A 53,588-nucleotide genomic window follows, 5' to 3' on the forward strand; every position below is an offset into this window, starting at 1 on the left:
GCGCTCGGCCTGCGCTCGGCCTCGGCGAGGCCGACACGCTGGCGATCAACGAGATCGCCTGCGCAGACCCCGGCTGTCCCGACATGGAAACGATCGTCCTGGTCATGCGGGTGGGGGCGGCGACACGGGCGCGAGCGCGCCGGTTGCGGCTGGCTCGGAGGCCGGTGTGTCCAGGTTGTAGATGTCGTCGCGGAAATGCGCCTTCCCGTCCGGGGTGGCGTAGCCCGTGAGGTACACGAACGCCACCGGGACCGGTTTGACGAGCTTGATGTCGCGACGCTCGCCGTCGGCGATGCCAGTCTCGATCTCAATCGGACCCCAGCTCGTGCCGGGGCCGTTCGGCCCGTCCGTGCCCTGGAGCAGCCAGCCGACGAGGTCCTTCACCTGCCCAACGCGGACGCAGCCGTGACTGTGGAAGCGGACGTTGGCAGCGAACAGCGATTTCGCCGGCGTATCATGCATGTAGACGGCAAAGCGGTTCGGCATGTCGATCCGCACTTGGCCGAGCGAGTTGTCGAAGCCCGAATCCTGGCGCAGCGTGTAGTTCACTGCCTTCTCGCCGGCCCAGTCGATCCGGGTGGGATCGACCTCCCCGGTCGGCCCGAGGATTCGGATGTGGTTCCGGGCGAGATAGCCCGGATTCTTGCGCATCTGCGGGATGATCTCGTTCTTCACCACCGAGGCCGGGACGGTCCAGGTCGGGTTGAAGTTGATGTCGGTGATCCGGGTCTCTACCGCCGGGGTCGCCTTGTCGGGGGAGCCGACAACCGCCACGTAGCGGCGCGCCACCACGCCGTTCTCCACCGCCTCGACGGCGGCAGACGGAACGTTGACCACCACGTAGCGCTCGCCGAACGGGAATTTCGAGCCCATCAGCCGGGCCGCGGACGCGGCGAGCTGTCTCTGGCGCACCGTGGCGGGCACGTTGAGGGCGTTGATCGTGAGCCGGCCAAGGATGCCGCTGTCGGGCAGGCCGTGGCGTCCCTGGAAGGCCGCGATCGCCGCCACCAGGGACGGGTCGAGGCGGTCGCTCGGCGGCGCGTCCGCCGGCAGGTCGCCCGTGAGCGTCAGGTGGTGGCGCAGGGCCGGGATCGCCGGGCTGCGCTCACCCGGTTTCAGGCGCGCGAGATCCTCGGGCAGGCGCTCCCAGCCGCCGGCCTCCGCGAAGGCCGCGTACCGCTCGGCCGCTCGCAGCGTATCGAGGAACGTCCGCGGGGTCAGCGCCGGGTTCGGATCGCTCGAGACCTTGGCGTAGACCAGAGGCGCCGGCTCGCGGGACTTCCGCGCGGCTTCCTGAGGCTTGGCCTCCTGAGACTTGGCCTGCTGGGACTTGGTGTCCTGTGCCTTGGCATCCTGCGATTTGGCCGGCTCCGGAGGAGCTTCGGCCGCCTTGGCCTCCGCGGGCTTGGTCTCCACGGGTTTGGCGTCCGCTGCCCTGCCGGTCGCGCCCTTCCCCTCCGGCGTCCGGGGCTCTTGGCCCTTCGCAGTCTCCGTCGTGCCGGCGGGCGGTACGGTGACCGGGACGGCCAGCGGTGGCACAGGGGCCGGACCGGAGCCAGCCGGTGCAGAGCCGGCCGCCTGCGCGAGCACCGTGACCGGCGCGCCGAGGAGCGCCAGCAGGGACAGGCCCGCCCTCAGCACAGCGTGCGGGCGGCCGTGACGGCGGGGCTGGACCGGGACCATACGCAACACTCCCGACGGCGCCCGAGGCGGGGCGGTCGGGCGGGATCATGGATGTCCGTGGTTACCAATCTCCTCCGCTTCCACCGGGGCTGTGCGGCACGGATTCACCATCCGGAGACTGGTTCGGCCGCTCAGCGGGCGGTGCGGATATCGGTCCGCATGCAAAGCTCGCTTATGGTGTGCCGCCACAGCGCGACGGGAGATCGACCTCCGCCATGCCGGATTCCGGGTTCCAGGTCCCGAAGACGATGCCCTACCTGCCGCAGCTCGACGGCGTGCGCGCACTCGCCATCCTGATCGTGTTCGCGGCGCATTGCGGCTACAGCCACGTGATCCCCGGGGGCTTCGGGGTCACGGTCTTCTTCTTCCTCAGCGGCTACCTGATCACCACGCTGCTGCGGATCGAGCAGGCGCGGACGGGTGCGGTCTCGCTCTCCGCCTTCTACCTGCGGCGCAGCCTGCGCATCCTCCCGCCGCTGTACCTGACCCTGCTGGCGTCGGGCGCCCTCTACGCGGCCGGGTGGCTCGACTGGATGCGCGTTGAGCCGGCGGCGATCCTCGGACAGGCGACGTTCCTGACCAACTATCCCGGCCTGTTCGGCACCGAGGCGGTGCTCCCGGTGCCCCTGTGGAGCCTCGCCATCGAGGAGCACTTCTACCTGGTGTTTCCGCTGGCCTACGTGCTGTGGCTCGGGCGTCTGCGGCCGCGCCGGGCGGCGCTCGCCTGCCTGGGGCTCTGCGCGGCGGTCCTGGCGATCCGATGCCTGAATGTCTGGCGGCTGCCGGATTCCAGCCTGAACTACAGCTGGACCCATACGCGGATCGACGCGATCCTGTTCGGCTGCTGCCTCGGCCTGTGGAGCAACCCGGTGATCCCGGCCGACCGGGCGTGGCGCCCCAAGGTCTGGCACGTCGCCGCCAGCCTCGCCGTGATCCCCGGGACCCTGGCGGTCCGCGACCCGGCCTTCCGCGAGAGCCTGCGCTACACGCTGCAGAGCGCCGCCCTGTTCGCGCCCTTCGCCTACCTGCTCCACGGCGAAGGCTGGATCGTGCGGGCGCTCGCCAGCCGGCCGATGCGCCAGCTCGGGCTCTGGTCGTACAGCTTCTACCTCACGCACATGACCGTGGTGGCGCTGGTGCTGCACCTGAGTCCCGGGTTGCACGGCATCGGGCTGATGCTGGCGGCGTTCCCGGTGACGCTGCTCGGGTGCTGGGCGATGTACGGGTTCGTCGAGCGCCCCTGCGCGCGCCTCCGCCGCCGCCTCCTCGCCGACCGGCCGCCGGAGCCGAGCCTGGCCGAGGGCGGGCGCCGGGCCGGCGTCACGCCCGCCTGAGCCTGTCCCGGGCGGCGCTGTGGTCGGGGGCGGCCCGGAACGCCGCCTGCATCGCGTGCCACAGGGGCTTGCGCCGGAACTGCGCGTCGAGCGGCAGCGCCCGCTGCGGCAGGCCGTCCGGGCGCTTGCGGTACGGGTGGTCGTTCAGCCACGTGTCCGGGTCGTAGATGTCCCAGGTCAGGACGTCGAGGCAGGCGGGCTCGTCCAGCACCACGTCGAGGTAGCGCCGGGCGTAATCGGCCACCATCCGGTCGCGGGTCGCCACGTCGGACGGGAAGGCCCGGTCGTCGATGTCGAGTTCGGTGATCGCGATGCCGAGCCCCATCTGGCCGATCTCCCGCAGGAAGCGCCGCAGCTGACCCTGGTCGATCGGGATCGTGCTGGTGAGGTGCGACTGGAGCCCGAAGCGCCGGATCGGCACGCCGCGGGCGCGCATCGCCTCCAGGCGGCGCAGGACCTTGGTGCGCTTGGCCTCCATCCAGGGGACGCCCTGCTCCACCGCGTCCTCGTTCCAGGTGCCGGCGGCCGCGGGATCGGTCTCGTGCAGGATCCGGAAGGCGAGATCGACGTAAGCAGGGCCGATCGCGGTGAGCCAGGGCGAGTCGCGCAGGCCGCCGCCGCGGTCGGGATCGGCCTCGTTGCCGAGGATCTCGTTGACCACGTCCCAGGCGACGATCTGGCCCCGGTAATGGCCCGCCACCGTCTCGATCCAGCGCCGCATGAAGTCCTCGGCCTGGACGGCGCTCGCCCGGCCGAGCAGCGGGCCGACCCAGGTGGGCAGGGCCGCGTGCCAGACCAGGGTGTGGCCGCGCATGCGCTGGCCGTTCTCCCGGGCGAAGCGCAGGATGGCGTCGCCGCGGGCGAAGTCGGTCCGGCCCGGCGCGGGCAGGACCTCCTCCATCTTCATCTCGGTGCCGCAGACGAGGATGCCGCATTCCCACGCCACCGCCTGCCGGTAGGCGGGCGTCGCGTCGAACCGGTGGAAGGGCACCTCGCAGCCGTACATCAGGCCCTTGGCGGCCGCGGCGGCCTGGAGGCTGTCGCTCGCCCAGGACGGACGGCCGAGGGGACCGAACCCCGCCGGGCCGGCCGCACGCGCCGCATTGGCGAGGCCGAGAGAGGCCGCACCGGCGAGGATCGCGCGGCGGCTCGGGGCAGGGGGCATCCGGGTACTTCATTCCGACGCGTGGGCCGCCAACCCTAGCAGAAGCCGCCGCGGCGGCGATCCGCTGGTTCTGCCGGGTCGCACCGGATCGGGCTGAGCGCGACGTCTCCGCTGTCGCCCTCCGGAACCGCGCCCTGACGGACCAGCCTCCGGACCGCTCCCGATCGGAGGCCGCGGCATTGTTGTGGGATCGGAGCCAGGATATATAACCGGTGATATCAGGGGGAGGCTGGCGATGGGCAATGCTGCGCAGAAGCGAGCCGTCCGCAACTATCGATCGCGTCAGGTCGCGCGCGGCATCGCACGCTTCGAAGTTCAAGCGCTTGATGCTGATCGAGCGTTGATCCGCGCGCTCGCTCGTCGCCTTGCCGGGGATGATCCCGGCGCCGCGCAGGTGCGCAGGATGGTCCAGCAGATCGTTTTCGGAGAACCGCCCCACCCGGGTGGAATCCTCCAGGCGCTGCGCCGGTCGCCGCTCGTCGGCGCCGGTCTCGAACTCGATCGCGCGCGGGAGGAAGGCCGCACGCTCGATCTGTGACTCGATACCTGCTCGACACCAACATCATCAGCAATGTCGTGAAGCCGCAGCCTTCCGCCTCCCTGCTCGACTGGATGTCGAAGCAGCGTGACGACGCGCTGTTCATCACGGCGCTGACGGTCGCCGAGATCCGGCGCGGCATTCTGGAGAAGCCGGCAGGCGGGAAGCGCGCGGCGCTCGAAGCGTGGATCGCCGGCCCCGAAGGACCGCAAGCCCTGTTCACGGGCCGCATCCTGCCGTTCGACGACAGGGCCGGGCTGGTCTGGGCGCGGCTGATGGCGGACGGGAAGATCGCCGGGCGGCCGCGCAGCGCTCTCGACATGATCGTCGCGGCGATCGCCGAAGCCAACGCCTGTGTCGTCGTGACGGATAACGAGAAGGACTTCGCTGGCCTCCCGTTCATCAACCCGTTGCGCGGAGGCGCGGCCTGACCGAGGCTGTCGCGCCCCGGTCGCGAGACCGGAGATCCGCAGGCTTGTGCGCGGCGTCGGACGATCGCACGGCCATGCTGACGCCCACGCGGCGGGACGCGCGGGATCCGGATGCGAATTCGCCTTCCCCCCCGGGTCGCCCCATCTGATGGGCGCCACTCAGCCGAGGATCCGTCATGAGCCAGCACCCCGCGATCAGTCCGGGCCGCAGCGCGGTCGTCACCGGGGCCGCGAGCGGCATCGGGCTCGCCGCCGCGCAGGCCTTCGCGCGGGCCGGCATGAATGTCTGGCTCGCGGATCTGCCGGGGCCGGCCCTGGACGCGGCCCGCGCCGCCGTGGCCGAACTCGCCGCCGTCGAGGTCCGGGCGGTGCCCACCGACGTGTCGGATCGGGGCGCCGTGGAGGCCCTGGCGGCCGCCGTCGCCAAGGCCGGCCCGCCCGCGCTGGTGATGCTGAACGCCGGGGTCGAGGCCGGCGGGAAGCTGTTCTCCGACGCCGACACCTGGGCGCGGATCCTGGGGACCAACCTCGGCGGCGTGGTCAACGGCATCCACGCTTTCGCGCCCGGCATGATCGAGAGTGGCAAGCCCGGCGCGATCATCGTCACGGGCTCGAAGCAGGGCATCACCACGCCGCCGGGCAACGCGCCCTACAACGTCTCGAAGGCGGGGGTGAAGGCGGCCACCGAGGCGCTCGCCCACGAGCTGCGCAACCGCGAGGGCTGCCGGACCACCGCCCACCTGCTGATCCCGGGCTTCGTCTATACGGGCCTCACCAAGGCCCGCGGCGTCGCCGAGAAGCCGGCGGGGGCCTGGACGCCCGACGAGACCGTGGCCTTCCTGCTGGAGCGGCTCGCGGCCGGGGATTTCTACATTCTCTGCCCCGACAACGAGACCACCCGGGCGCAGGACGCGAAGCGGATCGCCTGGGCGGCGGGCGACATCATCGAGAACCGGCCCGCCCTGTCGCGCTGGCATCCCGACCACGCCGAGGCGTTCAAGCGCTTCATGGAGGTGTGAGGTCGCTGCGGGGCAAGCGAAGCATCTTGGTGGCGCCACGCCTCTCAGCGTTGCGCCACCCTGGGTCACTTCGTGCGCTCGTGATGACGGAGGAGCGAGACGGGTCGCGTGACTGCGCGGCGTGCCGCCTTCAACGTCTTTGCGAGCGCAGCGAAGCAACCCAGGGAGCCGCGACGCCGGACCTGTTCATGCCAGATCGGGATACAGGTCGCGCCAATCCGGATTCATCGACTCGATCAGCGCGAGCTTCCGCTTCCGTGAGCCCGCCTTGATCTGCTTCTCGCGCGTGATGGCCTCAACCATCGTGGGATAGTGCTCGTACCAGGCGAGGAGTTTGCAAGCGTAACGGCTCGTGAAGCCAGCCTGGAGGGCTTCGCGGTGCTCGTGGACACGCCGCGCGAGGTTGGATGTCACGCCGGTATAGAGCGTGCCATTGCGGCGGCTCGCCATGATGTAGACGGCCGGCTCGCGCATCGTGCTGTCCTTCGGCACCGGCGCGCTGCCCTGGGTTGCTTCGCTGCGCTCGCAAGGACGGAGCGTGAGGCCATCGGGTTGCCCCGACCTGTCGCAGCCGCTCCCTGAACCGGGCAGCGCTGGCCTGCGCCCCTCGTCTGGCGAAGCCCTTGCACACGGGCTAGGTCAGTGCGACGCAGCCGCCGCACGAGACCAGCGCACGACACCCGGGAGCCAAACGTGGCCACGATCATCCCCGTCGCCTCCTTCGACTGCGTCGTGTTCGGCGCGACCGGCGATCTGACCGCGCGGAAGCTTCTGCCGGCGCTGTTCTACCGATTCCGCGACGGCCAGATCCCCGAGACCAGCCGGATCATCGGCGCCTCGCGCTCGGAACTGTCCCTCGACGCCTTCCGCGAGCACGCCCGCGACGCGCTCAAGCGGTTCGTGCCCGCCGACGACCTGACCGACGCGATGCTGGAGCGTTTCCTCGACCACGTCGATTACGTCGCGGTCGACGGCGCCGGCGACAGCGGCTGGACCGACCTCGTCGCCAAGCTCGACGAGCGGCCCGACCAAGTCCGGCCCTACTACCTCGCCACCTCGCCCGACCTCTACGGCTCGATCTGCCGCAACCTCGCAGCCCACGGTCTCGTCGGCGCGAAGTCCCGCGTCGTGCTGGAGAAGCCGATCGGCAAGGACCTGAAATCGGCCAAGGCGATCAACGACGCGGTCGGCGAGGTCTTCCCCGAATCGCAGATCTTCCGCATCGATCACTATCTCGGCAAGGAGACGGTCCAGAACCTGCTGTCGCTCCGCTTCGCCAACACCATCTTCGAGCGGCTCTGGACCTCGGACGTGATCGACCACGTCCAGATCACGGTCGCCGAGACGGTGGGGGTCGAGGGCCGGGCCGGCTACTACGACACGTCGGGCGCGATGCGCGACATGCTGCAGAACCACATCCTGCAGCTCCTCTGCCTCACCGCCATGGAGAGCCCGCTCAATCTTGAGGCGAACTCCGTCCGGGACGAGAAGCTGAAGGTGCTGCGCGCCCTCAAGCCGATCACCGCGCACGACATCCAGAGCGCCACGGTGCGCGGCCAGTACGTGGCGGGCGCCGTCGACGGCAAGCCCGTCGAGGGCTACCTCGCCGAACTCGGCCACGAGAGCCGGACCGAGACCTTCGTGGCCATGAAGGTCGAGATCCAGTCCGGCCGCTGGGCCGGCGTGCCGTTCTACCTGCGCACCGGCAAGCGCCTGCCCCGGAAGCTCTCGGAGATCGTGGTGCAGTTCCGTGCCTCGCCCTTCTCGATCTTCCCCGAGGAGGCCTTCGGCCGCGAGCCGAACCGCCTGGTGATCCGCCTGCAGCCGCAGGAGGGCATGAAGCTCGAGGTCATGACCAAGGATCCGGGTCCGGGCGGCCTGCGCCTGCGCCCGACCGACCTCGACATCTCCTTCGAGGAGATCTTCAAGCAGCGCTATCCGGACGCCTACGAGCGCCTTCTGATGGACGTGGTCCGCGGCAACGCCACCCTGTTCATGCGCCGCGACGAGGTCGAGGCCGCCTGGGCCTGGGCGGACGACGTGCTCAAGGCCTGGGCCGACCGACCCGAGGCGCCGCGTCCCTACCCGGCCGGCAGCTGGGGGCCGACGGCCGCCATCGCGCTGATCGAGCGCGACGGCCGGACCTGGCACGAGGAACTGCGCTAAGGACGATCGTCGGCTTACGGTCAAGCTGCCTTGATACGGCCAAGCCAGATGTGAAACGTGTTCGTGCCGCCGGATACCGCCCCGGGAGAGGGTGGATACGGCGCGGCACGAGGGATCATCACATGCTGGACAATCATCAGGACGTGGCCGCCCAGGCCGAGCGCCGCCTGGAGCGTTCGGTCGCCGCGGCCCTGCGCGTTATCGCCGCCGCCCAGGTCGAACGGCAGGCCCCGCCGGTCTCCGCCGCCCGTCGGCGCCTGAGCGAGGTCTACAGCGCAACCCGTTTGGCGCGGCGCCTGAAGCAGGAGCGTCGAACCGCCTGAGCGGCCTGGAACGTCGGCCGTCCCTGCGCGCGCTCAGAGGGGGTCACACCGCTGCGTCCCAGGTCTCGCTGAGGGGCGTCGTCCCGCGGACCAGCCGGGCGCGCAGCACGACATCGCCCGACGGCATCGGTTCCGGCGGGCGCCACTCGACGTAGATCCGCCAGCCGCCGGTCTGCGGCACGAAGTTCGCCACCGGCTCGTGCATCGTGCCGGCGCTGGCGGAAACCTCCGCGCCTACGGCGTCGTCGGCGCCCTTCGGCAGCTCCGGTCCCGCGAAGTCGATCACGCAGAGCCGCCGCCGCGGGTTCGGCGGCGTCATCGGGCGCAGGCGCTCCGCCGAGCCGAACCGCGTCGAGGTCACCCGGGCCAGGGATGAGTCGGGGATCGCCGGCACCGGCTCGGCCCCCACCGTGGTTAGGCCGTAGGCGACCCGCAGCGGGGTGCCCGGCTTCGCCGGGGACGCCGGTACGAAGGCTGCCACGATGTTGTCCATGTATTCCTCGCCCGACGGGATCTCGAAGAGCTGCACGGCGCCCTCCGCGAAGGCGCCGCCGTCGGCGTCCGGGCTCACCCACAGGCCCGGCCGCGCCTCGTGGCGCGCCTCGACGTCGAGGTAGGCGGCGAAGCTCCGCTCCCGCTGCAGCAGCCCGAAGCCGGCAAGCGGCCGGGCCGCGAAGGCGGAGATCTGCGGCTGCTGGCGCCCGTTCACCAGGGGGCGCCAGATCCGGTCGACATGCGCCGGATCGGCCCCGGCCGCGACGCAGAGCCCGTCGGAATCGTGCACCTGCGGCCGGAAGTCGTCGAACGGCTTGGCGTCCCGGGCGCCGGGTCCGTTCTGGCCGAACAGGAACATGCTGGTGAGCGGCGCCAGACCGAGCTTCGCGATCGGCCGGCGCGGATGGAGCGCCGCCGTGACGGCGATCCGCGCCGGGTCCCCGGGGCTGATCGCGAACCGGTAGGCACCGGCCACGCTCGGGCTGTCGAGCAGGGAGAGCACCGTCAGGGTGCGTGCCTCCGGCTCCGGTTCGCAGATCCAGTGGGCGACGAAGTCGGGGAATTCCTCGCCCTCCGGCGCGCCGGTGCCGATGGCGAGACCCCGGGCCGAGAGCCCGTATTCCTGGTTGGCCGCGCGCAGGCGGAAATAGGACGCCCCGAGGAACACGAGGAACTCTTCCTGGAAGCCCTTGGGGCGCCAGGCCGGCGTGTCCGGGAAAGCGTAGTGCAGGCGGAATCCCGCAAAGCCGAGATCGGGCGCAAAGCTCTGGCCGGCGAGCGTCCGGCCGAGATCGAACAGGCGGCTCTCATAGGGAATCGGGCGTGCCGGCCCGACGCGCGGCTGGAGATAGAGGGCAACGCGCTTGCGCTGCAGGAAGCCCCGATGGAACAGCTGCGCGCTGAAATGGGCGCCGAGATGCAGGCTCTCGGCCGCCCGGAAGGTGATGGCACGGTAGCCGTCGTAGTCGAGGGCGGCGAGGGCGGGCGGCAGGTCTTCGGGCGGTGCGGCATAGGGCGCGGCCGCGAGGCGCGCCGCCTGGGCCGACAGGGACTCGAAGGTCATCGCGCCCTCCTGCGGCGGAAGCGCCGACCCGGCCCACGTTCTGGACCCATTCAGATCGGCCGCGCTAGGTAGGACCGTGCCGGCAGCCGCGGCCAGGACCGTCCGAAGAACGCGGCGTCGGGAGGGGGGATTGATCCGTTCGGCTTCCGGCCGCCCGTGTGGCCGGGGCGGCTCCGTGTCCTCACCCCGCACATCGGTATCCACGGTCATCGGTTCCCGGCCTCCGCCGGCGGGGCAGCCGGTGGCCTTCCACGGTCGAGTTCCTCGCGCCATGTCCTCACGCGTCATCTCCTCCGCCGAGCGGTCGCACCGGAACGCGGGTCCTGCCATACCCGATCCGTCGGATGGGGCATCCTATCGCGAGGTCTGGACCGACGGGCGCCGCGCCGCGCTGCGGACCCGGCGCCTGGCTCTGGCGGTCTCGAGCCTCGTCACCGCCGGCGGCCTGGTGTGGCTCGCCGCGCTGGCCTACCCGGCGGGCGTCAGCCCGCTCGCCTGGGCCGTCCTGGTTCTGTTCGGCCTCGTGATGGGCTGGCAGGCCTTCGTCGCCTGCCAGTACGTCTACGGCTTCGCAGCAGCCCTCCTGGGCGACCGGGCGAAGTCCGTGATGGAACGCCGTTCCGGAGAGGCGGGCGCCCTGCCGGCCGAGGCCGGGCGCACCGCCGCCGTGGTGGCGATCCACGCCGAGGACGCGGTGGCGGTGTTCGCCCGCCTGCGGGTGATGGCCCGGTCGCTCGCCCGCGCCGAGGCTCAGGGCATCGACATCTTCGTCCTGTCCGACACCCGGGACGGCGCGATCGCCGCCGTGGAGGAGCACGAATTCGCGCGCATCCAGGCCTGGGCGGTCGCCGACCCGGCCCTGCCGCGGATCCGCTACCGGCGTCGGACGGAGAATGTCGGCCGCAAGGCCGGCAACATCGGCGAGTTCTGCCGCCGCTACGGTGCCGAATACGCGTTCATGATCGTGCTGGACGCCGACAGCCTGATGACCGGCGACGCCATGAGCCGGCTCGTGCGCCTGATGGCGGAGAGCCCCCGCACCGGCCTGATCCAGACCGTCTCGTACGCCGCGGGCCGGGACACGCTCTTCGCCCGCATCCAGCAATTCGCCGTCCGCCTCTACGCGCCGCTGGCCCTGCGCTGCCTGGAGACCTGGCAGGGGCCGGAGGGCAGCTACTGGGGCCACAACGCCATCCTGCGGATCGAGGCCTTCGCGGAGAACGCCCAGCTCCCGAAGCTCCCGGGCCGGGAGCCGCTCGGCGGCGAGATCCTGTGCCACGACATCGTCGAGGGCGCGCTGATGGTCCGCGCCGGGTGGGAGGTGCGGCTGCTGCCCGAGATGGGGGGCACCTGGGAGGAGATGCCCACCAACTTGGTCGACCTGCTCGGCCGCGAGCGGCGCTGGTGCCAGGGCAACCTCCAGCACCTGCGGGTGCTGCCCTGGGCAGGCCTGCACGCCGCAAGCCGCTGGCACCTCTTCGTCGGCATCCTCTCCTACGGGGTGCTGCCGCTCTGGATCGCCTTCCTGGGCCTCGCCGCGTGGCAGGCCGCCCGGACCGGCGATCTCGGCCTCCTGGCCTACGGGCTGACCGGGCCGGGCGCCGCCGCCCACGCCCTCGCCGCCCTCAGCCTCGCCGTGCTCGCCCTGCCGAAGCTCCTGAGCCTCGGCCATGTCCTGGCCTCGCCGCAGCGGCGCGGGGCCTTCGGCGGCACCCGGGCGCTGCTCGCGAGCGCGGCCCTGGAACAGGTCGTCTGGGTGTTCCTGTGGCCGGTCCTGACCCTGTTCACCGCCGGGGCCGTGGTCTCGACCTTCTTCGGCCGGGTGGTGCGCTGGGAGACGCAGGACCGCGACGACCGGCAGCTCTCCTGGGCCGAGGCCTTCCGGCTCCAGGCCGACGCCGTCGTGGTCGGCGGCCTGATGGCCTTCGCCCTGGTCCTCGCCGGAAACCCCTGGCTCGCGCTCTGGATGGCGCCCCTGGCCCTGGCGCTCGTCACGAGCCCGGCCCAGAGCGTCTGGACGAGCCGGGCCGACCTCGGCCGTGCCGCCCGGGCGCGGGGCCTGTTCCTGAACGCCGACGACACCGCGCAGGCGCCGGAACTCGCCGAACTCGCCCAGCTCCGCGGCGCGCCCTGCGCGGTGGCCCCGGTCCGTCCGGCGCCGCGGGAGCCGGCCATCTGGCTCGCCGCCGACGAGGCCTGAGACGCGGCTCCGGACCCGGCCAGAGAAGATCCTGAAGCCCGGGGCAGCAGACATCATCCCGGGCCTTACGGCCAAGCTGCCACAGTGTTGCCATCGAGTCACGGGCGGGCGGAACCGCCGGGGCGGGGCCGTTTCAGGCTTGGTTTTGGGGCGCGAGCGTTTACCCCTTGGCGAGGATCGGCACGGCATCGTGCCCCGGTATTCGCCGCGTTCCCGCCATAGTCCGCGCCTGCCCCGAGAGGCTTTGATGCGTCGTTTTCTCCCCGCTCTGATCGGGCTTTTCGGCGCGGCCGCGTGCGCCGCGCCGGCCCTTGCCTACGAGATCGACCCGCTGACCCGCCAGCCGCTGAACGACGCGCTCACGGTGCGGGTGCGCCCGCAGGCCGTCGAGACCGTCGCGGTGCCGGTGGCCAACCCGGCCGACCCGCTGAGCGCCGACGCGGCGGTGCCGCAGATGTCGGCCATCCCGCGGGAGACCGTGGCGTATAACGGCCCGTACGGCGCCGGCACGATCGTCGTGTCCACGGCCGAGCGGCGGCTCTATTACGTGCTGGGCGGCGGTCAGGCCCTGCGCTACGGCGTCGGCGTCGGCCGCCCGGGCTTCACCTGGGGCGGCGTCCAGACCATCACGATGAAGCGCGAGTGGCCGGATTGGCGCCCGCCGTCGACCATGCTGAAGCGTCGGCCCGACCTGCCGCGCTACATGAAGGGCGGCCTCGAGAACCCGCTGGGCGCCCGCGCGATGTATCTGGGCGGCTCGATCTACCGGATCCACGGCTCCAACGAGCCGGAGACCATCGGCACGGCCGTGTCGTCGGGCTGCATCCGCATGACCAACGACGACGTGATGGACCTGTACACCCACGCCAAGGTCGGCACGAAGGTCATCGTCCAGCGCTGAATCTTTGGGACTTTTGCAGGAGGGCCGGCCGTGAGGCCGGCCCTTTTCGCGTTCAGGCGGTCGGCAGAGTGACCAGCGCGTCGGGACGCTTCACCTCGATCTCGATGAACGCGATCGGGTGGTCCGAGCCGTTCATCACGTCGTGCCGGATGCCCGCGGGCCGCATGTAGGATTGGCCGGCCGCGAGCGCCGTCTCGCTCACCGCCGCGCCGTCGTGGACGCGCAGGATCCCGTCCACCAGCATGACCACGAAATAGGGCCAGCCGTGCTCGTGCCAGCCGGTCACGGCGCCGGGCGGGAAGTCCCAGCGGGTGATGCGCACGGCGGCGTCGTCCTGCTGGATCGTGGGCGTTGCGGGGATGGTGCAGGCGAAGGCCATGGCGGCTCCGGAGACGATGACGACGCGATCTGGATTGGATGCAAATTCCGGCCCCGCTGACCTCATGTCGCTCCAGGCATGGAGGACGGGGACCGGGCGCCGTGGCGGATGCCGACGGCGATCAAGGCGTCCTCCCGGATCTCGTAGAAGATGAGATAGGGATATGGTCGCACCACGATGCGCCGAAGAGCCCCCAGATCGGTGAGCCGGCCGCTTCTGGGCTGATCGAGGAGAAGATCCAGGATGACGCGGATCCTGCCCTGGATTCGCCGCGCGCCATGGGGCGAGGAGCGGGCGATGTCCGTGAGCAGGTCATCGAGTTCGGCTGCGGCAGCCGCGGTGAAGCGCAGTTTCAAAAGCCGTGCTTCGACCAGATGGCCCTGATCTGTTCATCCGATGCGAACTCACCCCGTTCGGCTTGAGCGAGAGAGTGCGCGAACGATGTCTTCTCGTCCGGGCCGAGCTGATAAACGGCTTCGTCGTCGCCGGCGAGGCGCAGCAATACGTCGGCGAGTTCGTCCTGGGCCGCGGGAGACAGGGTGCGTGCCCGCGCGATGGCACGGTCGAGAAGCTCGGTCATGGCGCCATCCTGCGTCAGAACCGAACGGGGGGGAAGCGTTCGCGTCGCCGTCCTCAATGGCACCCACACGACCCCGAGCCGCAGCCCCCGCCGGACTTCACCGCGGCCTGCCGCGCCGTGTCGCGGTCGAGCCCACGCTCGGCGAGTTCGGTGAGGTAGGTGCTCCAGCGGGTCTCGTACTCGTGCCCCAGCGCGTGCAGGTAGCCCCAGCCGTAGATGCCGGTATCGTGCATGTCGTCGAAGCCGAGCTTCACCGCGTAGTTGCCGATCGGCTGCACCGCCAGGATGGCCACGGACCGCTTGCCGCCGATCACCTTCCGCTCCAGCGGCGAGTGGCCCTGCACCTCGGCCGAGGGGCTCGACACGCGCAGGTACTCGGCCGGCAGGGCGTAGCGCGCCCCGTCCTCGAAGGCGACGTTGAGCACCCGCCGGTCGGCCGACAGGCGGATCTCGGTCGGCCACAGATCCTCGCTCACGGGTCACACTCCTCACGCAATCCGGGGCTTCGGCCGATGACCGGCTTGCCCGCAACCGTCTGGGGCATCATATGCCGGATGATGCCCGATGACAGCTCCCTGACACCGCAGACGTCGGCGGTCGGCACGCCCGCCCGGCCCGCGCCGCTGATCGACCCGTTCCAGCGGGCGATCTCGTACCTGCGCATCTCGGTGACGGATCGCTGCGACCTGCGCTGCGCCTACTGCATGTCCGAGCACATGGAGTTCCTGCCCAAGCGCGACCTGCTGACCCTGGAGGAGCTGGACCGGCTCTGCGGCGTGTTCATCGCCCGCGGCGTGCGCAAGCTCCGGATCACCGGCGGCGAGCCGCTCGTGCGCCGCGACATCATGCACCTGTTCCGACGGCTGTCCCGCCATCTCGATTCCGGGGCGCTGGACGAGCTGACGCTCACCACCAACGGCACCCAGCTCACCCGCTACGCCGACGAGCTGGCGAGCCTCGGCGTGCGCCGGATCAACGTCTCGCTGGACACCCTCGACCCGGACAAGTTCCGGGCGATCACCCGCCGGGGCGACCTCAAGGTCGTGCTCGACGGCATCGCGGCGGCGCGGGCCACCGGGATGAAGGTCAAGATCAACGCGGTCGCCCTGCGCGACGTCAACGCCGACGAGATCCCCGACATGATCGCCTGGGCTCACGGCCTCGGCATGGACATGACGCTGATCGAGGTCATGCCGCTGGGCGAGATCGAGGCCGACCGCACCGACCAGTTCCTGCCCCTGTCGGTGGCCCGGCAGCGCCTGGAGACCCGCTACACCCTGACGCCGCTGCCCGACCGCACCGGCGGCCCGGCGCGCTACGTGCGCGTCGAGGAGACCGGCGGCAAGCTCGGCTTCATCACGCCGCTCACCCACAATTTCTGCGAGAGCTGCAACCGGGTGCGTCTGACCTGCACCGGTCAGCTCTACCTGTGCCTGGGCCAGGAGGACTCGGCCGACCTCCGGGCGGTCCTGCGCGCCTCCCAGGACGATGCGGTGCTGGCCCAGGCGGTGGTCGAGGCGATCACCCGCAAGCCCAAGGGCCATGACTTCGTCATCGAGCGCCAGCGGCCGGCCGCCGTGCCGCGGCACATGAGCGTCACGGGGGGATAGCGCTCACATCTCCTCGTCGGCATAGCGCGCCGGCTGCCGCCCGCGCTGGCCGGAGCCTTTCCGCGGCGCCCCCGCGCTGATCCCCGCCACGAGGTCGGCGATGTGGCGCAGCGTCTCCAAAGCGAGCGCCTTGTCGCCCTCGCCGCGCCCCTGCGGGATCAGCGCCTTGGCGAAGCCGAGCTTCTGAGCCTCCTTGAGCCGGGCTCCGGCCTGGGCGACCGGCCGGATCGCCCCCGACAGGCCGATCTCGCCGAAATAGACCGTCTCGGGCGGCAGAACGGCCCCGGAGAGCGACGAGACCAGGGCGGCGGCGACCGCGAGGTCGGCCGCCGGCTCGGTGATCCGTAAGCCTCCGGCTACATTCAAATAAACGTCGTGGCTGCCGAGCCGGATGCCGCCATGGGCCTCCAGTACCGCCAGCACCATCGACAGCCGATTCGGATCCCAGCCGACCACGGCGCGGCGCGGCATGCCGAGGGACGAGGGCGCCACCAGCGCCTGGATCTCCACCAGCAGCGGTCGCGTCCCCTCCATGCCGGCGAAGACGGCCGTGCCGGCGGCCTGTTGGTCGCGGCCCGCCAGGAACAGGGCCGAGGGGTTCGGCACCTCGCTCAAGCCCGCATCCGTCATCTCGAACACGCCGATCTCGTCGGTCGGCCCGAACCGGTTCTTCACGGCGCGCAGGATCCGGAAATGGTGGCCCTGGTCGCCCTCGAAGGAGGCGACCGCGTCGACCATGTGCTCCACCACCCGGGGGCCGGCGATCTGCCCGTCCTTGGTGACGTGGCCCACCAGGATCACCGCCGTGCCGGTGGTCTTGGCGAAGCGGATCAGGGCCTGTGCCGACGAGCGCACCTGCGTGACCGTGCCGGGGGCGGATTCCACCGTCTCGGTCCACATGGTCTGGATCGAGTCGATGATCGCCAGCGCCGGCGGCCGACCCTGGCTCAGGGTCTCGACGATGTCCTCGACATTGGTCTCGGCGGCGAGCTGAACCGGGAGCGCGCTCAAGCCCAGCCGCTCCGCCCGCAGGCGCACCTGCCCGACCGCCTCCTCGCCCGAAATGTAGGCCACCCGCTCACCGGTCCCGGCCATGGCCGCGGAGGCCTGCATCAGCAGGGTCGACTTGCCGATGCCGGGATCCCCGCCGAGCAGGATCACCGAGCCGCGCACGAAGCCGCCGCCGGTCACCCGGTCGAGCTCGCCGATCCCCGAGGGGATGCGCGGCGCCTCCTTGGCCTCGCCGGTGAGCCCCTCCAGCGGGAAGACCCGGCCGCGGTTGCGCGACGGCCGGGTCGCGGCCGGGCCGGACTGGCCGGGGGCCGACGGCGCCTCCTCGACGATCGTGTTCCAGCCGTTGCAGGCCTCGCAGCGCCCGCGCCAGCGGTTGTAGACCGCCCCGCAGGACTGGCAGACGAAGGTCTGGTGGATCTTGGCCATTCGGGTCCGGGCGCCGTCGTTCCGGCGGGTCAGCGTGGGGTCGCGTCAGCCTACATAGGTTCGAACATAACGAGAACCCAGGCCGGTGAGGATTTCGTATCCGATCGTCCCGGCGGCACGGCCGACCGCGTCGATGTCGAGCGCGTCCCCGATCATTACCGCGGTGGCGCCGCGGCGCGCGGCAGGCGCCGCGGTGACGTCGATGATGATCAGGTCCATCGAGACGAGCCCCAGGATCGGGCAGAGGACACCCCCGACCAGCGCCTGCCCGCGCCCGCTGATCGCCCGCGGCAATCCGTCGGCATAGCCCAGCGACAAGGTCGCCAGCCGGCTCGGGCGGGGAGCGGTCCAGCGGCCGTTGTAGCCGACCGTGGCGCCCGCCTCGACGCCGCGCACCTGCGCGATCATCGCCTCCAGCCGCACCACCGGGCGCATCGGATTCGCGGCCCCCGGTGTCGGATTGCCGCCGAACAGGGCGTAGCCCGGCCGCAGGAGGTCGTGCCGGGCACCGTCGAGGAACACGCCCGACGAGTTCGCCAGCGAGGCGCGCAGCGTCGGATAGGCCGCCCGCACCCGGCCGAAATCCGTGATCTGCCGGGCGTTGACCGGATCGTCCGCCTTCTCGGCGCTGACGAAATGGCTGAGGAGCAGATCGATGCCGGCGGCTTCGATCTGCGGATACCCGGCCAGGGCCAGCGCCTCCGGCACCGACAGGCCCAGCCGGTTCATGCCGGTATCGACGTGGAGGGCCGCTTGCAGCCGGCCCGCCGAGAACGCCGCCCACTCCGACACCTCCTCGACGCTGCCGAGGACGGGGCGCAGCCCATGCGCCCCGAACGCCGCGGCGGCACCCGGGGCGAGGCCGTTCAACACGTAGATCGCGGCCTCCGGCAGGGCCGCCCGGGCGGCGACGCCCTCGGACAGGTGGGCGACGAAGAAAGTCCGGCAGCCGGCTGACCACAGGGTCGGCCCGACCCGGCCGATGCCGCAGCCATACGCATCGGCCTTCACCACGGCGGCGCAGGCGGTGCCGGCGCCGCGGGCGGCCAGGAGCCGCCAGTTCGCCGCGATCGCCCCGAGGTCGATCGTCAGCCGGGCGCCGTGGGCACCGGTTTCCGTCCCGGATTGCGTCACCGATCGGGTTCCATGCTGAGCTTTGCCGGCGCGGTTCACGGGGGCACGCCGCCGCACGGCCTGCCGCGCCCCGGCTCCCTCATGACCGGCCGTTCCGGCGTGATCAAGGCGGCGTGCCGGAACCGCCCCGCCCGTGGCGCCTCCGGTATGCGCCCGGCGACAGGCCCACGCGCTTCCTGAACTGCCGCGTGAAGGCCGTCTGGTCCCCGTAGCCGCTGTCCAGGGCGATCAGGCTGATCGGATCGTCGCCCTGCCGGAGCCGGGCGGCCGCCCGGTCGATCCGCAGCCGCGTGAGATATTGCCGCGCCGAGAGCCCGAACATCGCTCGGAGCCGCTGATCGAGCCGGAACGGCGTCAGGCCCGCCAGACCCACCAGATCCTGCACGGTCCTGCAGGTGTCCGGATGGTCCTGCGCGGTGCGCAGGGCGCGCGACAGGAGGGCGGTCTCGTCCGGCGCCGCGTTGGCGGAGCGGAGGTCCCGCGACAGGCCGATCAGGCCCGCGACCGCGCTGTCGCGGTCGAACAGCGGCTCCTTCCAGGTGAGGCACCAGCCCTCCCGGCCATCGGCGTAGAGGTGCAGCTCCAGTTCGCCCTTCAGGGGGCGGGCGCTGCGGAGGATCGCGCGGTCCTGCTCGGCGATGCGACGGCCGAGTTCCCCCGGGAAGACCTCGTCGGCCGTGCGGCCGATCAGGGCCTCCTTGCGCTCGAACCCGGTGCGCTCGGCCAGGATCTGGTTGGCCGCGACGTAACGGCCGGCGGAATCCTTCACGAAGAAGATCGTGTCGGGGATGCCGTCGAAGAGATCGTCGCAGAGCAGCGGCCGGTCGAGGCGCGCGACGAGGCTGTCGAGGGGTCTCACCGCGCCCGCCTCCGCAGGCTGGCCGAATGCGCAGCCTGCATCGGCGTTTCGGCCAAGACACGCCGCTCGTCGGGAGGGATCCTGCCGGCCTGAAGCCGCATCCGCAGGCCCGACACGACACGCGAGGCACCCATGCACGGAAACCCCATCACCGGGACGATCCCGATCCTGATGAGGCCGCGCACGCCGCGCGGCAAGCCGGTCTGACGGTCCGTGCGCGTCATCGATTCCCACACCGCGGGCGAGCCGACCCGGCTCATCGTGTCGGGCGGCCCCGATCTCGGATCCGGGACCCTCGCTGAGCGGCGGCGCATCTTCGCGGCCCGGCATGACGGCGTCCGCACCTTCGCGCTCAACGAGCCGCGCGGGTTCGACGCCGTGGTGGGCGCGCTGCTGTGCGCGCCGTCGGCGCCCGATTGCGCGGCGGGGCTGATCTTCTTCAACAATGCCGGCTTCCTCGGCATGTGCGGCCACGGCACCATCGGGGCGGCCGTCACCCTCGCCCATATGGGGCGCCTCGCCCCGGGGGTGCATCGCTTCGAGACGCCGGTCGGCATCGTCCGCGTGGACCTGCACGACCGCAACACCGCGACGATCGCCAACGTCCCGGGCTACCTGCACCGACACGCGGTCGACGTGGCCGTCGACGGCCTCGGGACCGTGACCGGCGACGTCGCCTGGGGCGGCAACTGGTTCTTTTTCACCGACTCGATCCCCTGCGCGATCGCGGCGGCCAACATCCCGGCGCTCACGGATGCGGCCGGGCGGATCCGGACGGCGCTGCGCCGCGCCGGCGTGACCGGCCGCGATGGCGCCGAGATCGACCATATCGAACTCTACGGTCCGGCGCCGGAGGGCGCCGATGCGCGCACCTTCGTGCTCTGTCCCGGTGGCGCCTACGACCGGTCGCCCTGCGGCACCGGGACCAGCGCCAAGCTCGCCTGCCTGGCCGCCCGCGGCACGCTCGCCCCGGACACGCCCTGGGTGCAGGAAAGCGTGATCGGGACCCGCTTCACGGCCCGCTACGACCATGGCCCCGACGGGACCATCCACCCGCGCATCACCGGCCGCGCCTGGGTCACCGCGGAGGCGACGCTGCTGCGGGACCCCGGCGACCCGTTCCCGAACGGCATCGGCGGCGCGGCGTGACCGGGCCTGCGCCGCGCAGCGCCGCCGTGATCGGCGGCGGCATCGTGGGCCTCAGCACCGCGCTGGCGCTTCAGGCGCGCGGGATCGCCGTGGCGGTGTTCGACGATCCCGGCGCGCAGGCTCCCGCATCGGCCGGCAATGCCGGCCATATCGCGGTGGAGCAGCACGCGCCGCTCGCCTCCCTGGCCACGCTCCGGTCCCTGCCGCACCGGCTGATGAGCCTGGGCGGCCCCGTGAGCTTCCCGCCCGGGGCCGTCGGCCATTGGCTGCCGTTCGGGCTCCGGCTGCTGCGCGCGTCCGCGCCGGCCCGCTTCGAGCGGGGAACGCAGGCGCTGCGGAGCCTTCTGGCCGAGGCGCTTCCGGCCTGGCGGCGGCTGATGCGGGACGTCGGGACGCCCGACCTCCTGCGCCTCCAAGGCAACATCGTGGCCTGGGAGAGCGTCGCGGGAGCCCGGCGCGCCCGCGCGGCGCTGCGGACCTTTGCGAGCCCGGTGGCGCACTGGCGCGACCTGACCGCCGAGGAGGCGCAGGCGCTCGGCGGCCTGCTCCGGCTCCGTCCGGCCGACGCCGTGTGCTGCGAGGGAACGGCGAGCGTCGCCGATCCCGGCGCGGTGCTGGACGCCCTGCGCGCGGCCTTCCTGGCCCGCGGCGGTACCCTTGACCGGCGGTCGCGCACGCTGGCGGCCGCGCGCCGGACCGGGGCCGACCGGATCGTGATCGCGGCCGGCGCGCGCTCGGCCCCGCTCATGCGCGAACTGGGATATCGGGTGCCGCTCATCGCGGAGCGGGGTTACCACATCCAGGCCGCCCGGAGCCGCTGGCCCATGAGCCTGCCCTCGGTGGTCTTCGCGGAGCGCGCCCTCGTGGCAACGCGGTTCCGCTCGGGCCTGCGGGCGACGGGCTTCATCGAGTTCACCCATCCCGACGCGCCGCCCGATCCGCGGAAATGGGAGCGCCTCAAGGCCCATGCCGGAGCCCTCGGCCTGCCGTTCGACGCGCCCGTCGAGACCTGGGTCGGCGCCCGCCCGACCCTCCCCGACTACCTGCCGGCCATCGGCCGCAGCACCCGCGATCCCCGCGTGCTCTACGCCTTCGGTCACCAGCATCTCGGCCTCACCCTCGGCCCGGTGACCGGCGAGATCGTCGCCGCGCTCGCCTGCGGTGCGGCGGACGGGCCGGACCCGGCGCCCTTCACGGTGCAGCGCTTCGGCTGACGGGACCGGCCGCGCGGGCCGCTTTGCGCCCCCGCGCCGCATGCGCTGGGGCTGTGGCTGATGCATGGACGGCACAGGCTCCGGATCAGGCCGATGCGCCAGGGTGACGGCCGAGTTCCGGCTTGGTATAAATCCACCGCGGTCCGGGGGAGCCGCACGGCCGACGCGCCATCCCCGCGGGTACCAAAAGCTCAACGATGCCGTTTACCGTCCTGGATCTCGCCGTGCTCGGCATCGTCGCGGTCTCCGCGTTGCTCGCGGCCGTGCGTGGCGTCACCCGCGAGGTGCTGGCGATCGTCGCCTGGGTCGCCGCGGCCGCGGTCGCCTGGACGCTCCATCCGATGCTGCTGCCGACCGTGAAGCAGCACGTGAACAGCGATACCGTGGCGCTGGTCGCCTCCATCGCGGCGATCTTCCTCGGCACGCTGATCGTCGTGTCGATCATCACGGTGAAGATCTCGGACGTCGTCCTCGATTCGCGCATCGGCGCGGTGGATCGCTCGCTCGGCTTCCTCTTCGGCGCGGCCCGCGGCTTCCTGATCTGCGTGATCGGCTGGGTATTCCTGTCCTGGCTGGTGCAGGGCAAGGTGCCGGACTGGGCCGCCCAGGCGCGCACGCGCCCGATGCTGGAGAAGTCCGGCGACGCCCTCGTGGCGCAGCTGCCCGAGAATCCGGAGGGCTTCCTGAAGCAGTTCAAGAAGCCGAAGGCCGTCACACCGCCCAACGAGGCTGCCGACGCCCCGGCCGAGACCGACGCGGCGCCCCAGCGCCGGACCGAGACCGCGCCGACCCCGACGCGACGCTGATCTGCGGTATTCGCCGTAGGCCTCGCCGTAGGGAACGCCTAGATAGCGGGTCCGGTGGTGTACGGATTGCATCCGCGACGACCGGCGCGCCGGCCCGTCGCCGCCGGGACCCGTGAGTGATCGACAGCCCCATGTCACACGCCGCCGCTTCCACCACCGATCTCGATTTCGATCTCGACGGCGACACGCTCCGGGAGGAGTGCGGCGTCTTCGGCATCTTCGGCCATCCGGAGGCCTCCGCCATCGTGGCTTTGGGCCTGCACGCCCTGCAGCACCGGGGCCAGGAGGCGGCCGGCATCGTCTCCTTCGACGGGTCGGTTTTCCACTCAGAGCGGCGCCCCGGTCTCGTGGGCGATTCCTTCTCGGACGGCGACACCATCGCGCGCCTCAAGGGCCGAGCCGCCATTGGGCACGTGCGCTACTCGACCACCGGCGGCACGATCCTGCGCAACGTGCAGCCGCTCTTCGCCGAACTCGCCAGCGGCGGCCTCGCGGTCGCCCACAACGGCAACCTGACCAACGCCCTGTCGATCCGCCGCGACCTCGTCCGCGACGGCGCGATCACGCAGTCGACCTCCGACACCGAGGTGATCCTGCACCTCGCGGCCCGCTCCCGGAAGCCGCGGATCATCGAACGCTTCATCGACGCCCTGCAGGCGATCCAGGGCGCCTACGCGATCGTGGCGCTCACCAACAAGAAGCTGATCGGCGCCCGCGACCCGCTGGGCATCCGCCCGCTGGTGCTGGGCGAACTCGACGGCCGCTACATGCTGGCCTCCGAGACCTGCGCGCTCGACATCATCGGCGCCCGCTTCGTCCGCGACATCGAGAACGGCGAGATCGTGGTGATCTCCGAGGAGGGGGTCGAGTCGATCCGCTTCGCCGACGCGGTGCCGATGCGGCCCTGTATCTTCGAGTACATCTACTTCGCCCGGCCGGATTCGGTGGTGAACGGCAAGAGCGTCTACGCGGTGCGCAAGGCGATCGGCCGGGAGCTGGCCCGCGAAGCCTCCGTCGCGGCCGACATCGTCGTGCCGGTGCCGGATTCCGGCGTGCCGGCGGCTTTGGGCTTCTCGCAGGAGACCGGGATCCCGTTCGAGATGGGGATCATCCGCAACCACTATGTCGGGCGAACCTTCATCCAGCCGACCCAGTCGGTCCGCGAGCTCGGCGTGCGGATGAAGCACTCGGCCAACCGGGCGGCGATCGAGGGCAAGAGCATCGTCCTCGTCGACGACAGCCTCGTGCGCGGCACCACCTCGGTGAAGATCGTCCGGATGATGCGCGAGGCCGGCGCCGCGGAGGTGCATTTCCGCATCGCCTCGCCGCCGATTACCTATCCGGACTTCTATGGGATCGACACGCCCGAGCGGGAGAAGCTCCTCGCCGCGACCCACGACCTCGAGGCGATGCGCAAGTATATCGGCGCGGATTCGCTCGCCTTCCTGTCGATCCCCGGCCTCTACCGGGCGATGGGCGAGGAGGCCCGGGACTCCGCCTGCCCGCAATACACCGACCATTGCTTCACGGGCGACTACCCGACCGGCCTGACCGACCTGTCCATCGCCGGCCCGAAGCGCTTCGCCATGCTGGCCGAGGCGGATTGACGGATCTGCGGAATCCGTGCGCGGACGGGCATCCCCCGCCGGCGGAAATGCGCTAGGTCCACGCCATGGCTCAGTCTCAGAAACCCCTGGAAGGCCGCGTCGCGGTCGTCACCGGCGCGTCCCGCGGCATCGGGCGCGCCGCCGCCCTGGCGCTTGCCGAAGCGGGCGCGCACGTGATCGCGGTGGCGCGCACGGTCGGCGCCCTGGAGGAGCTGGACGACGCCGTGCAGGCGGCCGGCTCCAGCGCCACCCTGGTGCCCTTCGACCTCGCCGATTACGACGCCATCGACCGCCTCGGCGCGGCGATCAACGCGCGCTGGAAGCGGCTCGACATCCTGATCGCCAATGCCGGCATCCTCGGCGCGCTCATGCCGATCGGCCACATCACCCCGAAGATCTGGGGACAGGTGATGGACGTGAACGTCACCGCCAACTGGCGCCTGATCCGCTCGCTCGACCCGCTGCTGCGCATGTCGGATGCCGGGCGGGCGATCTTCGTCTCGTCGGGGGCGGCCTCGAAGTGCCGGCCCTATTGGGGTCCCTATTCGGTCTCCAAGGCGGCCCTGGAGGCGCTGGTGCGGACCTACGCGGCCGAGAACGAGACCACGGCCATCAAGGCCATGCTGCTCAACCCGGGACCCCTGCGCACCGGCATGCGCCGCTCGGCCATGCCCGGCGAGGATCCCGAGACGCTTCGGACGCCCGAGGAGCTCGCGCCCCATTTCGTGCGGCTCGCATCGCCCGACTGGTCCGAGACCGGCAAGCTCTACGATTTCCCCACCGACCGGGTGCTGAGCTTCCGCGCGCCCGAGTAAAGGGGGCCGGGGCCTGCGGCCCCGGCGGGTCGCGGGCGGAGCCTGCAGGGTTGAGGGTTCACGATGATCGACGTCCGCTGCATCTGTGCGATCGGCCTGCGGGGCCAGCTCGGCCTGAACGGCCAACTGCCCTGGGAGGGCAACACCGATCCGCTGTTCGTGGAGGACGTGACGCGCTTCTTCGCGCTGACCATGGGCCACGTGCTGATCGCCGGGCCGAAGACCGTGGCCTCGGTGCCCGAATTCGCCTTCAGGGACCGCACCATCGACGTGATCCGCAGCCATGAGGATCCCGAACAGGTGCTCAAGCGCTATCCGGGCCGGCGGATCTTCGTGGGCGGCGGCATCGCGGTGTGGAACGTCTACGCCCGGTACATTCAGAACTGGGACATCACGCGCCTGCCCTACGACGGCGAGGCCGACCGCTGGTTCGACCCCGCGTGGCTGGTGGGCGGTCCGCTGCGGGCGGCCTGAGCGGCCGTCAACGGGAACGGGGACGCATCCCCCTCCCGGTTCGGGACGAAATCAGGCTATGGTTTTGACCGGGCGGCCGGCGCATCGCAGGACGGCGCCGCCTGGGGGGACGAGGCCTTGGGGAGCGCGCAACGCGAAGCGGATCTCGCGCGGCTGATCGCGGGTGTCGCCCGTGGCGAGCGCGCCGCACTCCAGGCGCTCTACGAGGCGACCGCCCCGAAACTTCTCGGGATCATCCTTCGTATCCTGAAGGACCGAGCCGCCGCCGAGGACACGCTGCAGGAGGTGTTCGTGCGCATCTGGCAGCGGGCCGGCAGCTACGATCCCCTGGCCGGCCCACCTCTCGTCTGGCTCGTCGCGATCGCGCGCCACCGGGCGATCGACCGCCTGCGACAGGACAGGTCCGCACGCCTGACGCAAGCCGAGGACGGCTGGTTCGAGCGGCTGGCCGACACGAGCGACGGGGAGGCCGATCTCGCCCGCCGCGATGCCCTGGCCCAGTGCCTCGATCAGGTCGCCATGCCCCAGCGCGATTGCCTCGTCCTCGCCTATTGTGAGGGCTGGTCTCGCGAGGAACTCGCTGCGCGTTTTGATCGGCCCGTGAACACGATCAAGACCTGGCTCCGCCGGGGCCTGCTCAGCCTTCGCACCTGCCTGGAGACCCCATGAGCGGATCCGGCATCCCGCCCGACTGGCAGGACGATCCCGACGGCGCGGCGGGCGAGTACGTCCTCGGCACGCTGCCGCCGGACGAACGCGCCGCCTTCGCGGTGGCGCTGGAGGCGCGTGCCGACCTGCGCCGCGCGGTCGCGGCCTGGGACGCGCGGCTCGCACCCCTCGCCGCCACGATCCCGGCTGTCGCCCCCGATCCCGCGCTCTGGACAGCCATCGAAGCCCGGATCCGACCTGCTGCCGGGGCGGCCTCCGCCGATGCCGCCGGCGACCGGGTCGTCCGTCTGGAGCGCAGGGTCCGGCGCTGGCGGACGACTGCCGCGGCCGCCACGGCCCTCGCGGCGGGCCTCGCGCTCTGGATTGCCGCCGGGGGCACCGCGGCGCTCCGTGAGCCGCACGACTATCTGGCCGTCGTCGACCGGGGCGGGACGCTCCCGGCCCTGATCGTGCGCGTCGATCTGCGGGCGGGCGTCGTGCAGGTCCGCAGCCTCGCGGCCGAGACGCCGCCCGAGCGGAGCCTCGAACTCTGGTACATCGACGCGGGGGCCGCCCCGCAATCCCTCGGCCTCGTCCCGGGCGGGACGGCGCGCCTGCCGATCCCGGCAGCCCTGCGCACCCGCACCGAGACCGCGACCTTCGCGGTCACGGTCGAGCCGAAGGGTGGGGCGCCGGATGGAAAGCCGACCGGCCCGGCCATCTATTCGGGCCGGCTGATCCGCGATTGAGCGGCGATGCAGAAACGCAGACGCCCCCTCCGGCTGGACCGGAGAGGGCGGTAGGCCTCATGGGGCGGCGGATGGGCCGCCCCGGATCGCGTCAGGGCAGCAGCACGCCGTTGATCACGTGAATCACGCCGTTCGACTGCATGACGTTGGCGGTCGTCACCAGCGCGGTGTTGCCCTTGGCGTCGGTGACCATGACCTTCTTGCCCTTGGTCGTGACCGTGAGCGGCTCGCCCTGCACGGTCTTCAGCTCGGCCTGGCCGCCGCCCTGACGGGCCGCCGCCATCAGGTCCTTGGCCGTGTAGACGCCCGGCACCACGTGATAGGTCAGGATGCCGGTCAGCTGCGCCTTGTTCTGCGGCTGGACCAGCGTCTCGACCGTCCCCGGCGGCAGCTTGGCGAAGGCGGCGTTCGTCGGCGCGAACACCGTGAAGGGACCGGGACCCGACAGGGTGTCGACGAGGCCGGCGGCCTTCACGGCGGCCACCAGGGTGGTGTGATCCTTCGAGTTGACCGCGTTCTCGACGATAGTCTTGCTCGCGTACATCGGCGCGCCGCCCACCATCGGGTTCTTGGCGAGGGCGGGGCTCGCCGCAGCGGCGGCGAGACCGAGGCCGAGGGCGAGACGACGAAGCGTTCTGGACATGTTGGCTCCCGTACAGAGCGCCCGAATGGGCGTCGCAGGCCTCTACGAGGATTGTGGGCCGGGAAGTTTCAGCGTCCGTGAGGAATCCCAGGCCGGAGGCGGGATCATCCGGGGCGATCCCGGTTTCGGACCGGCGCGTGCAGCCTCGGCCGCGACCCGTCGAAACCCCGTGCGCGGTCCCTATGTCGTACCGATCAGTGCCCGGAGAGCAGGATGAGCGCCCACAGCTACCGCTTCGGCATCGAGGAGGAGTATTTCCTCGCCGATGCCGAGACCCGCGGCACGCCGCGCGGCGACCTCGCCGCCTTCCATGCCCGCGTGGAGGCCGAATTGCCCGAGACCGGGCGCGAGCTGGTCGCCGCGCAGGTCGAGGTCTGCACGCCGCCCCTCACCGACGCCCAGGCGGCCCGGTCGAATCTCGGCGACCAGCGGACGCGGCTCGCCGGGATCGCCGCGGAACACGGCCTGCGCCTCCTGGCCTGCGGCACCCATCCCCTGGCGCGCTGGGCGCGCCAGATCGCCACCGACGGCGAACGCTACCAGGGTATCCTGTCGGATGTCGGCATCGCGGCCCGGCGGGCGCTGATCTGCGGCATGCACGTCCATGTCGAGGTGCCGGACCCGGAGGCCCGCATCGACCTGATGAACCGGCTGCTGCCGTTCCAGCCGCTGCTGCTCGCTCTCTCCGCCTCCTCGCCGTTCTGGCAGGGCGAGACGACCGGCCTCCGCGCCTACCGGCTCAGCGTCTTCGGCGAGCTGCCGCGGACCGGCCTGCCGGAGATCTTTTCCGACGCCGCCGCGCATGCCCGGTTCGTCGCCATCATGACCCGCTCGGGCGCCATCGCCGACGCGAGCTTCCTGTGGTGGTCCCTGCGGCCGTCGATCAAGTTTCCGACCCTGGAGCTGCGGATCGCCGACGCCTGCACGCGGCTCGACGATTCGCTGTGCATCGCCGCCCTGTTCCGCTGCCTCGTGCGCCTGTGCATCCGCCGCTCCGATCTTCATGCCGGCCTCGACGGCGTCTCGCGCGCCCTGGCCTCGGAGAACCTGTGGCGCGCCCAGCACGGCGGCGTGCAGGCCGCGCTGATCGACGAGGCGCGGGGCGAGGCCGTGCCGTTCCCCGAGGCGCTGGAAGCGGTCCTGGCCCTCGTGGCGGAGGACGCGGATGACCTCGGCTGCGCGGCCGACGTGGCCCGTGCCCGGGCGATCGTCGCCGAGGGGACCAGCGCGGACGGGCAGATCGGCGCCTACGAGGCGGCGCTGGCGGACGGGCAGGACGAGCGCGCCGCATTGTCGGCGGCAGTGGACTGGATCGCCGATGCGGCCCGCTGAGGACGCTTGCGGAACGTCTGGTCAAAGACCCGCGTCGTCATCACGAGCGTAGCGAAGTGACCCAGGGTGGCGCGACCACGAACGGCGTGGCGCGACACTGGGTTGCTTCGCTCCGCTCGCAAAGACGGCGCGGTTCGCCCGGAGGTCGGATCAGCCCTTGTCGAACGGGTTCTGCGAGGTCCGCAAGGACAGGCGGATCGGCGTGCCCGGCAGCTCGAACGCCTCGCGCAGGCCGTTCACGAGGTAGCGCGTGTAGGATTTCGGCAGGGCGTTGAGCTGGTTGCCGAACAGCGCGAAATGCGGCGGCCGGCTCTTCACCTGCGTGGCGTAGCGGATCTTGATCCGCCGGCCCGACACCGCCGGGGGCGGGTTGCGGGAGGTCGCCTCGTTCAGCCAGTCGTTGATGCGCGAGGTCGAGATGCGCCGATCCCAGACCTCGGCGGCCTGCACCACCGCCTGCATCAGCTTGTCGACGCCGTCGCCGGCGAGGCCGGAGAGCGGCACCACCGCGACGCCGCGCACCTGCGGCAGCAGCCGGGTGCAATCCTCGCGGAGCTGCTTCAGCAGGCCGGGCTGGTCGGCGACGAGGTCCCATTTGTTGAGGCCGATCACCAGGGCGCGGCCCTCGCTCTCGACGAGGTCAACGATGGTGAGGTCCTGCTTCTCGAACGGGATCGTCGCGTCGAGGAGCACCACCACCACCTCGGCGAAGCGCACGGCGCGCAGCCCGTCCGAGACCGCGAGCTTCTCCAGCTTGTCGTCGATCCGGGCGCGGCGGCGCATGCCGGCGGTGTCGTGGAGCTTGATGCGGCGCCCGCGCCACTCCCAGTCCAGGGAGATCGAGTCGCGGGTGATGCCGGCCTCGGGGCCGACGAGCAGACGGTCCTCGCCGAGCATGCGGTTGATCAGCGTCGACTTGCCGGCATTCGGGCGGCCCACGATGGCGACCTTGAGGGAGCGGCCGCCGGGGGCGTCCTCGTCCTCCTCCTCGTCGTCGTCGCGCTGGGGCAGGACGCCCTTGAGCGCCTCGTGCAGCTCGCCGAGGCCCTCGCCATGCTCGGCGGAGAACGGGATCGGGTCGCCGAGCCCGAGGGTGAAGGCCTCGTAGGCCCCGGCGAGTCCGGTGCCGCCCTCGGCCTTGTTGGCGATCAGGATAACCGGGCAGCCGGATCGCCGCACCAGCTCGGCGAAGGGCTGGTCGGCCGGCAGCACGCCGGCGCGGGCGTCGATCACGAACAGCACCACGTCGGCGGCGAGGATCGCCGCCTCGGTCTGCATCCGCATCCGGCCGGTGAGGGTGGCGGCGTCCGACTCTTCCAGTCCGGCGGTGTCGATCACCCGGAACTGGAGGCCGCCGAACGCCACGTCGCCCTCGCGCCGGTCGCGGGTGACGCCCGGGCGGTCGTCGACCAGCGCTAGCTTCTTGCCCACGAGGCGGTTGAACAGGGTCGACTTGCCGACGTTCGGCCTCCCGACGATCGCGACGGTCGGCATATCCATGGTGGTTCTCGAGCAGTCCGAACGGAAATCAGCGTGTGATCGGCGGGGGCGGTGCAGCGGGCTCGGGCTTGGCCTCGGTCACCGTCACGGGACCGCCGGCGACGATCGCCGCGTAGACCTCGATGCGCTCGCGCAGGTTCCGCGGCGTGTCGGGATCGGCCACGATCTGGTCGAACCAGCGCCCGGCATCCTCGTAATCGCCCTTCTTGAGGGCGGCGAGGCCCAGCATCTCACGGGCGGTGTGGCGGAACGGCGTCCCGGCGGCCAGACCCTGGAGGTTGGCCAGGGCGGGGTCGGGGTTCGGCCCGTCGAGGCGCAGCAGCGCGGCGCGCAGGCGCGCGAGGTCGCGCAGGCCGTCGCCGAGGCCGGTATCGTCGGCGAGCTTGTCGAACTCGGCAGCCCCCGCCGCCGCATCGCGCTTGCTGGTCTCGGCCGCGGCCCGAAACCGGGAAAGGAGGCGGTAGCCGGCCGGACCCTGCGCCTCCAGGGCCTCGAACGCCTTGTCGGCCTCCGCGACCTTGCCGTCCTTGGCGAGGCGGTTGGCGTCGTCGAACTGCACCGAGGCGGCCTCGGCGGCGACGCGCTGCTGGTTCTGCCAGTAGCGCCAGCCCGCCACGCCCGCCACCGCGAGCACGGCGAGCGCGATGATCACGCCGCTGTAGCGCTTCCAGATCTGGATGATCCGGTCGCGGCGGTAATCCTCGTCGACCTCGCGAAGGAACTCGTTGTTCTCGGCCATTCTATCCCGGCCCGCATGATTTCAGCGGACCACCTCGTACCTCGATCGGGCTCCGCGCCTAACACACGGGCGCGGGGTTGGCGACTGGCAGTCTTTCAGGCGGCGCCGGGCCAGACCGGCACGCCGATCACCGGATAGTGCAGGTAGCGGGCGAAGACGAACCATGCGACCGTCCCGATCGCCACCGCGAGGATGTCGTTGCGCCAGCCCTGCGGGGCCGCCACCGGGCCGCCGTGCTGGGCGGCAACCGCGCCCGGGGCGAGGGCTCGGCGCTTGGCGCTGATCCGGGCCACCACCGCCCAGGCGAGGAAGCCGCCGAACAGCAGCATCGAGCCGAGGTCGCCGTTGGCCAGGAGATGCGCCGTCGCCCAGATCTTCACGGCGAGCAGCATCGGGTGCTTCGCCCGGGTGCGGATGTGTCCCGGCAGGTAGGCGGCGGCGAGGCAGATGAAGGCCGGCCACACGAGGAGAAGCGCGAGGTGGCGCGTCCAGACGGGCGGATCCCAGACCGGGATGTAGCCGGCGAGCCGGTAATCGTGGAATCCGACGCCGACCAGCACCAGCCCGAGGAGCGACAGCGCGGTGTAGCCGAGCTTGAATCGGCCCTCGCCGATCCGGCCGACGAGTGCGGCGCGGCGCGTGCGGGCCATCGAGAAGGCGTGCGTGCCGAGGAACAGCACGAGGCCGAGAATCAGGAGAACCATGGATGACTTTCAGTCGGGCCGCGCGCGGCCGGTCGGCGGCAAGCACTCTGTAATGGTTCTCAAGCGAATCTCCGCGCGTTTGTCCAGGCGCGGCCGGGACGCAGCCGGATGGCGACCATGGGCTCAGCGGACGGGATCGCTGCGATGGGACGGGGCATCCGTGCCCTCGGCCTCGGGACGACCGGCCGGAGGCGTCCGCGTGTCGACCCTCTCCCCCGGCTGCGCGGGGGATTCTCCCCCGCGAAGGGGCCAGGGCTGGCGGCGCGCTCGGCCTCTGCGGCCCTGCTTCTTCTCCTCCCGCTCCCCGCCGCGGCCGCCCCCGAGCCGCCGCTCTCGGCCCTGACGCTGGTCGGGCCGCCCGCGCTCGTCTTCAAGGCGGGCCGCGACGCCTGCGACGGGGCCGACGTGCCCGACGCCCCGGCCCGCGCCTTCCGCGACGCCACGGGCGCGGTGGCGCTCTACGGGATGCATTACCGCAACCGGGCGCTGCGCGGCCCCGATCTCGGCCACCTCAAGCTCGACTGCACGATCGTGCTCGACTCGGGCGAGAAGTCCGACCCGGCGGCCTACGACGACCGCTCCTGGATCACCGCCACCTGGACGGAGGACGGGACCCGGGTCGCCGCCCTGCTCCATCACGAGTACCAGGCCAACGAGCATCCCGGCCGCTGCCCGGCCGGGCAGTACATGGCCTGCTGGTACAACACGATCACGGCGGCGGCCTCGACGGATGGCGGGCACAGCTTCCGGCGGCAGAGCCCGCCCGTGGTGGTCGCCGGGGCGCCGTTCCGGCAGGAGGTCGACCAGGGCCGGCACCGGGGCTTCTTCAACCCGTCGAACATCGTGGCCGACGGGAGATGGCGGTACTTCCTCGCCTCGACCACGGGCTGGACCAGGCCGGGCAGCGATCAGGAGGCCGGCCTCTGCCTGTTCCGCAGCGACGATCCGGCCGATCCGACCCGCTGGCGGGCCTGGACGGACACCGGCTTCACCGCCGCCTTTCCGGATCCGTACCGCGCCGCCCGCCCGAACGCCGCCACCTGCCGGCCCGTCGGACCGTTCCCGGGGCCGGTCGGGGCCGTGGTGCGCCACCGCGGGTCGGGCGCCTGGATCGCGGTATTCATGGCCAAGGCGGGGGAGGGCTTCGCCCAATCCGGCTTCTACTGGACGACCTCCCGCGACCTGATCACCTGGGACAGCCCGCGCCTGCTCCTCGCGGGCGCCACCCTCTACGACGATCCCTGCGGGGCGGCGGCGCCGCTCATCGCCTATCCGGCACTGCTGGACCCGGACGCGCAGGGCCGCAATTTCGACGATGTCGGGGACCGGGCGCTCCTCACCTACGCGAGCCTGCGCACGGAGGGCTGCACGGTCACGTCCGACCGGGACCTGCTGCGCCGCCCGGTGGCGATCCGGGTCTGGCCCTGATCGCCCTTGACCGGGGCGTGCCCGACGCGCGACTCACGGTTCGGCCACGACGAGGTTCGCATGGACGCGCAAGCCGATCCCCAACCGACTCACGATGCCGCGGCGCTGCGCGCGCAGTTCGGCCCGGTCGGGCCGCTCGCCGCCCGCAAGGTGCTCGACCATCTCGACGCGTACGGCCGCCGGTTCATCGCGCTCTCGCCGTTCCTCGTCCTGGCGAGCGCGGATTCAGACGGCAACGTCGATGCCAGCCCCCGGGGCGACGCGCCGGGCTTCGTCGCCGTGCACGATCCCCAGACCCTGGTGATCCCGGACAGGCGCGGCAACAACCGGATCGACTCGTTCCTCAACCTGATGGAGAGCCCCGGTATCGGGCTGATCTTCCTCGTGCCGGGGATCGACGAGACCCTGCGGGTGAATGGCACCGCCGCGATGACGCAGGACCCCGCGCTGCTCGAACCGTTGCGCGCGCAGGGCAAGGTGCCCGCTGCGGGTCTCGTCGTGCGGGTGCGGGAGGCGTTCTTCCATTGCGGCAAGGCCTTGATCCGCTCCCGCCTCTGGGATCCGGCGGCTCATGTCGAGCGTGGCACCTTCCCCAGCCTGGGCCGGATCCTCTCCGACCAGACCGCCGCCGTCGACGTGGCGGAGGCGGAGGCCTCCATCGCGGACGCCTACCGGACGCGGCTCTACTGACCGAGCCGGCCGAGCGCCACGACGTACGGCGCACCGACCGCGGAGGGCGCCGGCTGGCTGATCCGCTGGCAGAGCACGGTGCCGAGGGTCACGCTCAGCATCAGGGCGGTCGCCGAGAGGAAGACCGTCGTCGCCCGGGCATAGGCATGCCCGACATGGATCAGCAGGCAGCCGAAGGCGAAGATCGCGAAGGCCTGGAGCAGGTGCTGCACGGGCGACGTCCTCTCTGCCGGCGGACGCGCGGTCCGGGCCAGCCGGGTTCGCAGGGATCGTCGGCGAACGGCGTGAAAACCCGGTTAACGTCGGGTATAGAGTGGCTTGGACTGGCCGGGCCAGGAGAGGATCCCCCATGCAGCGATCGAGGGTTCCGGACGAGACGGAGGATCGCGCGGTCGGCGCCGGGCCGATCCCGCCGCGCGACACTGCCCTCCTGGGGGCGGGCGCCGTCGGCGCCGGGACGATCGGGGCCTCGGCCCTCGGTGCCCTGGCGCTCGGGGCGGCGGCCCTCGGCGTGGTGGCGGTCGGCGCCTTCGCGATCGGCCGTCTCTCGGTGGGCCGCGCCCGCATCGGCGCCCTGGAGGTCGGGTCGCTGGAAATCGACACGCTCACGGTCCGCGCGCTGCGGATGCCGGACCGCGACCGCGGTTGAAGCATGGGGCCACCGGCTGGAGCTGCGTGAAACGCGAGGATTGGGCACGATGACCGATCGGAGACCGCCTTTCCGGCCCGCCGACGCGGTGGATGTCCTCGGCGAGGTCGAGGGCGATTTCGTCCTGCCGCTCTGCCTGCCGCAGCCCGACCTGCTGATCGGCGAGGATCTCGCCATGCTGGTGCTCGACACGATCAACGGCCAGCGGATCGGCCTGCCCCTCAGCCCGCAGGGCGCGGCCGATCTCCACGCGGTCCTGGGCGAGGCGCTGCGGCTGCTGCAGGCGCGGGACCGGGGTCCGGTCCAGTAGACGGGGCGGCCCGCGCCCGGATCCGGCGTTGGGAAAGGCTTCGTTGAGGCGGCGGGGGTAGACAGGTCTCTGACCCTCCCCCGTGGCGGCCGATGCGCGCTCCGTTGCTCCTCCTGCTCCTGTCCTGCGCCACCCCCGCGCAGGCGCGGCCCGCGACCTTCCTGGCCGTGCATGCCCTCGGCATGGCGTCCCTTCCGCCGGTCCCGTCGGTCGCCCCGCCGCCCTCCGACACGCGGGCGCGCTTCCTCCCGCTCATCGCCCGGGAGGCGGCCGGCACCGGACTGCCGCTCGCGGTGGCCGATGCCGTCGCGCGGATCGAGAGCGACTACGATCCCACCGTGGTGGGAAGCGTCGGCGAGGTCGGACTGATGCAGGTCCGGCCGGCCACCGCGACGATGCTCGGCTTCCGCGGCACCGTCGCCGAGCTGGCGGCGCCGGAGATCAATGTCCGCTACGGCGTGCGTTACCTCGCCGAGGCCTGGCGCCGGGCCGACGGCGACCTCTGCCGCGCCCTGATGAAATACCGGGCGGGACACGGGTCGGAGGCAATGTCGCCGCTCTCGCAGCTCTACTGCGCCCGTGCCCAGGCGATCCTCGCCGATCCCGAAGGCCGGCTCACGCGGACGAGTGCCCACGCGCCATCCCCGATCCGTATCGCGGGCCGGGAGGGGAACCCGGGACATCATAGTTCCATGGCCGCAAGTCCGGCGACGCCCCTGACCTTCTGGGAGGCGCACCGGGCGCGGATCGCCCGGCTCAACGCGTCCGTGGTCGCACGCTGGCGCGCCCGCGGCTGGTCGGCCGCTCCGGCCCCCGGCAATCCCTCCGCCGACCAGGCGGGCGGGTAAGGGCGCTCAGTCGCCGGAGTCGACGGCGTCGCCGTCCGACCGCGTGCCCCGGGCCACCTCGCGCATCGCCGAATCCGCCAGGGGGCGCTGCAGCCGGAGTGCTTCCGCGGTGGGGGCTTCGAGCCAGGTCGCCCATTCCTCCGGTTGCGTGAGCAGGACCGGCATCGCCTTGGGATGAACCGGCCCGACCACGCCATTGGCATCCGTGGTCAGGAACGCGAACAGCCGGTGCTCCGCCGGCACCCGGTCGGGATTCTCGCGCTTCGTTCCCCGCACGCCGGTCCACGGCCGCCAGATCCCCGCGAAGGCGAAGAGCGGCCGGTCGTCATCCAGGGCGAACCAGACCGGCGTCTTGCGGGGCTTGGTGTCGGCATATTCGCTGAAGGCCGTCACCGGGACGAGGCAGCGATGGGCGACCCCGAGCCAGGGGCGCCAGTGCGGGCTCGCGACGTTGCGCACGTTGGTGATGGGGTGCTCGCCGAACGCTTTCGGCCCGGGCATGCCCCAGCGCATCATCGCGAGGTCCCGGCCGGCCGCGCCGTTCAGGACCACCGGCGCGAGCTGGTCGGGGAAGATCGCCGGAAGCGGCGGCAGGTTTCCGGTGCGATCCTGCGCGACGTCGAAGGCCCGTCGCAGAGCCGCCGGGCCGGTCCGTAGGCTGTAGAGATTGCACATGGGCTTCCCGGGCGGTTGGCGGAGCGCGCCGGCGGCGCCCCGCCGCCTCTACACGGTTCCGGTCCGTCCCGCCCGTCTCCGGCGGGACGGACCACGCCGTCTCAGTTCAGGTGGAACACCACCTTCACGCAGCCGTCCGTCTTGTCCCTGAAGGCCTTGTATAGGTCCGGTCCCTCGGCGAGGTCCTGCGAGCGATGGGTGATCAGGGAGGTTATGTCGATCTTGCCCTCCTGGATCAGCTTGGTCAGCGGTTCAAGGTAGCGCTTCACGTGGGTCTGGCCGCTCTTAAGGGTCAGGCCTTTCTGCACGATCGATCCCATGTTGACCGGGATCGGACCGCCATACACCCCGGGAATCGAGACGATCCCGCAGGGCCGGACCGCCTTGATGGCCTCGGCCAGGGCGTAGGGCCGCTCGGTGGCCGTCAGCTTCTCCTGCACGGCCGAGAGCACGCCGGTGAGGCCACCGTGGCCGGCGCTCGCTTCCATGCCGACACAGTCGATCACCCCGTCGGCGCCCTGGCCCTTGGTGATCTCCTTGATCCGTTCGAACACGTCCTCGTTCATGAAGTCGATGACGTCGGTGGCTCCAGCTTTCCGGGCGAGGGCGATCCGCTCGGGCACGGTCTCGATGGCGATGATCCGCTCGGCGCCCATGATCTTCGCCGACTGGATCGCGAAGATCCCGACCGGGCCGGCACCCCAGACCGCGATGGTCTCGCCGCCCTGGATCTCGCAATGCTCCGCGCCCTGCCAGCCGGTGGGCAGGATATCCGTGAGGAACAGGACGGATTCGTCGTCCATGCCGTCCGGCACCTTCATGGGAGCGACGTCCGCCATCGGCACGCGCACGTACTCGGCCTGGCCGCCCGCATAGCCGCCGGTGAGGTGCGAGTAGCCGAACAGGCCGGCCGTCGGGTAGCCGAACTGCGCGGCCGCCATCTCGGCGTTGCGGTTCGACCGCTCGCAGACCGAGTAGTTGCCGAGCTTGCACTGCCGGCATGACCCGCAATTGATATTGAAGGGCACGATGATCCGGTCGCCCTTCCTGAACTTGGTGAAGCCCTGACCGACCTCGACGACCTCACCCATGAACTCGTGGCCGAGGACGTCTCCGCTCTTCATGGTCGGCATCAGCCCGTCCATGAGGTGCAGGTCCGAGCCGCAGATCGCGCAGCTCGTCACCTTGATGATAACGTCGCGGGAATCCTCGATGACCGGGTCCGGGACGGTGTCGCAGCGGATGTCGTTGCGGCCGTGCCAGCACAGTGCCTTCATGGCGTTGTTTCTCCGGAAGCTTTCGGGATTGCGGCCATCTCGGCCGCTCTCCCGTAAAGCCCTCGGCGGTACGGCCAAGTTCCGAGGCCGTCCGCGGACCGCCCACTCAGCCTTTGCCGGTCGCGGTCTTCTTGGTGGCCGGAGCGCTGATGCCTTCCGGATCGTCCGGCGGATCGCCGGCCCGTAACCAAGAGGCGTCAACGGTTGGTGCCCCGAAACCGTGGTTTACAAATGTTTCACGTGAAACAGCGGTCTTCAGACCTTCTTCATGGTTTGTGCGCGGTGGAAGCGATGCCGTCGATGCCGATGTGAAGCTGTTCAGGGCCACGGAGGGAGGCGCCCGGGCGGTAAGGCGGAGGGTCGCCCATCAGGCGCGGGGCGACCAAGCGGCGGCTCAACGCCACCACGGCGATTTCGGCCTCGATCCGCGCGAGCGGTGCGCCGACGCAGTAGTGCAGGCCGCCGCCGAAACCGAAATGCTCGAGGTCGCCCCGGTCGGGATCGAAGCGGTCGGGAGTACCGAACCGGGCCGGATCACGGTTCGCGGCGGCGAAAAGCAGGATGACGGGCGCCCCCTTCGGGATCGTCTCGCCGGCCACGGTGATCGTGCCGAGGGCCTTGCGGGTCCGGAAATGGACCGGTGGCTCGTAGCGCAGAACCTCCTCGATGAGGCGCGGCGCGCGCTCGGGATCGGCGCGCAGGCGCTCCAGCTCCTCGGGGTGCCGCAACAGGGTCAGCATAGCGTTGCTGATGAGGTTCACCGTGGTCTCGTGACCGGCGACCAGCAGCAGGACCGCCGTGGACAGGAGATCGAAGTCGCTCAACTGCTTCCGGCCGTCCGGGCCGGGCGCGGCCAGACCGCTGAGCATGTCGTCGGTCGGGCGGCGACGCTTCTCGCGGATGAGGTCGCGCATGTAGGCGGCGATCGTGTCGAAGGCGCCGAAGATCTGGCGGCGGGTCGCGTCGTCGTGGCGCGCGTCCGGCTCCACGGCGGTGGCGAGCTGCGTCGCCCAGGCCTGGAAACGCGGCTCGTCCGCCCGGGGCACCCCGAGCAGCTCGCAGATCACGGTCACCGGCAGGGGATAGGAGAGATCGCCGACGAGGCAGACCTCCCGGCGCCCCCGACACCCGTCGAGCAGGGCGTCCACCTCGCGGGCGATCCGAGGCCGCAGCGCTTGCACCCGTGCGATCGAGAATTCCCGCATGACCAGGCTGCGCAGCCGGTCGTGATCGGGGGGATCGCGGAAGATGAACGGGCGGTGCGTGGCGCTGATGCGGTTCTTGATCGGATTGAGGATCAGGTCCTTGAGCGGATTGCCGGTGCGCGGACGCCGGGGTGGCGGCAGGTCCTCGGAGCTGAGGCGCGGATCGAACAGCAGAGCCCGGATCGCCGCATGCGTGGACACCACGTAGCTGCCGTCCCGCTGGCGCGAGACCGGGCGCTGCCGCAGCCGCGCGTAGAGCGGGTAGGGGTCGGCCCGGTTGGCCGGGTCCATGACGGCGGCGAACAGGGCGTCGTCAGACATGGACGGTCTCGGCGGGTGGGCGCGCCGGGGCGCCCGGGCGCGGCGACGGGAAGCCTGGGACGGCCGTCTCGATGCGGGGTCGGTCGGTGGCGTCGGTGATCGGCGGGAAGGGGGCGCCGGCCATGATCGCCTCCGCGTAGGCGGGCAGCCACCGGGCCTGATCGAACGAGACGGCCGCGATGCTGCGCCCGGCCCGGCCATAGACCGCGAGGAAGCGCCGGGACGCCCGCGAGCCCTGAACCACCGCGACGGAATCGGCGCCCTCCGGCAGTCCGACCAGCTTGATGTTGAGGCCGAACTGGCTCGACCAGAAGGCCGGCAGGTGCGCGTAGGGCCGCTGGCCGCCGGGGCCGGCCAGGATGTTGCGCGCGGCGTGGGCCGCTTGCTCGACGGCGTTGCCCCAGTGCTCGACTGCGACCAGCCGGTCGCCGTAGAGGGGGATCGGCCACCGTGCCACGTCGCCGGCGGCGTAGATGTCCGGGCAGGGCACACCCTCGGCGTCGAGGACGCGGCAGGCCGCGTCGCAGGTCACCCCGCCGGAATCCGCCCTGAGGCCGGCCGCCCGGAGCCAACCGGTCGCCCGGGTCGCGCCGAGGGCCGCGATGACGAGGTTGGTTTTGAGGACGCTGCCATCCGCCAGCCGGGCGCGCGCCACATGTCCCGCCGCATCGCCCTCGAAGGCGCGGACCACGGTCCCCGGGCGGAACGCGGCGCCGGACGCGCGCAGGCTTTCGGCGATCACCCCGCCCACGAAGGTCCCCAGTCCGCGCGCCAGGGGCGCGGCATTCGGATCGACCAGGGTGACGGGCAGTCCGAGATCGCGCAGGCACGACGCCGCCTCGCAGCCGATCAGGCCGCCCCCCACGATCAGTACCTGCCGCGGGCGGGAGAGCAGGGTTTCCCGCAAGGCCGCGGCGTCATCGCGTCCGCGCAGGGTGAAGATCCCGGCGAGCCGGCCGCCGCTCTCGGCGGGCCAGGGCCGGGCCTCCGCGCCGGTGGCCACGAGGAGGGACTCGTAGGCCAGAACCGATCCATCGGCGAGCCGGACCGTGCGGGCCGCCCGGTCGAGGGCCACGGCCGGGCTCCCGAGACGCCAGCGGGCGCGGAGGTCTGCCAGTTCCGGCAGGCGGGTCGCGTCGGCGGCGAGTTCCCCGGCGAGCACGTGCTTCGACAGGGGCGGCCGGTCGTAGGGGCGGTATGGCTCGGCGCCCACCAGGGTGAGCGGCCCGTCGTAACCGCCCCGCCGCAGCGCCTCGGCGCCGCGCAGGCCCGCGAGGGACGCCCCGACCACGACGATGCCGGCGGATTCGGGAGTCATGGCGCGTCCCCGTCGTCCGGGCCGGCCTGGAGGCTGATGGCGCGGACCGGGCACGCCTGCAGCGCCCGCTCGATGGCGCCCCGCCGCTCGGCCGGCGGCGTCGGATCGTAGAACAGGATCTCGTGGCCGCGGAGAACGAAGGCGTCCGGCGCGGCGTAGCAGCACTGCGCGTAGCCCTGGCAGCGGTTGAGGTCCACGACGACCCGAAGCGCAGCGCCCGCAGAGGCCGGTTTCATGCCGACCTCGCCAGAGGGAGCGCGTCTCCGGACCGGGCGAGATCGTCCACCGCGGTCAGGATCGACGCCATGGCGTCCCGTGCCGCGAAGGCGTCCCGCATCGCCCCGGCGCGCTGGCGGAAGCCGGGCTCGTCGAGCACCCGGGACACCGCCGCACGCAGCGCGTCGGAGGTGGGGGTGTTGGTCCCCAGATTGAGGCCAACCCCCGACCAGCCGATCCGTGCGTTCACCTCGGCCTTGTCCTCGGTGAGTCCCGCCGAGACGATCGGCACGCCGGCCGCTAGCGCCTGCGAGACGCTGCCGTAGCCGCCATTGGTCACGAGCACGCTCACCCGCGGCAGCAGGTCCCGGAACGGCAGGAAGGTGGCGACGCGGGCGTTGGCCGGCACCGGCCCGCGCAGCGCGTCCACGGGACGGCCGCCGGTAGTGGTCAGGACCAGGAGATCGTCCCGGTCGGCCAGGGCTGCGAGGGCCGGCTCGACCAGCTCCCCGAAATCCGCGTTGGCGAGGGTGCCCTGGGTGACGAGCACGACGGGCTTACCGGCCGCGTTCGCGCGCTCCAGCTCGGGCCACCAATCGGGCAGCGGCGCCGGGGGCGTCGGCGGCTGGAGCAGGCCGATGAAGCGAAGACCCGGCGGCAGGACGCCGTAATCGTACTCGAAGCCCGGCACCGTGGGCTGCAGGAACAGATCCGGCAGGATCACGACGGAGTGGGGCAGAGAGGCCGGCAGCGGCGGCAGGCCGAGTTCCGCGAGCCGGGCATCCGTGTAGCTCCGCACCGGGTTCACGAAGGCCGCGTCCATGCCGGCCTTCAAGGTCGCGTAGCGGACGTGATCCTCCCGGTCGCGGGCCGGCGGCAGGCCCAGGCCCACGGGTGCGTGATCGGGCCGGTCGAGGAACAGGATGCTGACATTGACGGTCACGATCGGCGGCCGCGGCGCGGTGTCGAGGAGGAGCGGCAACACGCCGAGGAACATGCTGCCGGCCACGATCGCGTCCGGCGCCTCGGCGGCGATCAGGGCGCGCAGCGCGGCGGCCTGGATCGGCATGGGATCGACGAACCGGCGTTGGAACTCACGGCGGTAGCGCTCCGGCCCGGCGGGCAGCGCGGTCTCGCGGAATGCGGCCGCATCATTGTCCGTGTAGGCCGTGAACCGGAGGCCCGCCGCCTCGACCTTCGATCGGAACGCCGGGTCGGTGAGAACCAGGACGTCGTCGCCCCGTGCCGCGGCGGCCCGGCCGACGGCGAGGAGCGGGTTCACGTGGCCGGTCAACGGCGTCGCGGCGATCAGGATCTTCATCTCGGTCTCCTCGAGTGCCGCTGGACGGACCGGCCACACGCCCCGTCACGGTCTCCCCAGCGCGGTGCCGAGACCGACCGGGCGTGTTGCATGCGCTCTACGGTGGGCAATCGCCTGCTGATGCCGCAGGTTACAGCGGGCGGACCGACCTCGTGTGGCAGCGCACAAAACCGGACGGGCGCGCCGGTCAGCACCCATGGCTTGCCGTCCTTCGAGCCGAACGCGTGCTGATGCGATCATACCGGTATTGGCCCCGACGAACAGACCATCCCGGCCGGGACGTTCACCGGGACAGGACGGCTTGGCCGCGGTCGACGGGCCGCACCCGCCGCGGCCGCGTCGCCGGCTGCCGACGACGCGGCGGCACCGGGCCGCCGCGCGTTAATCGGTGACGATCACCCGGTTCGGCAACTCGTCGGGATCGCCCGGCTCCGCCGGGAGGCGTTCCGCGAGACAGGCGCCCACCCGCTCGACCGCCGCGGTCAGGCCGGGCTCGACGGCGCCGCGCCCGAGGGCCAGCACGAGGTCGGCGAGAATGCCGTCCCAGGTGGCCGGCGGGATCGCCCGCAGGACGCCGAGATCGGTGACGATCTCCGCGTGCCGCTCGGCGAGCGACAGGTAGAGGAGGACGCCGGTGCGCCGGCGCGTCAGGCTCAGCCCCCGGGACCAGAAGGCCCGCTGGGCCGCTTCCCGGGCGCGGGCGCTGCGCAGGCGGCGCGGGACGAGGGCGAGGCGCAGCCCCTCGCTCTGGCTCGCCGCCAGGATCGCGGCCACGAGGGCCGCCTGGGCAAGCAGGATCGACGCGGCGCTCCAGGCCGTCAGGACGAGCAGCGGCCAGGGGAGGACCAGCGCCGCCACCAGGGCCGTCAGCAGGACGAACGAGCGATAGGCGCCCGCCCGCCGGCTCACCATCACGACGATCTCGCCGGATGTCCCGGCCTCGGCGCGCGCCACCGCCCGGGCGAGCCGGTCCCGCGCCTCGGGTGTCAGCACGTCCGCGCCCCTACCAGTCACCGGAGGCTCCTCCGCCGCCCGACGAGCCGCCGCCGCCGGAAAATCCGCCGTCGAAGCCCCCCGACGACCCGCCGTCCGAGAAGCCGCCGCCCCATCCACCCGAGCCGGGACCCGGCAGGAAGACGATGCCGCCGCCGCGCCCCGACCGGCCACCCCGGTTCATGCGCCAAGCGACGAACAGCACGATCAGGAACAGGGCGATGAAGACCGCGACCTGCGCGGGATCGACCTCGTCGGCGCGCACCTGCGGCTTGCGCTGCCATTCCTGCGCGTCGCCCGACAGGATCGACAGGATCCCGTCGACGCCCGCGTCGAGGCCGCCGAAATAGTCGCCGGTCTTGAAGCGCGGCGTGATGGCGCTGGCGATGATCACCCGGGAGAGGGCGTCGGTGAGCGCGCCTTCGAGGCCGTAGCCGACCTCGATCCGCACCTTCCGCTCGCTCGGCGCCACCAGCAGCAGGACGCCGTTGTTGGTCTTGGCCTGCCCGAGCTTCCAGTCCCGGAACAGGCGGTTGGCGTAGTCCTCGACGGTCGTGCCCTGGAGGTTCGGCACCGTGGCGACGACCACTTGGTCCGAGGTCTTGTCCTCGTGCGCCTTCAGCTTCGCCTCGAGCGTGCCGCGCTGCTCCGGCGTGAGGATGCCGGCCGCGTCGACCACGCGGCCGGTCAGCGCCGGGAAGCTCAGCTCGGCCGCCAGCGCTCCGATCGCATAGACCGTCAGGCAGGCCGCCAGGACGGCCAGCGACAGGGCGAGCCGCACCCGGACGGGCATGACCCGGCTCATGGCCCGGCTCATGGCCCGGCTCATGGCCCGACCCTCGGTCCTGCCCATGGGCGGCACCCTAGAACTTCACGTTCGGCGGCCGGTCGGCGTTGGGCGTCGCCGTGAAGGTCTCCATCGGCTTGGCGTCGGGATACAGGATCGCCGCGATCCAGCGACCCGGGATGGTGCGCACCTCGGTGTTGTAGGCCTGGACGGCCGTGATGTAGTCGCGCCGCGCCACCGCGATGCGGTTCTCGGTGCCCTCGAGCTGCGATTGCAGGGCGAGGAAGTTCTGGTTCGACTTGAGGTCGGGATACTTCTCCACCGTCACCAGCAGGCGGCCGAGCGCGCCGGAGAGCTGGTTCTGGGCGTCCTGATATTCCTTGAACTTCTGCGGGTCGCTGACCGTGGAGGCGTCCACCTTCACGCTAGAGGCCTTGGCGCGCGCCTCGGTGACCCCGATCAGCACGTCCTTCTCCTGTTGGGCGTAGCCCTTCACGGTCTCGACGAGGTTGGGGATCAGGTCGGCCCGGCGCTGGTACTGGTTCTGCACCTCGCTCCAGGAGGATTTCGCCTGCTCCTGCAGCGTCGGCACCCGGTTGACCGCCCCGCAGCCGGAGAGACCGGCGGCCACCAGGATCGCCGAGAGCACGCCGAGGAGGCGCGCCGCGGGCGATGTCCGGCGCACCGCGCCGGCCGTCAGCGTCGTTCCCATATCGTCCCCCTTCTGCCGGCCGAGACTCGGCCGCTTGATCACGAACACGAGAGATAAGGGCACGAACCGTCAAGGTAAGGCCCTTGCGTCCGTTGCCTTGAAGGTTTGTGGCGCCGCCCGGTAAGGGGGCGGCAACGGTCCGGGCCTGCGCACGTTCGGATCAGCGGGCGGACCGATCGGCACGGCGCCGCGGAGACCGGGAATGGATGCAGCACTCGCCGACCATGTCAGGGCCGCCAGCGCCGCCGCGCGGCGCCACGCCCGGGCGTTCCGGGCGCCGTCCGGCAAGGACGCGCTCCCCTGGTCGATCATCGAGGCGTTCGACGCCCGGGTCCGTGGCAACCTCGCCCGCGATCCTCGGATCGAGGACGAGCGCGACCGCGTCCTGATCGCCGCCGTGAAGCTCGCCGAGACGCCGGTCGAGGAGGGGGAGGAGACCATCGCCGAGGCGCGCGCCCATCTCGTCGACGCGATCGACTACCTCGAACAGGCGGTGCTGCGCTTCGGCCGCGTCAACCGGGAGGGGGCCAAGGCCGGTCTCGGCACCTATGGCCAGCCGGTCGGATCCCGCGACTGACGGCGCGCCTGAACCGAGCGCCGGATGCCCGCCGACCTGCCCGCGGCCGCAACCCTGAGCCGCCTCGACCTGAAGACGCTCCGCCTGTTCGCGGCCATCTGCGAGGAGGGGACGCTCAATGGCGCGGCCCGGCGGGCGGCCATCGCCCCTTCGGCGGTGAGCAAGCGCCTCACCGAACTGGAGCACGCGCTGGGCTGCACGCTGCTGACCCGCGAGCCCCGCGGCATGCGCCCGACGCCCGCGGGCGAGACGCTGCTGCATCATACCCGGCGAATGCTGGCGAGCGCCGAGCAGATCGCCCTGGAACTCGCCGAACACGCCCGCGGCGTCCGCGGCTTCGTGCGGGTGCTCGCCAACCTCTCGGCCATCGTGGAATTCCTCCCCGAGGATCTGCAGGCCTTCCTGGCGGCGCAGCCCGGGATCCGTCTTGACCTCGAGGAGCGCCCGAGCGGCGGCGTGGTGGCAGGGGTCGAGGAGGGACTCGCCGATCTCGGCATCTGCGCGGGGGCGACCGATACGCGGTCCCTCGACGCCCACCCGTATCGGTCCGATCGCCTCGTCCTGGTGATGCCGGCCGGGCATCCCCTGAGCGGCCGCGACGCCGTCGCCCTGGCCGACACCCTCGACTACGACCATGTCGGCCTGCACGCGGAGAGTTCGATCTACGCCGCGCTGCGGGACGAGGCGCGGCGCCTCGGCCGGCCCCTCCGGCTGCGCATGCACGTGCCGAGCTTCGACGCGATCTGCCGGATGGCGCAGGTCGGGATGGGCCTCGGCACCGTGCCGGAGCACGTCTACGCCCTGCTCGGACCGCCGATGCGCCTCGCCGCCGTCGCCCTGACGGATCCCTGGGCGCAGCGTACCCTGCGCCTCGTGGTCCGCCCCGGTCCCCTGACGCCCGCCGCGACGCTCCTGCTGGCGCATCTCAGGGCGGCTGCGCGCTGACGACGTGCGTTCTCCGTACGCGAACGCACGGTGGTGCATGACGTTTGGACTTAAATTGCTGAATTGCAGTAATCACACAATCAATAAAGATGGAGGAGAGAATGTCCGGTCCGCTCAGCGGCATCCGTGTTCTTGAGCTTGGTCAGCTGATCGCGGCGCCGTTCGCGACGCGCTTGATGGCCGAGTTCGGCGCCGAGGTGATCAAGGTCGAGCCGCCGGGCGAGGGCGACCCGCTGCGCAAGTGGCGCAAGATGCACGAGGGCACCTCGCTCTGGTGGTACCTGCAGTCGCGCAACAAGAAGTCGATCGCCATCAATCTGAAGTCTCCGGAAGGCCTCGACATCGTCAAGCAGCTCGCCCGGAGCGCCGACGTCGTGGTCGAGAACTTCCGCCCCGGCGGCCTGGAGAAGCTCGGTCTCGGCTGGGACGTGCTCTCGGCCCTCAACCCGAACCTCGTGATGGTGCGGATCTCGGGCTACGGCCAGACCGGCCCGTACCGCGACCGGCCGGGCTTCGGTGCCATCGGCGAGTCGATGGGCGGCATCCGCTTCACCACCGGCAGCCCGGATTCGCCGCCGGCCCGGGTCGGCGTCAGCATCGGCGACACCCTGGCCTCGCTCCACGGCGTCATCGGCGCCCTGATGGCCCTGTTGCGGGTCAAGACCGGGCAGGGCGCGGGCCAGGTCATCGACGTCTCCCTCGTCGAGAGCGTCTTCAACGTCATGGAGAGCCTCGTCCCCGAATACGACCTGCTGGGCGAGGTCCGCACCCGCACCGGCGGGGCGCTGCCCGGCATCACCCCGTCGAACACCTATCCCACCCGGGACGGCGGCTACGTGGTCATCGCCGGCAACAGCGACCCGATCTTCCGCCGCCTGATGACGGCGATCGGCCGGCCCGACCTCGCGGAGGATCCGGCCCTGCGCAACAACGAGGGCCGCTCAAAGCAGTCCGCCCTGCTGGACGGCACGATCGCGGACTGGTCCAAGACCAAGACCGTCGCGGAGGCCCTCGCCGTCCTCGACGCCGCCGACGTGCCGGCCGGCCGGATCTACTCGGTGGCCGACATCGTGGCCGATCCGCACTATCAGGCCCGCGACATGATCCTGCAGGCGGAGCTGCCCGGCGGGACGGCCGTGAAGATGCCCGGCATCGTCCCGAAGCTCTCCGAGACCCCCGGCGAGGTCCGCTGGCAGGGACCGGCCCTCGGCGCCCACACGGATTCCGTGCTCACCGAACTCGGCCTCGACGCGGCCCGCATCGCCGCCCTGCGCGAGAAGGGAGCCGTGGCATGAGCGGCGACGCCCTGATCGTCCAGGAGGTCGCCACCCGCGACGGCTTCCAGATCGAGCCGGTCTTCGTCGAGACCGCCGAGAAGATCCGCCTGATCGATGCCCTCGCGGAAGCCGGGTTCAGCCGGATCGAGGTCTCGTCCTTCGTCTCGCCGAAGGCCGTGCCGGCGCTCGCCGACGCGGCCGCGGTGTTCGCCGGGATCCGGCGCCGGCCGGGCACCGTCTACGTCGCCCTGGTGCCGAACCCGAAGGGCGCCGAGCGGGCGCTCGCCGCCGAGGTCGACGAGATCAACCTCGTCGCATCCGTGAGCGAGACTCACAACCGCGCCAACATGGGCATGAGCCCGGCCGACTCGATCGCCGGCTTCGCGCGGATCATGGATTCGGTGCGGGGTGCGCCCGTCAGCACCAACGCCACGGTGGCGACCGCCTTCGGCTGCCCCTTCGAAGGCGACCAGCCGGCCGACAGGGTCGTCGCGCAGGTGGAGCGATACCTGTCGCTGGGCGTCGACGGGGTGACGCTGGCCGACACCACCGGCATGGCCAATCCCCGGCAGGTCGGCCGCCTCGTCGCGCGGGTCCTGCCCCTGATCGGTCCCGGACGCCTGACGCTCCACTTCCACAATACCCGCGGCCTCGGCCTCGCCAACGTGCTGGCGGCCTACGACGCGGGCGCCCGGCGCTTCGACGCGGCCCTCGGCGGCCTGGGCGGCTGCCCGTTCGCGCCCGGCGCCACTGGCAACATCTGCACCGAGGATCTCGTCAGCATGGCCCACGAGATGGGTGTGCCGACGGGCCTCGACCTTCCGGCGCTGATCGGCCTGTCGCGGGACCTGCCCCGCCTCGTGGGTCACGAGGTGCCCGGCCAGGTCGCCAAGGCCGGACGACCCTGCGACCTCCACCCGCCGCCGGCCAAGGCGGCTTGACCGGAGAAGAACTGCGGTGGGCTCGCAATGGCCCGCCCCACGGACGCGGCCCGTGAAACGCCGACGTCTCTGACGGACGCAATGCGCGCCCTCTCCCGTACGGGAGAGGGTTGGGGTGAGGGGTGCGACCTCCCCGGACAGATTTCTTCCCTCACCCTGTCCCCCTCCCGCACGGGAAAGGGGACCGGCGCCTCGTCCGCCCAACGTGGCATCACTGTCGTGTGCCGTTGGCCGACCCAAACTCGATTCCGCGGGAAGCCGCCCACCCGAAGGCGGCCCCGCGCCCGATAGGTTCCGAAAGAACCACCACGGAGGAAACCATGACCGCAGCCCTGTCGGGTTCGCCGGCCGCCGTCGAGGCCGGCGCGGTGACGGAGAGCGGCGTCGTCCGCAAGGTCGCGTGGCGGCTCATGCCCCTGATCATGATCTGCTACATGTTCGCGTTCTTCGACCGCATCAACATCAGCTTCGCCAAGTTCCAGCTCCAGAGCGACCTCGGCTTCAGCAACGTCGCCTACGGGCTCGGCGCGAGCATGTTCGTGATCGGCTACGTGATCTTCGAGGTGCCCTCGAACCTGTTCCTCTACCGGGTCGGGGCGCGGCGCTGGATCGCCCGGATCATGATCTCCTGGGGCATCGCCACCGCGCTCATGATCCTGATCCGCAGCGAGTGGCACTTCTACGCCCTGCGCTTCCTGATCGGCGCCATGGAGGCGGGCTTCGCACCGGGCATCCTCTACTACCTGACCATCTGGTTCCCGGCCTCGCATCGCGGGCGGATCACCAGCTTCATGTTCGTGGCCTCGGCCTTCTCGGGCATCTTCGGGGCGCCGGTGGCGGGCCTGATCCTCGGCGGGCTCAACGGCGTCGGCGGCCTCGCAGGCTGGCAGTGGCTGTTCCTGGCCGGCGGCCTGCCCTGCCTAGTCCTCGGACTGCTCGTACTGATCCGCCTCGACGACCGGATCGCCGACGCCCGCTGGCTCTCCGAGCCCGAGAAGGAATTCCTGTCGAGCCGCATCGCCCACCACAACCGCGAGATCGGCGACCACTCGCTCCTCGGGGCGATCCGGCAGCCGGGCTTCCTGATGATCGCGCTGATCTACTTCCTGCTGCAGATCGGCTCCTACGGCCTGAACTTCTGGGGGCCGGACCTGATCAAGACCGCGAGCGGCGGGCAGGCGGCCTCCGTCGGCTTCCTGACGGCGATCCCCTACATCTGCGGGGCGATCAGCATGGTGGTGATCGGGCGCCTGTCCGACGCCTCGGGCGAGCGGCCGAAATTCGTCGCCGGCCTCGCCGTCGCGGCGGCGCTCGGCTTCTTTGGGGCCGGCCTGTTCGACAAGCACATCGTGCCGCTCATGTTCGCCCTCGCGCTGCTGGGCGCCGGCATCGTGGCGTCGATCCCGACCTTCTGGACCCTGCCGGCCAAGCTCGTCACCGGCGTCGGCGCGGCAGGCGGCATCGCCCTGATCAACACGCTCGGCCAGTTCGGCGGCATCGTCAGCCCGGTGATGGTCGGCTGTGTGAAGGACCTGACCGGGTCGACCACGCCGGCCCTCTACGGCATCGGGGTCCTCTGCCTCGTCGCCGCCGGGCTCGCGCTCTTCGCCATGCCGGCGAGCCTGCGCCGCAGCGACCGCGCGGTGTGAGACGAAGGCGGCGCGCGTCCCGGACGGCAGATCACGGGACGCCCGCGCGGGCCGCGGTCCGGTAGTCCCGGGGCGTCACGCCGTGGCGGTCCCTGAAGCGGCGGGCGAAGTGGGCCTGGCTGGCGAAGCCGCACCCGTAGGCCAGCATGCCGATCGACAGGTGGGCGCAGGCGGGATCAGTCAGCCGCCAGGCGGCCGCCTCCAGCCGGCGGTCCCAGATGTAGTCGGAGATGTGCCGGCCGCGCTCGTGGAACAGCTCCTGGAGGCGGCGCAGCGACAGCCCCATCGCGGCGGCGAGCGCGGGGGGATCGAGGGTCGGGTCGCACAGGTTCGCTTCGATGTAGGCCTTGGCGCGCTGGACCGTGGCGTTGCCCTGGACCGAGCGGGGGATCTCCTGCGCCAGCCGATCGGCGAGGCTCGCCACGATCAGATCCATGCCGATGCCGGCCATGCGCGCCGCCGTGACTGCGTCGAGCCGGTGGCTCATGCCCAGCAGGTCGCGAAAGAAGGTCTGGGCCAGGAGGGTGGGGCCGGCATCCCCGTTGAGGGTCAGCGCCGTGTAGAGCCGGGTCGGCCCGAGTTCGCCTTCCAGGCGCTCACGGGGAAGTTCCATGAACAGGTATTCGCTGTCGGCGTCCGAGGCCACGACCCCGGGCCGTTGATCGAGCACCACGATGTCGCCAGCCCTCTGCACCGAGCACCGGTCGTCCTGAAGGCTCGTCGTACGACCGGCCAGCGCGAAGGCGACGCAGACCCGCCCCTCTGCCCTCCGACGGCGGAGCGTGTCGGGGGTCGCCTCGCTCCGGACGGACCTCTGTGCGATGCGGCTGACGAGGAGCGGGCCGACGGCCGCGACGTCCAGGCGCGCCGCGAACGGGCTGTCGTCGAGACGCAGCTGCTCGATGGGTTCGCACTGGTCGAACAGGGTCTCCCGCCAGCGCCGGAAGCCGTCCCGGGGATGAAGCCCGGCGGTCGTGAAAAGCGTCTGCATCCCTGCCGCTCCGGGAGTCCTGCGGTTGCATCGCGACCATGACCGGCGAACGCACCGCACGATGCCGCGCGCTTCGCAGCCTGGCGGCCGCACGCGCAGACCAAAGCCGAAGACGGCTTCAAGTGCAGATCATGTCGGCTGAAATCAGTGAACGCCACAGTAACCAATCCGCGGGCGCCGCCGTTTGCGCGGTCGGACAAGAGACCTCGCGCCGCCAGACAAACCGCGCTCCGCTCATATTGTATATTATCTGCATCCTCAAGAAGCGGCGGGAAATCCGCACGCGGGGGTCGACTCCTCACCGGCCAATCCCTGGCCCTGCAACAACTTAGCGCCACCGTTCCGTCCCGGCTCGATCGCCCGGATGAGGTGCCGGCGGTGGCGCGCCGTACAACAGCGATGTCTCAAATGGATACCCATACCGATCACCGTTCGACGTTCATGCTGGAAAAGGTCGGTGCGATCGTCGCGGCCTACGTGTCCCGCAACGCGGTCGAGGCCGCGGCCCTGCCGGGGCTGATCGACCAAGTGCACACGGCGATCGCGCGTCTCCGTGGGACCGCGCCGGGCTCGGGCGGCCTGAGCCAAGCGCAGGTCGAGGCCTCGATCCAGGACGCGGGCCTGATCAGTTTCATCGACGGCCGGCCCTACCAGACCCTGAAGCGCCACCTCACCGCGCACGGGCTCACGCCCGAGCGCTACCGGGCCAAGTACGGCCTGCCGGCCGATTATCCGATGGTTGCTCCGGGCTACGCGGCGCGGCGGTCGGTGATCGCCAGGGCGATTCAGCTCGGCCAGAAGGCGGCCTGAGCGATGACCCCGGACTCATCCGACGACCGGATGCCGGTGACGTCCGCGCCCTCGCCGGGAACTCAGGACGCCCTGACCCGCATCGCCCGGATCCTCGACGTGCCGGTGGCGAGCTTCTACCCGGACGCCGACCGGTCCGAGATGGCGATCAGCCAGGCCGCCGACCTCGTCACGGCCTTCGTGGCGATCGACAATCCCGCGGCGCGCCGGACCTGCCTGGCCTTCGTGCGGGCCATGGCCAGTTCCTGAGGCGTCGGGGGGCGCCGCAGGGAGCCGGACCGGAGACCGTCCGCTCCGCGTCACGCGGGGCTCGGCTTCCGGTCCGGCCGCTCAGAACACCTTGCGTCAGACCACCTGGCGTCAGAACACCTGGCGTCAGAACACGTGGCGTCAGAACACGTGGCGCAGGATGAAGAACAGCACGGCCGCGAGAGTGATCGCCGCCGGCAGGGTCAGGATCCAGGCGAGCGCCATGTTGCGCACGGTGGCCATCTGCAGCCCCGAACCGTTGGCCGCCATCGTGCCGGCGACGCCGGACGACAGGATGTGTGTGGTCGAGACCGGCAGGCCGTAGAGTTCGGCCAGCCCGATCGTGCCGGCGGCGACGATCTCGGCCGAGGCGCCCTGCGCGTAGGTCAGGTGGATCTTGCCGATCTTCTCGCCCACCGTCACGACGATGCGCTTCCAGCCGACCATGGTGCCGAGGCCCAGTGCCAGGGCGACGCAGACCTTCACCCAGCCCGGGATGTAGCGCGTGCCGTCGTTGAGAAGGCCGGAATAGCCTTTCAGGGTCGCCTTGTCGGCCTCCGAGAAGCCGGCTCCGGCGTTCGGGAGCACCCGCACCGCGTCGGCGGCGAGATACATGTCGCTGCGCAGGTTCTGGGTCTGGGCGGCCGGCACCGTGCGGATCGCGCCGTAATTCTTCACGCTGGCGGCGATGTCGTCGGAGAGCGCCGCCAGCGCCGCGTAGACGGGCGGCGTGTCGAGCACCTTGGTCTTGAGCGCCTCCGTCACCGTCCGGCGCGCCGCCGCGGCGTCCGGCATCGGTGCACCCTGCGCGCGGGCGGAGAAGACCTGTCTCGCCGCCGTCGAGGCCTGCACGAAGGCGGGAGTCGTGTCGTCCGCCATGGTGCGGTTGAGCGCGTAGGCGGTCGGGGCGGCGCCGATCAGGATCAGCATGATCAGGCCCATGCCCTTCTGCCCATCGTTGCCGCCGTGGAAGAACGAGACCAGCGTGCAGGTGAGGATCAGCAGGCCGCGGATCCACGGGGGCGGGGGTGCCTCACCCTTGGGCGCCTCGTAGAGGTCCTTGCGGCGCACAGCGAATTTCAGCGTGCGCAGCAGCAGCGCGGCGAGCACGAAGCCGCAGACCGGCGAGAACAGCAGCGCTTTGAAGACGTTGAGCGCCTGGTTCCAGTCGACGCCCGCGGTGCCGTCGCCGCCGTTCATCAGCTGGTTGGCGAGGCCGACGCCGAGCACCGAGCCGATCAGCGCGTGGGATGAGGAGTTGGGCAGGCCGAAGGCCCAGGTCCCGAGATTCCAGAGGATCGCAGCCAGCAGGAGCGCGAAGATCATCGCGTAGCCCGCATGCGAGCCGACGTTGAGGATCAGCTCGACCGGCAGCAGCGTCACGATGGCGTAGGCCACGGCGCCCGAGGACAGCATCACGCCGAGGAAGTTGAAGAAGCCCGACCAGATCACCGCGACGAGCGGGGGCATCGAGTGGGTATAGATCACCGTGGCGACCGCGTTGGCGGTGTCGTGGAAGCCGTTCACGAACTCGAACGCCAGCGCGATCAGCAGGGCGAGGCCGAGCAACGCGAAGGCGCCGTAGGCCAGGGGTGCCTCGCCGACGGCGTTCATGTCGGCGATGAGGCTCACCACCGCGTAGCCGAGACCCGCCACCAGAACGAGCAGGAAGGCGACCACCCCGCCGAGATGCATCCCG

The 53,588-nt window shown here is 71.5% G+C and carries 57 protein-coding genes and 2 pseudogenes (1 of these 59 running past the window's edge); 31 read left to right on the forward strand and 28 right to left on the reverse strand.

Annotated elements, in window-relative coordinates:
* Positions 1 to 230 (forward strand): annotated as a pseudogene (locus tag ACXJKQ_RS14930) (hypothetical protein); the annotation flags it as partial.
* A 130-nt stretch (positions 231 to 360) separates the two neighbouring features.
* Here the strand turns inward: ACXJKQ_RS14930 and ACXJKQ_RS14935 are convergent.
* Positions 361 to 1,683 (reverse strand): annotated as a pseudogene (locus ACXJKQ_RS14935) (L,D-transpeptidase family protein); the annotation flags it as partial.
* 215 nt (positions 1,684 to 1,898) lie between these two features.
* Between ACXJKQ_RS14935 and ACXJKQ_RS14940 the strand changes: the two are divergent.
* On the forward strand, positions 1,899 to 3,017 hold the full coding sequence (locus ACXJKQ_RS14940) for an acyltransferase family protein (RefSeq protein ID WP_457106514.1): 1,119 nt from the start codon (positions 1,899 to 1,901) through the stop codon (positions 3,015 to 3,017).
* On the opposite strand, the gene ACXJKQ_RS14945 is transcribed toward ACXJKQ_RS14940, so the two are convergent.
* Complete coding sequence (locus tag ACXJKQ_RS14945) at positions 3,004 to 4,182, reverse strand: endo-1,4-beta-xylanase (protein WP_457106515.1); 1,179 nt, start codon at positions 4,180 to 4,182, stop codon at positions 3,004 to 3,006. The genes ACXJKQ_RS14940 and ACXJKQ_RS14945 overlap by 14 nt on opposite strands.
* Before the next feature lie 235 nt (positions 4,183 to 4,417).
* Here ACXJKQ_RS14945 and ACXJKQ_RS14950 point away from each other — a divergent pair, with 235 nt between their 5' ends.
* The 3 genes from ACXJKQ_RS14950 to ACXJKQ_RS14960 all read left to right on the forward strand — a co-directional run bounded on the left by ACXJKQ_RS14950 (position 4,418) and on the right by ACXJKQ_RS14960 (position 6,170).
* Positions 4,418 to 4,720 carry a hypothetical protein gene (locus ACXJKQ_RS14950; protein WP_457106516.1) on the forward strand — a complete coding sequence of 101 codons (303 nt, stop codon included), beginning with the start codon at positions 4,418 to 4,420 and terminating at the stop codon, positions 4,718 to 4,720.
* Entirely contained in the window at positions 4,717 to 5,151 is a 435-nt protein-coding gene (locus ACXJKQ_RS14955) for a PIN domain-containing protein (RefSeq protein ID WP_457106517.1), read from the forward strand. Before ACXJKQ_RS14950 ends, ACXJKQ_RS14955 begins: the two co-directional genes overlap by 4 nt.
* 176 nt (positions 5,152 to 5,327) lie before the next feature.
* Complete coding sequence (locus ACXJKQ_RS14960; RefSeq protein ID WP_457106518.1) at positions 5,328 to 6,170, forward strand: SDR family NAD(P)-dependent oxidoreductase; 843 nt, start codon at positions 5,328 to 5,330, stop codon at positions 6,168 to 6,170.
* A 186-nt stretch (positions 6,171 to 6,356) separates the two neighbouring features.
* Here the strand turns inward: ACXJKQ_RS14960 and ACXJKQ_RS14965 are convergent, their stop codons facing one another.
* Entirely contained in the window at positions 6,357 to 6,644 is a 288-nt protein-coding gene (locus ACXJKQ_RS14965; RefSeq protein WP_457106519.1) for a GIY-YIG nuclease family protein, read from the reverse strand.
* 219 nt (positions 6,645 to 6,863) lie between these two features.
* Here ACXJKQ_RS14965 and zwf point away from each other — a divergent pair, with 219 nt between their 5' ends.
* Positions 6,864 to 8,336 carry a glucose-6-phosphate dehydrogenase gene (gene zwf, locus ACXJKQ_RS14970; RefSeq protein ID WP_457106520.1) on the forward strand — a complete coding sequence of 491 codons (1,473 nt, stop codon included), beginning with the start codon at positions 6,864 to 6,866 and terminating at the stop codon, positions 8,334 to 8,336.
* Between the two features lie 122 nt (positions 8,337 to 8,458).
* Complete coding sequence (locus tag ACXJKQ_RS14975; protein WP_457106521.1) at positions 8,459 to 8,659, forward strand: hypothetical protein; 201 nt, start codon at positions 8,459 to 8,461, stop codon at positions 8,657 to 8,659.
* Positions 8,660 to 8,702: 43 nt separating this feature from the next.
* Here the strand turns inward: ACXJKQ_RS14975 and ACXJKQ_RS14980 are convergent, their stop codons facing one another.
* On the reverse strand, positions 8,703 to 10,217 hold the full coding sequence (locus ACXJKQ_RS14980) for a glucan biosynthesis protein (RefSeq protein ID WP_457106522.1): 1,515 nt from the start codon (positions 10,215 to 10,217) through the stop codon (positions 8,703 to 8,705).
* Between the two features lie 271 nt (positions 10,218 to 10,488).
* Between ACXJKQ_RS14980 and mdoH the strand changes: the two genes are divergently transcribed.
* Together mdoH and ACXJKQ_RS14990 are read left to right on the forward strand one after the other, a co-directional pair.
* Positions 10,489 to 12,417 carry a glucans biosynthesis glucosyltransferase MdoH gene (gene mdoH / locus ACXJKQ_RS14985; protein WP_457106523.1) on the forward strand — a complete coding sequence of 643 codons (1,929 nt, stop codon included), beginning with the start codon at positions 10,489 to 10,491 and terminating at the stop codon, positions 12,415 to 12,417.
* Positions 12,418 to 12,664: 247 nt separating this feature from the next.
* A complete protein-coding gene (locus tag ACXJKQ_RS14990; RefSeq protein WP_457106524.1) occupies positions 12,665 to 13,318 on the forward strand; it encodes a L,D-transpeptidase in 654 nt (217 codons plus the stop codon).
* Positions 13,319 to 13,370: 52 nt separating this feature from the next.
* Here the strand turns inward: ACXJKQ_RS14990 and ACXJKQ_RS14995 are convergent, their stop codons facing one another.
* The 4 genes from ACXJKQ_RS14995 to ACXJKQ_RS15010 all read right to left on the reverse strand — a co-directional run bounded on the left by ACXJKQ_RS14995 (position 13,371) and on the right by ACXJKQ_RS15010 (position 14,753).
* Positions 13,371 to 13,697, reverse strand: a complete 327-nt coding sequence (locus tag ACXJKQ_RS14995; RefSeq protein WP_457106525.1) for a cupin domain-containing protein — start codon at positions 13,695 to 13,697, stop codon at positions 13,371 to 13,373.
* A gap of 62 nt (positions 13,698 to 13,759) precedes the next feature.
* On the reverse strand, positions 13,760 to 14,053 hold the full coding sequence (locus tag ACXJKQ_RS15000; protein ID WP_457106526.1) for a type II toxin-antitoxin system RelE/ParE family toxin: 294 nt from the start codon (positions 14,051 to 14,053) through the stop codon (positions 13,760 to 13,762).
* Positions 14,050 to 14,277 (reverse strand): hypothetical protein, encoded by a 228-nt coding sequence (locus tag ACXJKQ_RS15005; RefSeq protein WP_457106527.1) that lies wholly within the window; start codon positions 14,275 to 14,277, stop codon positions 14,050 to 14,052. The genes ACXJKQ_RS15000 and ACXJKQ_RS15005 overlap by 4 nt, the downstream gene beginning before the upstream one ends.
* 53 nt (positions 14,278 to 14,330) lie before the next feature.
* The gene (locus tag ACXJKQ_RS15010) at positions 14,331 to 14,753 is read right to left on the reverse strand and encodes a gamma-butyrobetaine hydroxylase-like domain-containing protein (RefSeq protein WP_457106528.1); all 423 of its coding nucleotides are present in this window, start codon (positions 14,751 to 14,753) and stop codon (positions 14,331 to 14,333) included.
* 81 nt (positions 14,754 to 14,834) lie between these two features.
* On the opposite strand from ACXJKQ_RS15010, the gene moaA reads away from it, so the two are divergent.
* Complete coding sequence (gene moaA, locus ACXJKQ_RS15015) at positions 14,835 to 15,887, forward strand: GTP 3',8-cyclase MoaA (protein ID WP_457106589.1); 1,053 nt, start codon at positions 14,835 to 14,837, stop codon at positions 15,885 to 15,887.
* Positions 15,888 to 15,890: 3 nt separating this feature from the next.
* On the opposite strand, the gene radA is transcribed toward moaA, so the two are convergent.
* The 4 genes from radA to ACXJKQ_RS15035 form a co-directional block, all read right to left on the reverse strand.
* Positions 15,891 to 17,327, reverse strand: a complete 1,437-nt coding sequence (radA, locus tag ACXJKQ_RS15020; protein ID WP_457106529.1) for a DNA repair protein RadA — start codon at positions 17,325 to 17,327, stop codon at positions 15,891 to 15,893.
* 45 nt (positions 17,328 to 17,372) lie between these two features.
* Positions 17,373 to 18,461 carry an alanine racemase gene (gene alr / locus ACXJKQ_RS15025; protein ID WP_457106530.1) on the reverse strand — a complete coding sequence of 363 codons (1,089 nt, stop codon included), beginning with the start codon at positions 18,459 to 18,461 and terminating at the stop codon, positions 17,373 to 17,375.
* Positions 18,462 to 18,564: 103 nt separating this feature from the next.
* Positions 18,565 to 19,320, reverse strand: a complete 756-nt coding sequence (locus tag ACXJKQ_RS15030; RefSeq protein ID WP_457106531.1) for a helix-turn-helix domain-containing protein — start codon at positions 19,318 to 19,320, stop codon at positions 18,565 to 18,567.
* Positions 19,317 to 19,544: a hypothetical protein gene (locus ACXJKQ_RS15035; RefSeq protein WP_457106532.1), complete on the reverse strand. Its 228-nt coding sequence runs from the start codon at positions 19,542 to 19,544 to the stop codon at positions 19,317 to 19,319. The genes ACXJKQ_RS15030 and ACXJKQ_RS15035 overlap by 4 nt, the downstream gene beginning before the upstream one ends.
* On the opposite strand from ACXJKQ_RS15035, the gene ACXJKQ_RS15040 reads away from it, so the two are divergent.
* The 8 genes from ACXJKQ_RS15040 (at position 19,534) to ACXJKQ_RS15075 (ending at position 26,782) form a co-directional block, all read left to right on the forward strand.
* On the forward strand, positions 19,534 to 20,469 hold the full coding sequence (locus ACXJKQ_RS15040) for a 4-hydroxyproline epimerase (protein ID WP_457106533.1): 936 nt from the start codon (positions 19,534 to 19,536) through the stop codon (positions 20,467 to 20,469). The genes ACXJKQ_RS15035 and ACXJKQ_RS15040 overlap by 11 nt on opposite strands.
* Positions 20,466 to 21,683: an FAD-dependent oxidoreductase gene (locus ACXJKQ_RS15045; protein WP_457106534.1), complete on the forward strand. Its 1,218-nt coding sequence runs from the start codon at positions 20,466 to 20,468 to the stop codon at positions 21,681 to 21,683. Before ACXJKQ_RS15040 ends, ACXJKQ_RS15045 begins: the two co-directional genes overlap by 4 nt.
* A gap of 197 nt (positions 21,684 to 21,880) precedes the next feature.
* Positions 21,881 to 22,489, forward strand: a complete 609-nt coding sequence (locus ACXJKQ_RS15050) for a CvpA family protein (protein ID WP_457106535.1) — start codon at positions 21,881 to 21,883, stop codon at positions 22,487 to 22,489.
* A gap of 131 nt (positions 22,490 to 22,620) precedes the next feature.
* Positions 22,621 to 24,096, forward strand: a complete 1,476-nt coding sequence (gene purF, locus ACXJKQ_RS15055; protein ID WP_457106536.1) for an amidophosphoribosyltransferase — start codon at positions 22,621 to 22,623, stop codon at positions 24,094 to 24,096.
* Between the two features lie 65 nt (positions 24,097 to 24,161).
* Entirely contained in the window at positions 24,162 to 24,911 is a 750-nt protein-coding gene (locus ACXJKQ_RS15060) for an SDR family NAD(P)-dependent oxidoreductase (protein ID WP_457106537.1), read from the forward strand.
* Positions 24,912 to 24,974: 63 nt separating this feature from the next.
* Complete coding sequence (locus tag ACXJKQ_RS15065; RefSeq protein WP_457106538.1) at positions 24,975 to 25,385, forward strand: dihydrofolate reductase; 411 nt, start codon at positions 24,975 to 24,977, stop codon at positions 25,383 to 25,385.
* A gap of 117 nt (positions 25,386 to 25,502) precedes the next feature.
* Positions 25,503 to 26,054 carry a sigma-70 family RNA polymerase sigma factor gene (locus ACXJKQ_RS15070; RefSeq protein WP_457106539.1) on the forward strand — a complete coding sequence of 184 codons (552 nt, stop codon included), beginning with the start codon at positions 25,503 to 25,505 and terminating at the stop codon, positions 26,052 to 26,054.
* A complete protein-coding gene (locus tag ACXJKQ_RS15075) occupies positions 26,051 to 26,782 on the forward strand; it encodes an anti-sigma factor (protein WP_457106540.1) in 732 nt (243 codons plus the stop codon). The genes ACXJKQ_RS15070 and ACXJKQ_RS15075 overlap by 4 nt, the downstream gene beginning before the upstream one ends.
* Before the next feature lie 91 nt (positions 26,783 to 26,873).
* On the opposite strand, the gene ACXJKQ_RS15080 is transcribed toward ACXJKQ_RS15075, so the two are convergent.
* Positions 26,874 to 27,425, reverse strand: coding sequence for a fasciclin domain-containing protein (locus ACXJKQ_RS15080; RefSeq protein WP_457106541.1), 552 nt, complete (start codon positions 27,423 to 27,425; stop codon positions 26,874 to 26,876).
* Positions 27,426 to 27,638: 213 nt separating this feature from the next.
* Between ACXJKQ_RS15080 and ACXJKQ_RS15085 the strand changes: the two genes are divergently transcribed.
* On the forward strand, positions 27,639 to 28,757 hold the full coding sequence (locus tag ACXJKQ_RS15085) for a carboxylate-amine ligase (protein ID WP_457106542.1): 1,119 nt from the start codon (positions 27,639 to 27,641) through the stop codon (positions 28,755 to 28,757).
* A gap of 150 nt (positions 28,758 to 28,907) precedes the next feature.
* On the opposite strand, the gene der is transcribed toward ACXJKQ_RS15085, so the two are convergent.
* The 3 genes from der to ACXJKQ_RS15100 form a co-directional block, all read right to left on the reverse strand.
* Positions 28,908 to 30,257 carry a ribosome biogenesis GTPase Der gene (der, locus tag ACXJKQ_RS15090; RefSeq protein WP_457106543.1) on the reverse strand — a complete coding sequence of 450 codons (1,350 nt, stop codon included), beginning with the start codon at positions 30,255 to 30,257 and terminating at the stop codon, positions 28,908 to 28,910.
* Between the two features lie 28 nt (positions 30,258 to 30,285).
* On the reverse strand, positions 30,286 to 30,996 hold the full coding sequence (locus tag ACXJKQ_RS15095) for a tetratricopeptide repeat protein (RefSeq protein WP_457106544.1): 711 nt from the start codon (positions 30,994 to 30,996) through the stop codon (positions 30,286 to 30,288).
* A gap of 95 nt (positions 30,997 to 31,091) precedes the next feature.
* A complete protein-coding gene (locus ACXJKQ_RS15100) occupies positions 31,092 to 31,700 on the reverse strand; it encodes an NnrU family protein (protein ID WP_457106545.1) in 609 nt (202 codons plus the stop codon).
* 117 nt (positions 31,701 to 31,817) lie between these two features.
* Here ACXJKQ_RS15100 and ACXJKQ_RS15105 point away from each other — a divergent pair, with 117 nt between their 5' ends.
* Together ACXJKQ_RS15105 and ACXJKQ_RS15110 are read left to right on the forward strand one after the other, a co-directional pair.
* Positions 31,818 to 33,128, forward strand: coding sequence for a hypothetical protein (locus ACXJKQ_RS15105; RefSeq protein ID WP_457106546.1), 1,311 nt, complete (start codon positions 31,818 to 31,820; stop codon positions 33,126 to 33,128).
* A 60-nt stretch (positions 33,129 to 33,188) separates the two neighbouring features.
* Positions 33,189 to 33,818, forward strand: coding sequence for a pyridoxamine 5'-phosphate oxidase family protein (locus tag ACXJKQ_RS15110; RefSeq protein ID WP_457106547.1), 630 nt, complete (start codon positions 33,189 to 33,191; stop codon positions 33,816 to 33,818).
* Here ACXJKQ_RS15110 and ACXJKQ_RS15115 read toward each other — a convergent pair.
* The gene (locus ACXJKQ_RS15115) at positions 33,812 to 34,030 is read right to left on the reverse strand and encodes a hypothetical protein (RefSeq protein WP_457106548.1); all 219 of its coding nucleotides are present in this window, start codon (positions 34,028 to 34,030) and stop codon (positions 33,812 to 33,814) included. The genes ACXJKQ_RS15110 and ACXJKQ_RS15115 overlap by 7 nt on opposite strands.
* Before the next feature lie 137 nt (positions 34,031 to 34,167).
* Between ACXJKQ_RS15115 and ACXJKQ_RS15120 the strand changes: the two genes are divergently transcribed.
* From ACXJKQ_RS15120 to ACXJKQ_RS15130, 3 genes are all read left to right on the forward strand, one after another.
* The gene (locus tag ACXJKQ_RS15120) at positions 34,168 to 34,467 is read left to right on the forward strand and encodes a hypothetical protein (RefSeq protein ID WP_457106549.1); all 300 of its coding nucleotides are present in this window, start codon (positions 34,168 to 34,170) and stop codon (positions 34,465 to 34,467) included.
* Between the two features lie 49 nt (positions 34,468 to 34,516).
* On the forward strand, positions 34,517 to 34,777 hold the full coding sequence (locus tag ACXJKQ_RS15125; protein WP_457106550.1) for a hypothetical protein: 261 nt from the start codon (positions 34,517 to 34,519) through the stop codon (positions 34,775 to 34,777).
* 92 nt (positions 34,778 to 34,869) lie between these two features.
* A complete protein-coding gene (locus tag ACXJKQ_RS15130; protein ID WP_457106551.1) occupies positions 34,870 to 35,625 on the forward strand; it encodes a lytic transglycosylase domain-containing protein in 756 nt (251 codons plus the stop codon).
* Positions 35,626 to 35,631: 6 nt separating this feature from the next.
* Here ACXJKQ_RS15130 and ACXJKQ_RS15135 read toward each other — a convergent pair whose 3' ends face one another.
* The 9 genes from ACXJKQ_RS15135 to ACXJKQ_RS15175 form a co-directional block, all read right to left on the reverse strand.
* Positions 35,632 to 36,300, reverse strand: coding sequence for an SOS response-associated peptidase (locus tag ACXJKQ_RS15135; RefSeq protein ID WP_457106552.1), 669 nt, complete (start codon positions 36,298 to 36,300; stop codon positions 35,632 to 35,634).
* A gap of 101 nt (positions 36,301 to 36,401) precedes the next feature.
* Entirely contained in the window at positions 36,402 to 37,577 is a 1,176-nt protein-coding gene (locus ACXJKQ_RS15140) for a zinc-dependent alcohol dehydrogenase (protein WP_457106553.1), read from the reverse strand.
* Between the two features lie 266 nt (positions 37,578 to 37,843).
* A complete protein-coding gene (locus ACXJKQ_RS15145) occupies positions 37,844 to 39,103 on the reverse strand; it encodes a cytochrome P450 (protein ID WP_457106554.1) in 1,260 nt (419 codons plus the stop codon).
* On the reverse strand, positions 39,096 to 40,421 hold the full coding sequence (locus ACXJKQ_RS15150) for an NAD(P)/FAD-dependent oxidoreductase (protein ID WP_457106555.1): 1,326 nt from the start codon (positions 40,419 to 40,421) through the stop codon (positions 39,096 to 39,098). The genes ACXJKQ_RS15145 and ACXJKQ_RS15150 overlap by 8 nt, the downstream gene beginning before the upstream one ends.
* Entirely contained in the window at positions 40,418 to 40,657 is a 240-nt protein-coding gene (locus ACXJKQ_RS15155) for a ferredoxin (protein ID WP_457106556.1), read from the reverse strand. Before ACXJKQ_RS15155 ends, ACXJKQ_RS15150 begins: the two co-directional genes overlap by 4 nt.
* A complete protein-coding gene (locus tag ACXJKQ_RS15160) occupies positions 40,654 to 41,958 on the reverse strand; it encodes a nucleotide disphospho-sugar-binding domain-containing protein (RefSeq protein WP_457106557.1) in 1,305 nt (434 codons plus the stop codon). The genes ACXJKQ_RS15155 and ACXJKQ_RS15160 overlap by 4 nt, the downstream gene beginning before the upstream one ends.
* Before the next feature lie 381 nt (positions 41,959 to 42,339).
* A complete protein-coding gene (locus tag ACXJKQ_RS15165; protein ID WP_457106558.1) occupies positions 42,340 to 42,972 on the reverse strand; it encodes a TPM domain-containing protein in 633 nt (210 codons plus the stop codon).
* Positions 42,962 to 43,780 (reverse strand): TPM domain-containing protein, encoded by an 819-nt coding sequence (locus tag ACXJKQ_RS15170; RefSeq protein ID WP_457106559.1) that lies wholly within the window; start codon positions 43,778 to 43,780, stop codon positions 42,962 to 42,964. The genes ACXJKQ_RS15165 and ACXJKQ_RS15170 overlap by 11 nt, the downstream gene beginning before the upstream one ends.
* A 34-nt stretch (positions 43,781 to 43,814) precedes the next feature.
* Entirely contained in the window at positions 43,815 to 44,450 is a 636-nt protein-coding gene (locus ACXJKQ_RS15175; protein WP_457106590.1) for a LemA family protein, read from the reverse strand.
* A 202-nt stretch (positions 44,451 to 44,652) separates the two neighbouring features.
* On the opposite strand from ACXJKQ_RS15175, the gene ACXJKQ_RS15180 reads away from it, so the two are divergent.
* The 5 genes from ACXJKQ_RS15180 (at position 44,653) to ACXJKQ_RS15200 (ending at position 49,839) form a co-directional block, all read left to right on the forward strand.
* Entirely contained in the window at positions 44,653 to 45,027 is a 375-nt protein-coding gene (locus ACXJKQ_RS15180) for a hypothetical protein (protein WP_457106560.1), read from the forward strand.
* 24 nt (positions 45,028 to 45,051) lie between these two features.
* The gene (locus ACXJKQ_RS15185) at positions 45,052 to 45,972 is read left to right on the forward strand and encodes a LysR family transcriptional regulator (protein WP_457106561.1); all 921 of its coding nucleotides are present in this window, start codon (positions 45,052 to 45,054) and stop codon (positions 45,970 to 45,972) included.
* Positions 45,973 to 46,073: 101 nt separating this feature from the next.
* The gene (locus ACXJKQ_RS15190) at positions 46,074 to 47,267 is read left to right on the forward strand and encodes a CaiB/BaiF CoA transferase family protein (RefSeq protein ID WP_457106562.1); all 1,194 of its coding nucleotides are present in this window, start codon (positions 46,074 to 46,076) and stop codon (positions 47,265 to 47,267) included.
* Positions 47,264 to 48,190: a hydroxymethylglutaryl-CoA lyase gene (locus ACXJKQ_RS15195; protein WP_457106563.1), complete on the forward strand. Its 927-nt coding sequence runs from the start codon at positions 47,264 to 47,266 to the stop codon at positions 48,188 to 48,190. Before ACXJKQ_RS15190 ends, ACXJKQ_RS15195 begins: the two co-directional genes overlap by 4 nt.
* Before the next feature lie 320 nt (positions 48,191 to 48,510).
* Complete coding sequence (locus ACXJKQ_RS15200; protein ID WP_457106564.1) at positions 48,511 to 49,839, forward strand: MFS transporter; 1,329 nt, start codon at positions 48,511 to 48,513, stop codon at positions 49,837 to 49,839.
* 31 nt (positions 49,840 to 49,870) lie between these two features.
* Here the strand turns inward: ACXJKQ_RS15200 and ACXJKQ_RS15205 are convergent, their stop codons facing one another.
* On the reverse strand, positions 49,871 to 50,830 hold the full coding sequence (locus ACXJKQ_RS15205; protein WP_457106565.1) for a helix-turn-helix domain-containing protein: 960 nt from the start codon (positions 50,828 to 50,830) through the stop codon (positions 49,871 to 49,873).
* Positions 50,831 to 51,238: 408 nt separating this feature from the next.
* Here ACXJKQ_RS15205 and ACXJKQ_RS15210 point away from each other — a divergent pair, with 408 nt between their 5' ends.
* Positions 51,239 to 51,640 carry a MucR family transcriptional regulator gene (locus ACXJKQ_RS15210; RefSeq protein WP_457106566.1) on the forward strand — a complete coding sequence of 134 codons (402 nt, stop codon included), beginning with the start codon at positions 51,239 to 51,241 and terminating at the stop codon, positions 51,638 to 51,640.
* 3 nt (positions 51,641 to 51,643) lie between these two features.
* A complete protein-coding gene (locus ACXJKQ_RS15215; protein WP_457106567.1) occupies positions 51,644 to 51,889 on the forward strand; it encodes a hypothetical protein in 246 nt (81 codons plus the stop codon).
* Between the two features lie 141 nt (positions 51,890 to 52,030).
* On the opposite strand, the gene ACXJKQ_RS15220 is transcribed toward ACXJKQ_RS15215, so the two are convergent.
* Positions 52,031 to 53,588, reverse strand: partial view of an inorganic phosphate transporter gene (locus ACXJKQ_RS15220; RefSeq protein WP_457106568.1) — the 3' portion only. Its footprint extends 71 nt past the window's final position; 1,558 of the gene's 1,629 nt are visible here — the last part of the coding sequence; its start codon lies beyond the right edge, outside the window — the gene reads right to left on this strand; its stop codon occupies positions 52,031 to 52,033.

The sequence above is a fragment of the Methylobacterium sp. P5_C11 genome (genome assembly GCF_054049775.1).

What these genes read in the sequence shown, in the direction of transcription:
- ACXJKQ_RS15145 (WP_457106554.1), bottom strand. Translation starts at nt 39,103, where the DNA reads ATGTCTGACGACGCCCTGTTCGCCGCCGTCATGGACCCGGCCAACCGG.
- ACXJKQ_RS15185 (WP_457106561.1), top strand. Translation starts at nt 45,052, where the DNA reads ATGCCCGCCGACCTGCCCGCGGCCGCAACCCTGAGCCGCCTCGACCTG.
- ACXJKQ_RS14990 (WP_457106524.1), top strand. Translation starts at nt 12,665, where the DNA reads ATGCGTCGTTTTCTCCCCGCTCTGATCGGGCTTTTCGGCGCGGCCGCG.
- ACXJKQ_RS15035 (WP_457106532.1), bottom strand. Translation starts at nt 19,544, where the DNA reads ATGACGCGCACGGACCGTCAGACCGGCTTGCCGCGCGGCGTGCGCGGC.
- purF (WP_457106536.1), top strand. Translation starts at nt 22,621, where the DNA reads ATGTCACACGCCGCCGCTTCCACCACCGATCTCGATTTCGATCTCGAC.
- der (WP_457106543.1), bottom strand. Translation starts at nt 30,257, where the DNA reads ATGGATATGCCGACCGTCGCGATCGTCGGGAGGCCGAACGTCGGCAAG.
- ACXJKQ_RS14975 (WP_457106521.1), top strand. Translation starts at nt 8,459, where the DNA reads ATGCTGGACAATCATCAGGACGTGGCCGCCCAGGCCGAGCGCCGCCTG.
- ACXJKQ_RS15140 (WP_457106553.1), bottom strand. Translation starts at nt 37,577, where the DNA reads ATGAAGGCACTGTGCTGGCACGGCCGCAACGACATCCGCTGCGACACC.
- radA (WP_457106529.1), bottom strand. Translation starts at nt 17,327, where the DNA reads ATGGCCAAGATCCACCAGACCTTCGTCTGCCAGTCCTGCGGGGCGGTC.
- ACXJKQ_RS15210 (WP_457106566.1), top strand. Translation starts at nt 51,239, where the DNA reads ATGGATACCCATACCGATCACCGTTCGACGTTCATGCTGGAAAAGGTC.
- mdoH (WP_457106523.1), top strand. Translation starts at nt 10,489, where the DNA reads ATGTCCTCACGCGTCATCTCCTCCGCCGAGCGGTCGCACCGGAACGCG.
- ACXJKQ_RS15200 (WP_457106564.1), top strand. Translation starts at nt 48,511, where the DNA reads ATGACCGCAGCCCTGTCGGGTTCGCCGGCCGCCGTCGAGGCCGGCGCG.
- ACXJKQ_RS15160 (WP_457106557.1), bottom strand. Translation starts at nt 41,958, where the DNA reads ATGAAGATCCTGATCGCCGCGACGCCGTTGACCGGCCACGTGAACCCG.
- ACXJKQ_RS15075 (WP_457106540.1), top strand. Translation starts at nt 26,051, where the DNA reads ATGAGCGGATCCGGCATCCCGCCCGACTGGCAGGACGATCCCGACGGC.
- ACXJKQ_RS15205 (WP_457106565.1), bottom strand. Translation starts at nt 50,830, where the DNA reads ATGCAGACGCTTTTCACGACCGCCGGGCTTCATCCCCGGGACGGCTTC.
- ACXJKQ_RS15175 (WP_457106590.1), bottom strand. Translation starts at nt 44,450, where the DNA reads ATGGGAACGACGCTGACGGCCGGCGCGGTGCGCCGGACATCGCCCGCG.
- ACXJKQ_RS15195 (WP_457106563.1), top strand. Translation starts at nt 47,264, where the DNA reads ATGAGCGGCGACGCCCTGATCGTCCAGGAGGTCGCCACCCGCGACGGC.
- ACXJKQ_RS14965 (WP_457106519.1), bottom strand. Translation starts at nt 6,644, where the DNA reads ATGCGCGAGCCGGCCGTCTACATCATGGCGAGCCGCCGCAATGGCACG.
- ACXJKQ_RS15150 (WP_457106555.1), bottom strand. Translation starts at nt 40,421, where the DNA reads ATGACTCCCGAATCCGCCGGCATCGTCGTGGTCGGGGCGTCCCTCGCG.
- ACXJKQ_RS14960 (WP_457106518.1), top strand. Translation starts at nt 5,328, where the DNA reads ATGAGCCAGCACCCCGCGATCAGTCCGGGCCGCAGCGCGGTCGTCACC.
- moaA (WP_457106589.1), top strand. Translation starts at nt 14,835, where the DNA reads ATGCCCGATGACAGCTCCCTGACACCGCAGACGTCGGCGGTCGGCACG.
- ACXJKQ_RS15100 (WP_457106545.1), bottom strand. Translation starts at nt 31,700, where the DNA reads ATGGTTCTCCTGATTCTCGGCCTCGTGCTGTTCCTCGGCACGCACGCC.
- ACXJKQ_RS15215 (WP_457106567.1), top strand. Translation starts at nt 51,644, where the DNA reads ATGACCCCGGACTCATCCGACGACCGGATGCCGGTGACGTCCGCGCCC.
- ACXJKQ_RS14945 (WP_457106515.1), bottom strand. Translation starts at nt 4,182, where the DNA reads ATGCCCCCTGCCCCGAGCCGCCGCGCGATCCTCGCCGGTGCGGCCTCT.
- ACXJKQ_RS14995 (WP_457106525.1), bottom strand. Translation starts at nt 13,697, where the DNA reads ATGGCCTTCGCCTGCACCATCCCCGCAACGCCCACGATCCAGCAGGAC.
- ACXJKQ_RS15170 (WP_457106559.1), bottom strand. Translation starts at nt 43,780, where the DNA reads ATGAGCCGGGCCATGAGCCGGGCCATGAGCCGGGTCATGCCCGTCCGG.
- ACXJKQ_RS15065 (WP_457106538.1), top strand. Translation starts at nt 24,975, where the DNA reads ATGATCGACGTCCGCTGCATCTGTGCGATCGGCCTGCGGGGCCAGCTC.
- ACXJKQ_RS15105 (WP_457106546.1), top strand. Translation starts at nt 31,818, where the DNA reads ATGGGCTCAGCGGACGGGATCGCTGCGATGGGACGGGGCATCCGTGCC.
- ACXJKQ_RS14980 (WP_457106522.1), bottom strand. Translation starts at nt 10,217, where the DNA reads ATGACCTTCGAGTCCCTGTCGGCCCAGGCGGCGCGCCTCGCGGCCGCG.
- ACXJKQ_RS15060 (WP_457106537.1), top strand. Translation starts at nt 24,162, where the DNA reads ATGGCTCAGTCTCAGAAACCCCTGGAAGGCCGCGTCGCGGTCGTCACC.
- ACXJKQ_RS15085 (WP_457106542.1), top strand. Translation starts at nt 27,639, where the DNA reads ATGAGCGCCCACAGCTACCGCTTCGGCATCGAGGAGGAGTATTTCCTC.
- ACXJKQ_RS15120 (WP_457106549.1), top strand. Translation starts at nt 34,168, where the DNA reads ATGCAGCGATCGAGGGTTCCGGACGAGACGGAGGATCGCGCGGTCGGC.
- ACXJKQ_RS15135 (WP_457106552.1), bottom strand. Translation starts at nt 36,300, where the DNA reads ATGTGCAATCTCTACAGCCTACGGACCGGCCCGGCGGCTCTGCGACGG.
- ACXJKQ_RS15110 (WP_457106547.1), top strand. Translation starts at nt 33,189, where the DNA reads ATGGACGCGCAAGCCGATCCCCAACCGACTCACGATGCCGCGGCGCTG.
- ACXJKQ_RS15190 (WP_457106562.1), top strand. Translation starts at nt 46,074, where the DNA reads ATGTCCGGTCCGCTCAGCGGCATCCGTGTTCTTGAGCTTGGTCAGCTG.
- ACXJKQ_RS15130 (WP_457106551.1), top strand. Translation starts at nt 34,870, where the DNA reads ATGCGCGCTCCGTTGCTCCTCCTGCTCCTGTCCTGCGCCACCCCCGCG.
- ACXJKQ_RS14940 (WP_457106514.1), top strand. Translation starts at nt 1,899, where the DNA reads ATGCCGGATTCCGGGTTCCAGGTCCCGAAGACGATGCCCTACCTGCCG.
- ACXJKQ_RS14950 (WP_457106516.1), top strand. Translation starts at nt 4,418, where the DNA reads ATGGGCAATGCTGCGCAGAAGCGAGCCGTCCGCAACTATCGATCGCGT.
- ACXJKQ_RS15080 (WP_457106541.1), bottom strand. Translation starts at nt 27,425, where the DNA reads ATGTCCAGAACGCTTCGTCGTCTCGCCCTCGGCCTCGGTCTCGCCGCC.
- ACXJKQ_RS15125 (WP_457106550.1), top strand. Translation starts at nt 34,517, where the DNA reads ATGACCGATCGGAGACCGCCTTTCCGGCCCGCCGACGCGGTGGATGTC.
- ACXJKQ_RS15095 (WP_457106544.1), bottom strand. Translation starts at nt 30,996, where the DNA reads ATGGCCGAGAACAACGAGTTCCTTCGCGAGGTCGACGAGGATTACCGC.
- ACXJKQ_RS15155 (WP_457106556.1), bottom strand. Translation starts at nt 40,657, where the DNA reads ATGAAACCGGCCTCTGCGGGCGCTGCGCTTCGGGTCGTCGTGGACCTC.
- ACXJKQ_RS15050 (WP_457106535.1), top strand. Translation starts at nt 21,881, where the DNA reads ATGCCGTTTACCGTCCTGGATCTCGCCGTGCTCGGCATCGTCGCGGTC.
- ACXJKQ_RS15005 (WP_457106527.1), bottom strand. Translation starts at nt 14,277, where the DNA reads ATGACCGAGCTTCTCGACCGTGCCATCGCGCGGGCACGCACCCTGTCT.
- ACXJKQ_RS15180 (WP_457106560.1), top strand. Translation starts at nt 44,653, where the DNA reads ATGGATGCAGCACTCGCCGACCATGTCAGGGCCGCCAGCGCCGCCGCG.